At 70.0% G+C, this 43,178-nt stretch carries 35 protein-coding genes and 1 riboswitch; of the genes, 16 read left to right on the top strand and 19 right to left on the bottom strand.

What is annotated here, in order from left to right; translation table 11 throughout:
- Positions 1-133 precede the first annotated feature (133 nt).
- Positions 134-697, bottom strand: coding sequence for a DinB family protein (locus tag AB0N89_RS33800; RefSeq protein ID WP_364213303.1), 564 nt, complete (start codon positions 695-697; stop codon positions 134-136).
- Between the two features lie 92 nt (positions 698-789).
- On the opposite strand from AB0N89_RS33800, the gene AB0N89_RS33795 reads away from it, so the two are divergent.
- Complete coding sequence (locus tag AB0N89_RS33795) at positions 790-1,752, top strand: YafY family protein (RefSeq protein WP_364213300.1); 963 nt, start codon at positions 790-792, stop codon at positions 1,750-1,752.
- A gap of 44 nt (positions 1,753-1,796) precedes the next feature.
- The gene (locus AB0N89_RS33790) at positions 1,797-2,591 is read left to right on the top strand and encodes an SDR family oxidoreductase (RefSeq protein ID WP_364213297.1); all 795 of its coding nucleotides are present in this window, start codon (positions 1,797-1,799) and stop codon (positions 2,589-2,591) included.
- A 4-nt stretch (positions 2,592-2,595) separates the two neighbouring features.
- On the opposite strand, the gene AB0N89_RS33785 is transcribed toward AB0N89_RS33790, so the two are convergent.
- Positions 2,596-4,413, bottom strand: coding sequence for an NAD(P)/FAD-dependent oxidoreductase (locus AB0N89_RS33785; protein WP_364213294.1), 1,818 nt, complete (start codon positions 4,411-4,413; stop codon positions 2,596-2,598).
- Between the two features lie 158 nt (positions 4,414-4,571).
- On the opposite strand from AB0N89_RS33785, the gene AB0N89_RS33780 reads away from it, so the two are divergent.
- Entirely contained in the window at positions 4,572-5,774 is a 1,203-nt protein-coding gene (locus AB0N89_RS33780; RefSeq protein ID WP_364213291.1) for a transcriptional regulator, read from the top strand.
- Positions 5,775-5,818: 44 nt separating this feature from the next.
- Entirely contained in the window at positions 5,819-7,096 is a 1,278-nt protein-coding gene (locus tag AB0N89_RS33775; protein WP_364213288.1) for a cation:proton antiporter, read from the top strand.
- Here the strand turns inward: AB0N89_RS33775 and AB0N89_RS33770 are convergent.
- Both AB0N89_RS33770 and AB0N89_RS33765 read right to left on the bottom strand, forming a co-directional pair.
- Positions 7,093-7,614 carry an SRPBCC family protein gene (locus AB0N89_RS33770; protein WP_364213285.1) on the bottom strand — a complete coding sequence of 174 codons (522 nt, stop codon included), beginning with the start codon at positions 7,612-7,614 and terminating at the stop codon, positions 7,093-7,095. The genes AB0N89_RS33775 and AB0N89_RS33770 overlap by 4 nt on opposite strands.
- A gap of 245 nt (positions 7,615-7,859) precedes the next feature.
- Positions 7,860-8,495: a DUF4230 domain-containing protein gene (locus AB0N89_RS33765; RefSeq protein WP_364213309.1), complete on the bottom strand. Its 636-nt coding sequence runs from the start codon at positions 8,493-8,495 to the stop codon at positions 7,860-7,862.
- 111 nt (positions 8,496-8,606) lie between these two features.
- On the opposite strand from AB0N89_RS33765, the gene mptB reads away from it, so the two are divergent.
- Complete coding sequence (mptB, locus tag AB0N89_RS33760; protein WP_364213282.1) at positions 8,607-10,046, top strand: polyprenol phosphomannose-dependent alpha 1,6 mannosyltransferase MptB; 1,440 nt, start codon at positions 8,607-8,609, stop codon at positions 10,044-10,046.
- Here the strand turns inward: mptB and AB0N89_RS33755 are convergent.
- Complete coding sequence (locus tag AB0N89_RS33755; RefSeq protein WP_364213279.1) at positions 9,950-10,495, bottom strand: SRPBCC family protein; 546 nt, start codon at positions 10,493-10,495, stop codon at positions 9,950-9,952. The genes mptB and AB0N89_RS33755 overlap by 97 nt on opposite strands.
- Before the next feature lie 60 nt (positions 10,496-10,555).
- Between AB0N89_RS33755 and AB0N89_RS33750 the strand changes: the two genes are divergently transcribed.
- Positions 10,556-11,137 (top strand): TetR/AcrR family transcriptional regulator, encoded by a 582-nt coding sequence (locus AB0N89_RS33750; protein ID WP_364213276.1) that lies wholly within the window; start codon positions 10,556-10,558, stop codon positions 11,135-11,137.
- A 2-nt stretch (positions 11,138-11,139) separates the two neighbouring features.
- Here AB0N89_RS33750 and AB0N89_RS33745 read toward each other — a convergent pair whose 3' ends face one another.
- Positions 11,140-12,039: a LysR family transcriptional regulator gene (locus tag AB0N89_RS33745; protein ID WP_364213273.1), complete on the bottom strand. Its 900-nt coding sequence runs from the start codon at positions 12,037-12,039 to the stop codon at positions 11,140-11,142.
- A gap of 83 nt (positions 12,040-12,122) precedes the next feature.
- Here AB0N89_RS33745 and AB0N89_RS33740 point away from each other — a divergent pair, with 83 nt between their 5' ends.
- Positions 12,123-13,337: an MFS transporter gene (locus tag AB0N89_RS33740; RefSeq protein WP_364213270.1), complete on the top strand. Its 1,215-nt coding sequence runs from the start codon at positions 12,123-12,125 to the stop codon at positions 13,335-13,337.
- 79 nt (positions 13,338-13,416) lie between these two features.
- A riboswitch (guanidine-III (ykkC-III) riboswitch) is annotated at positions 13,417-13,484 on the top strand.
- 11 nt (positions 13,485-13,495) lie between these two features.
- Positions 13,496-13,810 carry a multidrug efflux SMR transporter gene (locus AB0N89_RS33735; RefSeq protein WP_364213267.1) on the top strand — a complete coding sequence of 105 codons (315 nt, stop codon included), beginning with the start codon at positions 13,496-13,498 and terminating at the stop codon, positions 13,808-13,810.
- 372 nt (positions 13,811-14,182) lie between these two features.
- Here AB0N89_RS33735 and AB0N89_RS33730 read toward each other — a convergent pair whose 3' ends face one another.
- Positions 14,183-15,511, bottom strand: coding sequence for an alpha-lytic protease prodomain-containing protein (locus tag AB0N89_RS33730; RefSeq protein WP_364213264.1), 1,329 nt, complete (start codon positions 15,509-15,511; stop codon positions 14,183-14,185).
- 133 nt (positions 15,512-15,644) lie between these two features.
- Positions 15,645-16,628 (bottom strand): LysR family transcriptional regulator, encoded by a 984-nt coding sequence (locus AB0N89_RS33725; protein WP_364213261.1) that lies wholly within the window; start codon positions 16,626-16,628, stop codon positions 15,645-15,647.
- Positions 16,629-16,790: 162 nt separating this feature from the next.
- On the opposite strand from AB0N89_RS33725, the gene AB0N89_RS33720 reads away from it, so the two are divergent.
- Both AB0N89_RS33720 and AB0N89_RS33715 read left to right on the top strand, forming a co-directional pair.
- Positions 16,791-17,588, top strand: coding sequence for a hypothetical protein (locus AB0N89_RS33720; protein WP_364213258.1), 798 nt, complete (start codon positions 16,791-16,793; stop codon positions 17,586-17,588).
- Between the two features lie 222 nt (positions 17,589-17,810).
- Positions 17,811-18,125 (top strand): hypothetical protein, encoded by a 315-nt coding sequence (locus tag AB0N89_RS33715; protein ID WP_364213255.1) that lies wholly within the window; start codon positions 17,811-17,813, stop codon positions 18,123-18,125.
- Between the two features lie 187 nt (positions 18,126-18,312).
- Here the strand turns inward: AB0N89_RS33715 and AB0N89_RS33710 are convergent, their stop codons facing one another.
- The 4 genes from AB0N89_RS33710 to AB0N89_RS33695 form a co-directional block, all read right to left on the bottom strand.
- A complete protein-coding gene (locus AB0N89_RS33710; RefSeq protein ID WP_364213252.1) occupies positions 18,313-19,500 on the bottom strand; it encodes a cation:proton antiporter in 1,188 nt (395 codons plus the stop codon).
- 92 nt (positions 19,501-19,592) lie between these two features.
- The gene (gene secD / locus AB0N89_RS33705) at positions 19,593-21,881 is read right to left on the bottom strand and encodes a protein translocase subunit SecD (RefSeq protein WP_364213249.1); all 2,289 of its coding nucleotides are present in this window, start codon (positions 21,879-21,881) and stop codon (positions 19,593-19,595) included.
- Between the two features lie 90 nt (positions 21,882-21,971).
- Positions 21,972-22,364 (bottom strand): hypothetical protein, encoded by a 393-nt coding sequence (locus AB0N89_RS33700; RefSeq protein WP_364213246.1) that lies wholly within the window; start codon positions 22,362-22,364, stop codon positions 21,972-21,974.
- Between the two features lie 27 nt (positions 22,365-22,391).
- On the bottom strand, positions 22,392-22,967 hold the full coding sequence (locus AB0N89_RS33695; protein ID WP_364213306.1) for a helix-turn-helix domain-containing protein: 576 nt from the start codon (positions 22,965-22,967) through the stop codon (positions 22,392-22,394).
- 82 nt (positions 22,968-23,049) lie between these two features.
- On the opposite strand from AB0N89_RS33695, the gene AB0N89_RS33690 reads away from it, so the two are divergent.
- Positions 23,050-23,376, top strand: a complete 327-nt coding sequence (locus tag AB0N89_RS33690; RefSeq protein WP_364213243.1) for a rhodanese-like domain-containing protein — start codon at positions 23,050-23,052, stop codon at positions 23,374-23,376.
- A gap of 3 nt (positions 23,377-23,379) precedes the next feature.
- Here AB0N89_RS33690 and AB0N89_RS33685 read toward each other — a convergent pair whose 3' ends face one another.
- Positions 23,380-24,048: a maleylpyruvate isomerase family mycothiol-dependent enzyme gene (locus AB0N89_RS33685; protein WP_364213240.1), complete on the bottom strand. Its 669-nt coding sequence runs from the start codon at positions 24,046-24,048 to the stop codon at positions 23,380-23,382.
- Positions 24,049-24,162: 114 nt separating this feature from the next.
- On the opposite strand from AB0N89_RS33685, the gene AB0N89_RS33680 reads away from it, so the two are divergent.
- Together AB0N89_RS33680 and AB0N89_RS33675 are read left to right on the top strand one after the other, a co-directional pair.
- Complete coding sequence (locus tag AB0N89_RS33680) at positions 24,163-24,579, top strand: RidA family protein (RefSeq protein WP_364213238.1); 417 nt, start codon at positions 24,163-24,165, stop codon at positions 24,577-24,579.
- Entirely contained in the window at positions 24,576-24,755 is a 180-nt protein-coding gene (locus AB0N89_RS33675; RefSeq protein WP_364213235.1) for a hypothetical protein, read from the top strand. The genes AB0N89_RS33680 and AB0N89_RS33675 overlap by 4 nt, the downstream gene beginning before the upstream one ends.
- Positions 24,756-24,761: 6 nt before the next feature.
- Here the strand turns inward: AB0N89_RS33675 and AB0N89_RS33670 are convergent, their stop codons facing one another.
- On the bottom strand, positions 24,762-31,142 hold the full coding sequence (locus tag AB0N89_RS33670; RefSeq protein WP_364213232.1) for an Ig-like domain-containing protein: 6,381 nt from the start codon (positions 31,140-31,142) through the stop codon (positions 24,762-24,764).
- 237 nt (positions 31,143-31,379) lie between these two features.
- Between AB0N89_RS33670 and AB0N89_RS33665 the strand changes: the two genes are divergently transcribed.
- Positions 31,380-32,306 (top strand): hypothetical protein, encoded by a 927-nt coding sequence (locus tag AB0N89_RS33665; protein ID WP_364213229.1) that lies wholly within the window; start codon positions 31,380-31,382, stop codon positions 32,304-32,306.
- Here AB0N89_RS33665 and AB0N89_RS33660 read toward each other — a convergent pair.
- The 5 genes from AB0N89_RS33660 to AB0N89_RS33640 form a co-directional block, all read right to left on the bottom strand.
- The gene (locus tag AB0N89_RS33660) at positions 32,293-33,147 is read right to left on the bottom strand and encodes an alpha/beta hydrolase (protein WP_364213226.1); all 855 of its coding nucleotides are present in this window, start codon (positions 33,145-33,147) and stop codon (positions 32,293-32,295) included. The genes AB0N89_RS33665 and AB0N89_RS33660 overlap by 14 nt on opposite strands.
- Positions 33,144-34,868, bottom strand: coding sequence for an ABC transporter ATP-binding protein (locus tag AB0N89_RS33655; protein WP_364213223.1), 1,725 nt, complete (start codon positions 34,866-34,868; stop codon positions 33,144-33,146). The genes AB0N89_RS33660 and AB0N89_RS33655 overlap by 4 nt, the downstream gene beginning before the upstream one ends.
- Positions 34,865-37,360 carry an ABC transporter ATP-binding protein/permease gene (locus AB0N89_RS33650; RefSeq protein WP_364213220.1) on the bottom strand — a complete coding sequence of 832 codons (2,496 nt, stop codon included), beginning with the start codon at positions 37,358-37,360 and terminating at the stop codon, positions 34,865-34,867. Before AB0N89_RS33650 ends, AB0N89_RS33655 begins: the two co-directional genes overlap by 4 nt.
- Before the next feature lie 26 nt (positions 37,361-37,386).
- A complete protein-coding gene (locus tag AB0N89_RS33645) occupies positions 37,387-38,085 on the bottom strand; it encodes a TetR/AcrR family transcriptional regulator (RefSeq protein ID WP_364213217.1) in 699 nt (232 codons plus the stop codon).
- Between the two features lie 479 nt (positions 38,086-38,564).
- Positions 38,565-41,405 (bottom strand): LuxR C-terminal-related transcriptional regulator, encoded by a 2,841-nt coding sequence (locus tag AB0N89_RS33640; protein ID WP_364213214.1) that lies wholly within the window; start codon positions 41,403-41,405, stop codon positions 38,565-38,567.
- 373 nt (positions 41,406-41,778) lie between these two features.
- On the opposite strand from AB0N89_RS33640, the gene AB0N89_RS33635 reads away from it, so the two are divergent.
- Together AB0N89_RS33635 and AB0N89_RS33630 are read left to right on the top strand one after the other, a co-directional pair.
- The gene (locus tag AB0N89_RS33635) at positions 41,779-42,369 is read left to right on the top strand and encodes a papain-like cysteine protease family protein (RefSeq protein WP_364213211.1); all 591 of its coding nucleotides are present in this window, start codon (positions 41,779-41,781) and stop codon (positions 42,367-42,369) included.
- Positions 42,370-42,373: 4 nt separating this feature from the next.
- Positions 42,374-43,126: a hypothetical protein gene (locus tag AB0N89_RS33630; protein ID WP_364213208.1), complete on the top strand. Its 753-nt coding sequence runs from the start codon at positions 42,374-42,376 to the stop codon at positions 43,124-43,126.
- The last annotated feature ends 52 nt before the right edge of the window (positions 43,127-43,178 follow it).

Below are 43,178 nucleotides of genomic sequence, written 5' to 3'. Positions count from 1 at the left end.
TGGGGGGTTGGGGGGGGGGCTGGGGGCGGTTGTCACGTGGGTCCGTGAAGGCCTCCTTGAGGGACTCTGGGTCCCTCAAGGAGGCCTTCACGGACCCGACGATCGACACACCTGTCTCAAAGGGACCCTTCAGTCAGGTCGACTTCTGGCCGTCGATGCTCTCGCGCAGGATGTCGGCGTGCCCCGCGTGCTGCGCGGTCTCGGCGATGACGTGCGTCAGCACCCGCCGCACGCTGCGCACCGCGCCCGGCGGGTTCCACGGCGCCTCGGGTAGCGGATGCGTCGTGGACAGGTCGGGGATCGACGTGACGATCTCCTTCGTCCGCGCGGCCACCTGCTCGTAGCGCTCGAGGATCGACGCGAGCGTGTCGCCGGGCAGCATCGTGAAGTTGTTCCGGTGGTCGATCGCCCACTGCGGGTACTCCCGCGCGGTCCCGGCGCCGAGGTCGGCCCAGGTGACGCCTTCCGGCAGGTCGTAGGTCATCGCGGACGGACCGTCGACCGCGAACCGCAGCCACATCTCTTCGATCGAGGCGACGTGCTTGATCAGGCCGCCGAGGCTCAGCTCACTGACGGTCGGGTGCTCGCCGAGCTGGCCGTCCGTGAGTCCCTGGACGGTGGTGGTCAGCGTGGCGCGGACGGTGTCGAGGGCTTCGAGCAGGTCGGCGCGTTCGGCGTCGAGGTTCGTGGCGGTCATCGGGCCCTCCGTGTTGTCGTTTTCTGGCACGAGACGACTCTCGCGGAGGTAGAGGACAGGGTGTGGCCGCTACTGCGGGCATCATGGGAAACATGCCGAAGACCTCCGCGCGTCTGCTGTCGATGCTCTCGCTGTTGCAGGCCCGCCGCGACTGGCCGGGAGCGCTGCTGGCCGAGCGGCTCGACATCAGCCCGCGCACCGTGCGGCGCGACGTCGACAGGCTGCGCGAGCTCGGCTACCCCATCGCGACCGTCAAGGGTCCCGACGGCGGATACCGCCTGGACGCCGGATCCGAACTGCCGCCGCTGCTGTTCGACGACGACCAGGCGGTCGCGCTGGCCGTCGCGCTCCAGATCGCCACCACCAGCGGCGCGGGAATCGAAGAGGCGGCGATGCGGGCGCTGCACACCGTCCGGCAGGTGATGCCCTCGCGGCTGCGGCGCCGGATCGACACCCTGCGGGTGACCGCCGTCGAGTCTCCCGCGAGCCGGGCGGATCCCCGCGTGGACGGCGACGTCCTGCTGGCGCTCGGCGCGGCCGTGCACGCCCGCGAGGTCCTGCGGTTCGACTACGCGGGCGCCGATCTCCCGCGCCGGGTGGAACCGCATCACCTGGTCACCTGGCACGGCCGCTGGTACCTCGTCGCCTGGGACCTCGACCGCGCGGACTGGCGCACCTTCCGGGCCGACCGGATCAGCCCGCGCACGCCGGCCGGTCCGAGGTTCGCCCCGCGTGAACTGCCCGTCCCCGACGTCGCCACCTTCGTCGCGAGCCGGTTCCGTGGCTCGTCCGACACCGGCGACTGGCCGTGCCGGGGCGAAGTGATCCTCGACCTGCCCGCCGCGACGGTCGCCCACTACGTCCGCGACGGCGTCGTCGAGGAGGTGGGGCCGGACCGCTGCCGTCTGACGCTGGGTTCGTGGTCGTGGACCGGACTCGCGGCGAGCATCGGGCGGTTCGAGGCGGACATCGAAGTCGTCGGTCCGGCCGAGTTGAAGGAAGCCTTCGCCGTTCTGGCGCACCGATACGCGAAAGCCGCGCGTTCAGCCGACTGAATGCGTGAGCTGCGCCCGGTGATCTTCTGCGCGAGACTGTGGCCATGCGACTGGATCTGAGTGGGAAAACGGCCCTGGTCACCGGATCGACGCAGGGCATCGGTTTCGCCATCGCCGCGGGGCTGGCCCGGGCAGGCGCCCGGGTCGCGGTCAACGGCAGGGGCGAATCCGGCGTCGCGTCCGCGATCGACCGCCTGCGCGGCGAAGTGCCGGACGCCGACGTCGTCCCCGCGGCCGGTGACGTCTCCACCGACGAGGGCACCGCCCGGGTTCTGGAGGCGGTGCCCGACGCCGACGTCCTGGTCAACAACCTCGGCATCTTCGGCACTCAGTCCCCTTTGGACATCACCGACGACGAATGGCGGCGGTACTTCGAGGTCAACGTCCTCGCCGCGGTGCGGCTGACCCGCGCGTACCTGCCGGGGATGACCGGCCGCGGCTGGGGCCGGATCCAGTACATCGCCAGCGATTCCGCGATCGTCATCCCCGCCGAGATGATCCACTATGGAGTGTCGAAGACCGCGCTGCTCGGCGTCTCCCGCGGGTTCGCCAAGACCGCGGCGGGGTCGGGCGTCACGGTCAACTCGGTGATCGCGGGCCCGACCCACACCGGCGGTGTCGAGGACTTCGTGTACCAGCTGGTCGACAAGGATCTGCCGTGGGACGAGGCACAGCGCGAATTCATGCGCCTGCACCGGCCGCAATCGTTGCTGCAGCGGCTCATCGAACCCGAGGAGATCGCCAACCTGGTGGTGTACCTCGCTTCCCCGCTCGCCTCGGCCACCACCGGGGCCGCGGTCCGCGTCGACGGAGGCTACGTCGACTCCATCGTGCCGTGATCCCTCACGACTTGTGGTGCACCTCCTGGAGGCCGAACACCGGCGTCGGGATGCCCTCGTAGCGCGCTTTCAGCTGCAGCGCGAGGTAAAGGGAATAGTGCCGCGACTGGTGCAGGTTCCCGCCGTGGAACCACAGCCCCTCCTGCCGGGTGGGCTTCCACATGTTGCGCTGCTCCCCTTCCCACGGACCGGGGTCCTTCGTCGTGTCCGAGCCGAGGCCCCAGCACTTGCCGACGCGGTCCGCGGTCTCCTGCCCGACCAGGTCCGCGACCCAGCCGTTCATCGAGCCGTAGCCGGTGGCGTAGACGACGACGTCCGCTTCGAGTTCCGTGCCGTCGGACAGCACCACCGCGTCCCGGGTCAGGTGGTCGACCTGGCCGTGCGCCAGCTTGATCTTCCCGTCGGCCACCAGTTCCGACGCGCCGACGTCGATGTAGTAGCCGGACCCGCGGCGCAGGTACTTCAGGAACAGGCCTGATCCGTCGTCGCCCCAGTCGTGCCGGAACCCGGCCGCCTCCAGTCGCGCGTAGAAATCCTTGTCCCGCTCGCGGATCGCGTCGTACACCGGGATCTGGAACTGCGGCATGATCCGGTACGGGATCGACGCGAAGATCATGTCCGCCTTGTCGGTGGTGATCCCCGCCTGTACCGCGCGTTCCGAGTACAGGTCGCCGAGGCCGAGGTCCATCAGGGAATCCGACTTGACGATATGCGTCGAGGATCGCTGGACCATGGTCACGTCGGCGCCGTGTTCCCACAGCGCCGCGCAGATGTCGTGCGCCGAGTTGTTGGAACCGACCACGACGGCCTTCTTGCCGGCGTAGGCGTCCGGGCCGGGGTGCTGTGACGAATGGTGCTGGTCGCCTTCGAAGTCGTCCATCCCGGGGAACGACGGGAGGTTCGGTTTGCCGGACATCCCGGTCGCGAACACGACGTGCCGCGGCGTGAGCACCAGCTCCTCGCCCTCGCGGACGACGGTCACCAGCCACCGCTGCTTCTCCTCGTCCCAGGACGCGGAGGTCACCTCGGTGCTGGTCCAGTACGGCACCTCCATGAGCCGCGTGTACATCTCCAGCCAGTCGGCGATCTTGTCCTTGGGCGCGAACACCGGCCAGTTGTCCGGGAACGGCAGATAGGGCAGGTGGTCGTACCAGACCGGGTCGTGCAGGCAGAGGTTCTTGTACCGCTTGCGCCAGGAGTCGCCCGGCCGCGCGTTGCGTTCCAGGACGAGCGTCGGCACGTCGAGCTGCCGCAGCCGGGCACCGAGCGCGATACCGCCCTGGCCACCGCCGATGACGACGACGTACGGCTGCTCGTCGTAGCCGAGCCGCGTCTGCTCTTCCTCGCGCTTCTCGGCCCACGACTTCCGGCCGCGGACGACACCGTGTTCGACACCTTTGGACCGCTGTTCGTTGCGTCGCTCCTCGAAACCCTTGAGCTCGCGAAGGCTCGTCAGCAGCGTCCAGGCGCCTTCGTCCTTCAGTCGCAAGTGCCCCTTCGCGCGGCCGGTCGCGGTCTCGAACTCCAGCCACGCTTCGGTCACGCCGTCGGCTTCGGTCGGCGTCTCGGTGGTGCGGAACCCGGACGGCTCGATCCGGTCGAGACAGGCGCCGAGCAGGTCCGTGACGCCGTCGCGGCCTTCGACCGTCTTGATCGTCCAGGTGAAGGCGACCAGGTCACGCCAGTAACTGTCGACGGCGAAGAGCGCGGCGGCGGCTTCGGCGTCACGGGCGGCGAGGGCCGCTTCGAACCGGCTCAGCCACGCGTCGACCCGAGCCTGCGGCGAGCCCGTCGCCTCGATCCGGTCCACCGTCTGTGTCATGACCACTCCCCACCATCGGCGTTTCGGCTGTTACCCCGATCACACGCCGGGGGCGGGCGGAGCGGCAAGGGTTGCAGCGTGTTGCACCGCGACTCCTTGGCGCGTCCGCTCCGGCCGACCTATGCTGGTCGGTCGACGCGATGGTGCGGAGGTGGCCTGTGAGCGTGTTCAGCTCGGTCCCGCCCGGCGCCGACCTGCCGATGCACGCCCGTGACCTGGTCCGGATGCACGAAGCCGTGATCGGCGGCGGCCGTCCGCGCGTCCGGCCGCGGCCGCTGGTGTCGCGGTCCTGGTCGCGCGCGCTGAGCCTCGGGCTCGCCGCCGACGGCGTGAACACCCGTGATTCCGTGCCGCTCGACGAGGTCACCCGCCGTCGCCGCGTCTCACCGTTGCGGCATGTCGTGGACGACCTCGGACAGGTGCTCGGGACGACGTCCGACACCGCGAACATGCTGCTGGTGGTGACCGACGCCGAGGGCGTCATCCTCTGGCGGGCGGGCTCGACCGCGGTCAAGCGCCGCGCCGACACCCTGGGCTTCACCGAGGGCGCCGACTGGACCGAGACCCGGGTCGGCACCAACGCGATCGGCACCGCGCTCGCCGAGGCCGCGCCGGTGGAACTGCTCGCCGGGGAGCATTTCGAGCAGGGCCAGCACCCCTGGTACTGCACCGCGTCGCCGGTGCACGATCCGCGCACCGGCGAGCTGCTCGGCGTGATCGACGTCAGCGGCCCCGCGCTGACCCTGCACCCGGCGATCGCCGCGCTGGTGGAGACCGGGCGGCGGCTGGTCGAGTCCGAACTCTGGCGCCACCACCAGCAGGGCCTGGACAGGCTGCGCCGGACCGCCGAACCGGTGGTGGCGGGCACGGGCGGCCCCGCGCTGCTGGTCGACGACGACGGCTGGGTGGCCCACTCCGCCGGCATCGCGCCCGGGGCGCGGATCGCCGCCCCCGTCGAGGGCCGGATCGTCGCCGTTCCCGGGCTGGGCGCCTGCCTGCCCGAACGGCTGGCCGAAGGCTGGCTCGTGCGCCCGGCCGACACCGCGCGCCGGGTCCGGCTCGATCTCGAACTCGGGCACGCGCCGATCCTGCGGATGCGGTCGGGCGACGTCGGCTGGGTCCGCACCGTGACACCGCGGCACGCCGGGATCCTGGTGCACCTGCGCACGGCGGGTCCGGCCGGGCTTTCGGCCGAGGCGCTCAGCCGGGCCCTCTACGGTGACGCCGAACACCTCGTCACCGTCCGCGCCGAGGTCTCCCGGCTGCGACGGCTGCTGGGCGCCATTGTGGACACGCGGCCGTACCGGCTGGCCGCGGGCATCGAACTCTCGGTCCACAAAGGACTCGAAGTCGGCGGCTGAACCGCGCCTGGTTGCCGAAGGCCCGGGCAGGGTATCCGGCGAGGATGGAGATCTTGCTCGCGGGGGCAGGCGTTCTGGCGCTGTGCGCCGCGGTGCTGCCGAACCTGTTGCACGAACGCGCGTTGTCGATGCCGCTGATCCTGCTGCTGGGAGGGCTGCTCTTCGGGCTGCTCCCCTTCGGGCACCCTTACGGCGAAGGCGTCCTCGACCCGAGGTCGCACGTGGGTGCCGTCGAGGTGATCACCGAACTCGGCGTACTGGTGTCCTTGGTCGGCGCTGGGCTGAAGTCCGACCGCCTGATCGGCTGGCGGTCGTGGAGTTCGACCTGGCGGTTGCTGGCGATCACGTTGCCGTTGTCGGTCTGCGCCGTGGCCCTGCTCGGCTGGTGGGCACTCGCCCTGTCCCCCGCCGCCGCGCTGCTGCTGGGAGCCGTGCTGTCACCGACCGATCCGGTGCTGGCGAGCGACGTCCAGGTGCCCGCGCCGCACACCGACGACGGACGCGGCGCGGACAACGAGATCCGGTTCACGCTGACCTCGGAAGCGGGCCTCAACGACGGGCTCGCCATGCCGTTCGTCCTGCTGGCCCTGGTCCTGGCCGGAACGGCGACGACGTCGCCCGTGCCTTGGCTGCTGACCGAGGTCCTCGCACCCCTCGCGATCGCCGTCCTGGTCGGCCTCGCCTGCGGCCGCTTGCTGTCCTGGCTCATGTTCCGAGTGCGGCACGAACGACTGCGCCTCGGCGAGTACTCCGACGGACTGGTGGTGCTGGCCATCGCGTTCCTTCCCTTCGCGGTGTGCGAATGGCTGGGCGGCATCGGCTTCGTCGCGGTCTTCACCGCCGCCGCGACCATCCGCGCCAGCGAGCGGTCGCACGAATACCACGGTGTGCTGCACGAATTCGGCGACCAGCTGGAACGGCTCTTCGTGGCGCTGGCCCTGCTCGGTCTCGGTGTCGCGCTGGGCGACGGGCTCCTCGACGGCCTGACCCTCGCCGAGGTCCTGGTGGCGGTCGCGGCGGTGGTGATCGTGCGCCCGCTGTTCGGTGGGCTGGCGCTGATCCGCGGCGGCACGACCCGGCCGGCGGCGAGGGCGATCTCGTTCTTCGGCATCCGCGGGATCGGCAGTCTCTACTACCTGTCGTACGCGCTGGGGCACGGCGATTTCCCGATGGCCGATTCGCTCTGGCGCGTCACGGCGCTCACCATCGCGGTGTCGGTCCTCGTGCACGGTCTCCTGTCCGGTCCGGTGATGCGCAGACTCGAGAACCGGGGGATGCAGAACGTCGGGACCGATGAGGCCGGAACGCGTTCAGAGGACTAAACGCAGGGATCGCGGCGCCACTCCCGGCCTTCGATCCGGGCCTTCACCCGGGTCAAGGTGGTGGCGATGTTGGCGCGGTTGGTCTCGACGCGGTCGGGCTCACCGGTGATGAAGATGGCGAGCGGGACGAACCAGCCCGGTACCCGCAGCCAGTTCGTCACGGTGACCCGGCTGCCGTCGCCGTCGGGGCTGATGTCGTACTCCCAGCGGGAAATCGGCACGAAGAACGGGGTGCGCACCCGGTAGGCGAACCGGCGCCCCGGGTCGGCCTCGGTGATCTCGGCGTGGGTCACCCAGCGGCGCACGCCGTTGCGGTTGCTGCCCGCGAACCAGTTCCCGACGCGCGCCTCGGTCGCGCCGCGGATCCAGCGGGCCTTGCACAGCTCTTCGGCGCACTCCGCCATCGCGACGGGATCGCTGATGAGCCGGTACACCTCGTCGGGCGCGGCCGAGATCGTGATCTCGCCGGTCGCGATCGGTTCGCTGTAGGTCAGTTTGTCTCGCGGCCTCGTCACCATCGTGCCCTCCCGGTCGGCCTCGCCAGCGCACCAGCACGAGGCCGACCGGTCAAGACCGGCCGGGGAAAGCGCGCACATTCGCATAAATCCGGTGGGTCAGGTGCGCCCGCTCGCCGGCGTGTCGGCTTCGGAGGTTGTGAAAGCCACTTTCGCGACACCGGAAACCGGCACAGGCAAGCGAACCCACACGCTCGGCTCGAACCTGCGGACGCCGACGCGCAGAGGACGAAGCGGCCCTCGGTGGGTCAGCTGGTCGGTTCCGCGGCAAAGGTGACCTGGAAGCCCAGCGCCTGCAACAGTCCGGTGAGCATCGCCTTCGTGTTGGCCTTGGCCCGTTCGAGCAGGCCGGAGCGCTGCGCGGCTTCCCCGATCCGTTTCTCCGCGGCGAGGTGGAACTGCTGCTGGTCCGGCACCGACACCAGCGCCGACAGCCGGTCGACCAGACCGCGCTCCTGGCCGAAGATGTAGCTGTGCTCGTTGTCCAAGGCGGGTTTCGCCAACTGAGGCTCGGGCAACCGCACCTCGACCGAGCGCCGGTCTTCCGAGACGGTGAGGGAATTCTCCACCAGCGGTCCGAAATCGACGTACGCGTCGACGGAGCCCGCGGCCACGAACAGGGTCCGCTCCCCGGCGATGGCCGACGGCACCCATTTGACGTCCTTCTCGATGTCGACGACGACCTGGTAGTCGCCGACCGCCGCGTGGTACTGGCTCAGATCGCGGACCGCCTTGAGCACCGCCGGCTGCGATCGGTCCACAGTGGACGTTCCGAACGGGTCGAGCTTCGGCAGCAGCCCGGCTATCTGCAGAGCCGCGCCGACGATCAGGATTCCGGCCAGGACGAACGCCCCGAGGCGCACCCAGCGTTTCTTCACGCCCACCACCCGCCTTCCAGCGCGTGGAGTACCCGGCGGACGTCGTCTCGAAGCGTCGGAACCGGTTTCTCGGACGATCGGCGGAACCGGATTCCGCACTTGGAGTAGTTTGGCCGCATGCAGAACGTCTTGCCCGCGCCGGAGAAGACCGGGCTGAACATCTCGGTGCCGCACTGGGCGGGTTTCCTCGGAATCGCCGTACTCGTGCTGGTCACCTCCGGGATCGGCCTGCCGTCGGTGCTGGTGGTGGCGCTGGGCGTCACCGGGATGGCCACCCTGGTGCTGGCATGGCTGGGCGTCGGACGGCTCGCGGCCGGGCTGCCCGAACGGCGGCTGTACTGGATGGCGGTGTCGTGGTGCGCGCCGTTGCTGTTCGCGCGCCCGCTGTTCAGCGGTGACATCAACAGCTATCTGGCGCAAGGCCTGATCGCGGCCAAGGGGTTCGACACCTATCTCGTGGGACCGGCGGAGGCGCTCGGCGCCGATTCGCCGGTGACGCTCGCGGTCAGTCACTACTGGCGGGACACGCCCGCGCCGTACGGTCCCGCGTTCGTCGCGCTGGCCCGCGCCATCGCCCACATCGCCGGGGACGCCTTCGTCCCGACCGCGCTGTTGCACCGGCTGCTGGGGCTGGCGGGCATCGCGCTCCTGGCGTGGGCGCTCCCCCGGCTCGCCCGCCGCGTCGGGGTCTCACCGACGATCGCGTTGTGGCTGGCGCTGCTCAACCCGCTGGTGCTCTGGCACATCGTGGCAGGTGTGCACAACGACGGGCTCATGGTCGGGCTGATGGTGGCCGGGCTGGAACTCGTCCTCATGGGCGCCGCGAAGACCGGCGCGGCCCGGCCCGCGCTGATCGCGGCGGGGGTGATCGCGGTCAGCACGGGCGCGAACATCAAGATCGTGGCCGTCGCGGGCCTGCTGTTCGTCGGTGTCGATCTCTTCCGGCGGGCGACGCCCGCCGGAAGGGTCGCGGTGGCGCTCGGCCTGCCCGCCGGATTCGCGGCGGTCACCGTGGCGATCTCGCTCGGCAGCGGTCTCGGGTTCGGCTGGGTCCGGGTGCTCTCCGGGGTTTCCGGCCAGGTGCACAGCTGGATGGCGCCCACCAACGAACTCGGCTTCCTCGTCGGCGGGGTGGGCAAGATCTTCGGAGCCGACCTGACCGACGGCGCGATCAAGGTGTTCTCGCTCGGCGGCGCGATCCTCGGTCTCGCCGTCGGCGCCAGGCTGCTGTGGCTCACCTACCGGGAGAAGATGCACCCGCTTTACGGCGCGGGGCTGACCTTCGCCGCGATGCTGGTGCTCGGACCGGTCGTGCAGCCGTGGTATCTCCTGTGGACGGTCGCGCTGCTCGCGGTCAGCCTGACGACCGACCGCGGCCGGTGGATCCTCGCCGGGATCAGCGCGCTGTTCGGCGTGCTGCTGCCGCCCGCGAACGGCGGCGCCGTGTCCCTGGCGCTGGGCTACCTGATCGCCGTCGTGCTCATCGGCGGCACCCTGTACTTCCTGAAGCGACGGAACCTGTTGCCGGAGATCAGGTTCCGCAAGAGCCGGACGTAAGGACCCCACCGCGCGGGTTCCCGGACCGTGCCGGTGAGGTCACGCTCGGCGCGGTCCAGGCAGTCCTCCAGCAAGGCGTCGTGCAGCGGCCGCCACAGCAGCGGGTAGGTGAGCCAGGCGGGATGCCGGAGCCTCAGCACCATGAGGTGCACGAGCTCGGTCCCACCGCTTTCCGCCGCACGCGTCGTGAACTCGTGGAATCCGTCGAAGCCGCGGGGCGCGGTGAACCGGAACCTCACGGATCTCCCGGGTTCCCAGGACTCGACGCGGTACCGCACCGGGCCGTGCCCGCCGACGGCTCCCACGCCGAGCGGCCGGTCGAACCGCATCGGCGGCCACGCGTCGACCGGCCAGAGCCGATCGTCGTCGGCGGACAGCGTGTCGATCAACGCGCCGACGCGCTCTTGCGCCACGTCGACGATCCTGGAATGCCGGTTCCATACCCGCATAGCGTCCTCCTAGTTCTAGAGACCTTCCCCTAAAACGATAGTAGAGGATAGTCTCTGAAAATGGGACGGCCACCGCGGCACACCGCCGACGACTTCCTCGACGCCGCCGTGCGGATCTTCGCCGCTGAAGGCGTCGCAGGGGTGACCATGTCGGCCGTCGCTCGCGAAGTCGGCGCGCCGAGCGGGTCGATCTACCATCGCTTCCCCGGACGTCCGGCCCTGCTCGCCGCCGTCTGGCTCCGCACCTTGACCCGCTTCCAGGAGGGCTATCTCGAAGCCCTCGGACAGGAGCCCGTCACGGAAGCCGCCGTCGAAGCCGCCGCCCAGGTCGTCCGCTGGTGCCGAGCGCATCCCGCCGAGGGGAAACTGCTCTACGGCGGCGACCGCGCGCTCGGCGTCGACGACTGGAGTGCCGAAGACCGCGTCCGCGCCGAAGACGCCAACCACCGGCTCGACGCGGCGATCACCAAGGTCGTCCGGCGGCTGCGTCCGCTGACCGGCCGGAGCACCGACGAACTGACGCTCGCTCTCGTGGATCTCCCCTACGCGGCGGTGAGGAGACATCTCGATCGCAGCGAGGCACCGCCGCCGCGCACCGTCGAGCTGGTGGCCAGGACGACCCGCACGCTGCTGACGGGCTGAGCTCAGGGCCGGACCGGGATCGCGATGGAGAACTCCCCGCCGTCGATCAGGTCGAGCAGCAGGCGAGCGGTCCGGGGCGGCCGCTCGCCGCGGGTGGCGATGGCCAGCGGCCAGACGAGACCGGGTTCGTCGAGCGGGATCGTCCGGACCCCCGCGAGCAGCCGGAGATCGGGCACGACGGCGATGCCGAGTCCCGCGGCCACGTAAGCGGGCACGGCGCGCAGATCGGCGACCTCGACGACGACCCGCCGCGGTGCCCCGAACGCCTCGAAGGCCCGGTCGAGGGCGACCCGGTTGCCGAAGCCGCGCGGATTGTCCACGAACGACTCGCCCGCGAGGTCCGCCAAGGTGAGCGATGGCCGGTCACCCAGCCGATGGCCGTCGGGCAGCACGACGACGAACGGCGCCGAGCCGACCAGCTTGGAGTCGAGCCCGGCGAGATCGGATTCGGGCAGGCCGAGCAGGGCGACGTCGAGCCTGCCCTGGCGCAGGTCTTCGGCCAGTCCGGTCGACCCGGTGATCGACACCGTGACGTGCAGCTCGACCAGCGGGTATCGCCGATGGAACGCGCCGAGCAGATCAGGCAGGTCGAGGTCCCCGACGCTGGTCAAGGTGCCGACGCGGAGAGTGCCGCGCAGGCCGGCGGAGGCGTCGGCGACCGCCTCTCGCGCCCTGTCGACGGCCTCCAGCGCGGCCTTGGCCTCGGGCAGGAACACCGAGCCCGCCGGGGAAAGCGCGACGCGCCTCGTCGACCGGTCGAACAGCTTGACGCCCAGCTCGCCTTCGAGTGCCTGGATCGTCGCCGAGACGGTGGACTGCACCGCGAACAGCCGTCGAGCGGCACGGGTGAAACTGAGCTCCTCGGCGACGGCGACGAAGCATTCGAGCTGGCGGGTCTCCACGAGCAGCGATTATCGCAAAATCCGATAACTGTGACCAGTATTGTTCGTTGGACATGGTTGATCCGGGGATCCACAGTGGAGACATGCTCACCAGTGCCACCCTCCCCCGTCCCGCGCTCCGGCGGATCAGCCATGGCCGCGGCTTCTGGGTCATCGCGGCCGCGTACGCCGCCTCCCTGGCCTTCTCCACCGTCCCCACTCCCCTCTACGTGCTCTACCAGCAGCGTGACGGCTTCCCGACCTACGTCGTGACGATCGTGTTCGCGGCGTACGCGGTCGGGGTGATGGGCAGCCTGTACCTCGCCGGCCATGTCAGCGACTGGCTGGGACGACGGCGGGTGATCCTCGCCGCGACTCTCACCCAGGCGCTGTCGGCCACTCTTTTCCTGGCGTGGCCGGACGTTCCCGGGCTGATCCTGGCCAGGTTCGTCGGCGGCGCGGGGATCGGCGCGCTGACCGCGACCGCCACCGCGCACCTGTCCGAACTGCGCGCCGTCGCCCGGCCGAGCGAGGACCACGGCCGCGCGGGACTGATCGCGACCGTGGTCAACATGGGCGGGCTGGCACTCGGACCGCTGTTCGGCGGTCTCTTCGCGAGCTATTCGGCCGAACCGCTCACCACGCCGTTCGTGTTCTTCCTGGTCCTGCTGCTCGCCGCGGCCATCGCGGTCGCGCTCGTGCCGGAAACGGTGGAACGCGCCGAGGAACGGCCCGCGTACCGGCCACAGCGCGTCTCGCTGCCGTCGGGCGCGCGGCCCGCTTTCTTCGGCGCGGCGATCGGCGCCTTCGCGGCCTTCGCGATCACGGGACTGTTCATGGCGCTGACGCCGACGTTGCTGGCGCAGGGGATGCACCAGAGTTCGCGGATGCTGGCCGGGCTCGCGTCGTTCTCCGTGTTCGTCGCGGCGGCCTCGGCGCAGGTGGTCTTCGCCGGACTGGCCAGGCGGACCCAGCTGCGGCTCGGCCTCGTGCTGATGGTGGCCGGGCTGGTGGCGTTGCCGGTCGCGGTGACGACGTCCCTGCTCTGGCTGTTCCTCGCGGGCGGGATCACGGCGGGCGCCGGCGTCGGGCTGGGCTTCCGCGCGTCGGTGGCCACCGTCGCCGCCCTCGCGGAGCCACCGGTGCGCGGCGAGGTCCTCGCGGCCCTGTTCCTGGCCGCCTACGCCGGGCTGGTCCTGCCCATCCTCCTCGTCGGCATCTCGCTTATCTGGCTGCCGAGCGCGTGGGCGCTGATCGGATTCTCCGTGCTGGAACTAGGTTTGCTCGCCTGGTCCGCGCCCAAGGTGCTGACCCGCTGACCGTCCACAGTGGCCGGTCAGGTGGTGATCCTCGTCAAACCCGTGGGCACCTCTCGCGGAAAGTGTGCGATCCTGGAATCGGAACCTCGTGATCGAGGTCCCCGGACGAGTGGGTGCCGTACCCGGCCAGCGACAAGACGGCGCTCTGGGAGCGCGTCATGTCGTGGCTTGTCCTTGTCGTCTCGGGTGTTCTGGAAGCCGTGTGGGCCACCGCCCTCGGCAAATCCGAAGGTTTGTCCCGGCCCATGCCGTCGGTGGTCTTCGGCGTGACCCTGGTGGCGAGCATGGTGGGTCTCGCCTACGCGATGCGGGATCTCCCGGTCGGCACCGCGTACGCGGTCTGGGTCGGGATCGGGGCTTCGCTCACCGTCGCCTACGGCATGTGGTCGGGCGCGGAAACCGTTTCCCTGGCCAGGATCCTGCTGATCGTGGGGATCGTGGCCTGCGTGGTGGGACTGAAAATCCTGCATTGAGCCGCAAAGTGAGGCGTCGGTCCAGGTGGTCGTGAGTGGTAAGTGTCGTTAGAACGACCAGTATCTACCTGCCCGCGCCTGACCTGCACAGGACTGGCGATCCTGCGGTTGCCGGGCTCGACGGTGCGGGAGGATTCCGGCCGTCGAACGTCCGGAATCCTCCCCCGTCGACCTCACCGGCATCTCACCGGAGCCGTGCGTGGAAGATCCGGGACACTCAACGTCCCGAATCCTCCACAAACGAGTCCGCCAGAACGACACATACCACTCACGACCACTCGCACCGAAAAGGGGACCGCCCCCGACGCACGGACGACGTCGGGGGCGGTCGGTCCGGGCGCACCCCTGCGTGTGGCCCGGACGGCTAGGCGGTCAGGCGCGGGCCCAAAGCGCTGGGACGTTGGGCGGCTCCCAACCTGCCTGAGCGGTGTGGCCCTGGAGGGCCCGGTAGGAAACACCGTCGTAGGTGACCGTCGCACCCGCGGTGTAGGTGGTGCCGGCGGCCCAGGTGCCGGTGGGCGGGTTCGACGTCGGGTTGGTCGGCGTCGTGGTGGTGCTGGACGGCGGGTTCGAACCCGAGGTCACCAGCTTCAGGCCGTAGACGCTCAGGATCACCGAGACCGGCTGGAAGTAGAAGGTGCCGCCCGAGGTGCAGTTGCCGGAACCACCGGAGGTGACGCCCTGGGCCTGGTCACCCGCGAGCCACGAGCCGCCGGAGTCGCCCGGTTCGGCGCAGGCGTTGGTCCGGGTGAGGCCGGTAACGGTGCCCTGCGGGTAGCTCACCGAGGCGTTCTTCTGCTGGATGGTGCCGCAGTGCCAGCCCGTCGTGGAACCGGAACGGCAGACCGAGGCGCCGATCGCGGCCTCCTGCGAACCCGCCACCGGCACGGTGCCCGGGTAACGGTTGACCAGTCCACGCGGGGTGTTGCCCGCGTCGACGCGGACCCACGCGTAGTCGTTGCCGGGGAAGGTGGAACCCGCGACGGAGCCGCTCGGGTTCGAGGTCCGCGTGCCGGTGGTGCCGCAGTGCCCGGCGGTCACGAAGCCGCCCTCGACCGAGAAACCGATCGAGCACCGGCCCGAACCGAAGGTGTAGGCGTTGCCGCCGATGACGTCGATCAGCGGGACCGGGCTTTCGGTGCTGGTCTCGACCCGCACGGCGTCGGCGCGCACACCGGACGCGGTCGCCCACGACTTCGCGGCGGCCTCGCCACCGGCGTGGGCCAGGACGACGATCGAGTTGGTGACGGTGTCGACGTACCAGCCCGGAACGTTCTTCGGCGCGCTGATTCCCTTGGCGTCCAACGACTGCTTCGCCGCGTCGAGCTGGGCGGCGCTCCGAGCGACGGTCTTCGGGGTCGCACCCGCGGCGCGGACGGTGCCCTCCAGGGCCGCGTCGGTGACCGCGACCGTCAGCTTGGATCCGGCCGCGTCCAGCCAGGATCCGGCGTAGGACGGGCCGAGCCGGGTCTTGAGCGCGCTGTCGGCATTGGCGGCCTTCTGCTCGTCGGCGAGCCGGGTCCTGGCCTGATCCGGGCTGATCTTCAGATCGCGCGCCATGGCCGCGACGATCTCGGACTGCACCTGGCCGGACGCCGTGACGGTCTCGCCGGCGCTGGCGCTCGGCGTCAGCGCGACGGCCGTGACCAGACCGGCTCCGGTAAGGGCCGCCGCGGCGGCCGCTACGATCTTTCGGTTCATTTCAGGCGTTTCCTCACCGACGTTCCGGAAGAAGATCTCGTCCAGACCGTACGAGGCACCTGCTGCAAATGGTACATACCATTTAGGTCATATCCACCCAGTGGACTGGACCTTTCAACGGCTTCCGTGCAGGTCAGCCCACTCCGGCGTCCGTGTAGTCCACGCCGTAACCCGGGTTCAACTCGAGATACTTCGAGTAGGTCGGCCGCCGGTCGATCAGTTCGCCGTACACCGCGCGGGACAGTGCGATCATCTCCGCGGCGAAGGGACCCATCTCCCCTCGTTCCGACCAGCCGACGAGATTCCGCCAGCTCAACGGATTCCCGGCGATCGGGACCGCCACGATACCCGGGATCTCGTGGAACAGCGGCTGACACAACACCACCGCGTGTCCCGACTCGACCATCTCGATGCAGGTCAGCACGTCGGTCTCGTAGAGCGAACGCGGGGTGAACCCCGCCCGCGCGCACGCGGAAGCGAAACAGTCGCCGAAACAGCCGTCGCCCGGCGTCGCGCACCACCGTTCGTCCGCCAGGTCACCGAGTTCGACCTCGTTCTGCTGCGCGCGTTCGTCCCGCGCCGACATCAGCACGAACACCGGATGATGCGCGAGCGTCCGCCAGCGGAGACCGGGCTCCGGCGGCGGAGCGGCGTCACCGCAGACGCCGACGAAGGCGAAGTCCAGCGCGCCCTCGGCGGTCATGTCCGCGAGTTTGTTGGCCGACCACGACGTATGCGTGGCGACATGGATGTCGGGATGGGTAGTGCCGAGGCGTTGCAGCAGAGCCCCGAGCATCGGCCCGGTCGCCGAGCCGAGCCGCAAGGTCATCGGCTCACCGGTTCCGGCGTGCTGGGCGAGACGCGCGGCCTCGTCGTGCAACGACGACACTGCGGGAAGGACCATCTTGGCCCTGTCGAGCACCAAGAGGCCGAGCGCGGTCGGCCGGGTGCCCGTGTGGTCGCGCAGGAAGAGCTTCCCGCCGAGTGTCCGTTCGATGCGCTTCAGTTGCGCTGTCAGTGCAGGCTGGGCCATTCCGAGCGTATTCGCCGCTTTGGTGATACTCCCGAGTTCGGCGATCGCGCACATGATGCGCAGGTGGCGCAGTTCCAGCTCCATCCCTCTACGTTAGTAGACATAACTGGACTGGACCAGACAAACGGTTGAGCCAAATGGCTTCGTATCGCTTGGTTCGTGGTATGCCATCGATGTCAGCAATCCCGGACATGCCAAGGCGTCCGGCCGTTACTGTCACCACGGAACGGACTACGAGGGGGTTCAGTGGCGGACGAACGTGGACGGATCCGGCGATCGCTGGCGCGTGTGATCACCGACGACAACCTGGATCTGTATGTACTGGGCGCCGTCGCCCTGGTGTTCACCGTGCTCGGCGCGACCGGGATCTCCGACGTCAAAACGCTTTCGTCCGTGGTGACGGCGCTGCTGGCACTGCTCGCCTTCTCGCAGATCCGCTCGCGGCGACTGACTGAACAGGTCCGGGACTCGAACCGGAGCGGCCCCGCGGCGCTCTTCGAACCGGAGTTCCCAGCGGACCTCATAACCCGGCGCGCCGAGGCCTTCGACATCCTCCTCATCGGCCATTCGATGACGAGGACCGTGCAGGGCATGCGCAGCGATATCCGGTCGATACTCGAATCGGGCGGACGAATCCGGGTACTGGTCCTGGATCCGACCGACGAAGCGATCGTGGAAGTCGCGGATCGCCGGATATCGCCAAGCCACGGACAAGGACGGACGCGGCAGCGAATCCTGGCCACCTTGGACGAATTGACCTCGCTGCGCAGCAGGACAAGCGGACGGTTGGAGGTCCGGGTGTCGTCGCGGATCCCGTCCGCGGGTTTCAACTGCCTGGACGTCACGAGCAAACGGGGCCTGATCTGCGTCCAGCACTACGAACACCGGCCCGTCGGGGAAGCGGCGCCGGTGTTCACAGTGGAACCGAAAGACACCCCCTGGTACCGGTACTTCGCGGACGAGGCGGAACGGTTGTGGGAGGACGGCACCCCGTGGCCATTGTCCTCCGCGGACGAGGTGGTGACCGGATCCGCTTCGATCTGATCGCCGTCACGGGCCGGTGATCAGGTCCGCGCGCAGATCCGTCCGCCGCCCGGTCCCGCGGTCCGGCCGGCAGCGTCGGCCAGCCCTGCGGGCCGTGGATCGCCTCCGCGTCGTCCACTCGGCCGTAGCTCACCGTCACCACCGATAACGTTTCGGGAACGGCGCTCGTCCGGTCGATTCCTCAGCCCATAAGGTGCCGCTTTCGCACCCAGGGGAGGGTTCGTGCACATTCACGCCAGACGCCGATCCATCAGCTTCAGCGGCCGGACGATCACCATCAAGGCGGCCGTCAAGGGACTCGGCAACCGGAAGCACACGTTCAGTGTCGAGAAGATCAGCGGTATCAAGAACATCCCGCCGACGGCGTTCAAACCTGGCAGGCTCGTCTTCGAAGTTCCCGGCGCGTCCAAGACGGTCGTCGAGGACGTTCCCATGTACGCCGACAAGGTGGACATGAACACGTTCACCTACGGCGGCATGAATTCGAAGCAGGTGAAAGAGCTCGAAGCGGCGATCAAGAAGGCGATGAGCGCCTGACCGCTCGCGAGTGGTGAGTGCCGTTAAGGCGGACCGGTCTTTGCCTGCCTGCCGCTGACCTGCACGGGGCTGGGCGTCCGGTCACGTCCAACGGCCGGACTCCTCCCCGCTCGACCGCACCGGCATCCAGCGCAAGCGTGACCCGGAGCCGTGTGTGGGATCTGGGACAGTGAACGTCACTCACCACTCACGAGGTCTTCGCTTTCCGGTTCAGGAACGCCGAAGCCCCGATACCGTGCGCCGCGACGCTCGCGAGCACGGTCACCGCCATCACGCTCAACGCGACGTCGGCCGCGTCCCCGTCGAGAGAGTTGTAGGCCAGCAGACCGAACACGATCGACGCCGCGCCGCGCGGCGCCAGCAGGCCGATGGTCATCCGGTCCCGCCACCGGAAATCCGTGCGCAGCAAGGTGATCAGCACCGGGATCAGCCGGGCGACGGTCAGCGCGACGACGCTGACGATCACCACGCCCCAGGTGAGGCCGAAGGACAGCACCAGGACCGCCGTGCTGCCGAAGACGAACCACATCAGCAGCCCGCACAGCGAGCTGACGTCCTCGGCGAGCCCGAGTTCGTCTTCGCCGGGGTGCCGGGCGGTCTTGTAGGCGATGCCGCAGATGAACGCGGCGACGAAACCGTTGCCGCCGATCGCGACGGCGGCGGTGTAGGTCAGCAGCGGCAACGCGACGGCGGCGACTCGCGCGGAGTGCCGCGTCGACCAGCCGTGCCTGCCGGTCAGGTTCATCGCCACGGCGGCCACCGCGCCGATGACGGAACCCGCCAGCACGGCCAGCAACGCCGCCGGGATCGCGGCCTGGAGCGCCTCGCCCGGCGTGCTCGCCTGGTGGTTGCTCCCCGCGAGGGTGAGCGCGAAGATGAACACCGGGGCGACGACGCCGTCGTTGTAGCCGCTTTCGACGTTCAGCAGATGCCGCACGCGTTCGGGCACCCGGACGTCGTGCACCACCGACGTCGCCGGCGCGAAGTCCGTCGGCGCGATGATGCAGGCGATCAGCAGCACCACCGCCCAGCCGAGACCCGGCAGCACCAGCAGGCCGACGCCCATGACGATCAGGATCGTCAACGGCAGCGCGACCAGCAGCAACCGCACCGCGGTCTTGGCGTCGTGACCGAGATAGCCGCCCTTGACCGCGGTCGCGTCCACGAACAACAGCAGCGCGAGGATCAGTTCCGCCGCGTTGAGCGCGATCTCCGTGTTGAGCCCGTTGCCGAGATCGTTGCGCGTGCTGAACCCGATCGCCAGCCCCGCCGCGACCATCGCCATCGGCGCGGTGATCTGCCACCGTTCCAGCCGTGCCGCCGTCATCGTCCAAGCCAGCACGACGACAGCGCCGACGAGCACGCTCTGGATCATCTACCCCGCCCCTCGTTCCCGGTGGAATCCCCTGCCACCGGGAACGAGCATAGAGGCCGGGCGGAGCGCGGCGGTCCACAAAGGAACGCCGATCACACCACCGCGCCGTTGTCGTCGCGCTCCCGGGTCCGCGACGCCTTGCGGACGGGGCGTCCGGCCCCCGGCCACCGCTTGTCGAGCAGGATCGCGACCGGACCCGCGGTGGCCACAGTGGACACTGTGCCCGCGACGAGGCCGAGCAGGAGCGCGAGGGCGAAGTCGGCCAGCGAACCGTCCCCGAGGAACAGCAGCGCCCCGAGCACGAACAGCACGCCGATCCCGGTGTTGATCGTCCGGGGCAGCGTCTGCAACACGGCCGTGCCGACGACGCGGGGGAACGGCTCCTTGCGCCGCTGTCCCCGCACTTCCCGCACCCGGTCGAAGACCACCACCGAGTCGTTGACCGAGTAGCCGATCACCGTCAGCAGCGCGGCGAGGAAGACGCCGTCCATCGACTTGCCCAGCCAGGCGAAGATCCCGAGGATGATCAGGACGTCCTGGGCGAGCGCGACCACCGTGGCCAGCCCGAGCCGCCAGTCGAACCGCACCGCGAGGTAGATCAGCTGCGCCAGCACCGCGAGGCACAGCGCGATCACCGCCTTGGTGCGCAGTTCGGCGCCGAGGCTCGGGCCGATCTGCTCGTCGCGGATCTCGGTGGCGTCGCCGGTGACCCCGGCGACCGCGGTCCGGATCCGCTCGGTGGCGTCGTCGTCGATCGGCTCGGTGCGGACAGCGATGTCCTTCTCACCGGACATCTGCACGACGGCGCGGGGGAATCCGGCGTCGGACACCGCGTCCCGGATCTGCTCGACGTCGGCGGGCGACGAAGTGCTGTACTCGACCACCCTGCCGCCGGTGAACTCGACGCCGAGGTTCGGTCCCGCCACGAACAGTCCCGCGATCGCGGCGATGACGACCGCGCCCGCGACCATCAGCCAGCGCTTGGGCTTGCCGAGGAACTCCGGATCACGCCGGTTCACCCATTGGCGGACCCTGCCCTCGTGGGTGAGCCCGGAAAGCCGCGATCTGCGCGCGACGAACCCGCGCATCGTGAGATGCAGCAGCAGGCGCGTGAGCACGAGCGAGATGAACAGGGCGACGACGACACCGATGGACAGCGTCACCCCGAATCCGCGCACCGGGCCGGACGCCAGCCAGAACAGCAGTCCCGCGGCGAGCAGCGTGGTCACGTTCGAATCGACGATCGCCGACAACGCGCCGCTGAACCCGCGACTGACCGATCGCGGCAGCGAGCCGCCGCGTTTGACCGAGTGTTCCTCTCTCGCCCTTTCGAAGACGAGCACCGTCGCGTCGACGGCCATGCCGATGGCCAGGACGAACCCCGCGAGCCCCGGCAAGGTCAAGGTGGCGCCGACGGCGAGCAAGGCGGCGTAGGACACGGCGGCGTACGCCACCAGTGTGCCCACGGCGATCAGCCCGGCCAGGCGATACACCGCGAGCAGGAACAGCGCGGTCAGCGCCAGGCCGATCACGGCGGCGCGGGCGCTGGCGTCGATCGCGGCGGCGCCGAGCGTGGGGCCGACGGTCCGCTGCTCGATGATCTCGACCGGCGTCGGCAGCGCGCCGGCGTTGATCAGCAACGCCAGATCCTTCGCCTCGGCCGGGGAGAACTGCCCGGTGATCTGCGTGCTCCCGCCGACGATCCCGACCCCGCAGCCGACCTGCGGGCTCACCTGGGGCGACGAGATCACCTTGTCGTCGAGCGCGATCGCCACCCGGCGGGTCGGGTCACCCGGCGGCGAGCAGGCCGCCTGTCCGGTCAGCCGCTCCCAGGCACGACCGGAATCCCCTTTGAAGTCAACGGAAACGAGCCAGCCGCCGCCTCCTTGCGAATCGATCGACGAGCGCGCCTCGTCGACGCCTTCGCCGGTCAGCGCGGCGGGTCCCAGTGTGATCGGCTGGCCGCCCTCGTCGGGCAGGACGCGGGTGTCGGGCTTCTCGCCGGGGACGGACCCGACACCGACCACCGGGTGGAAGGACAGTTGCGCGGTGCGGCCGATCACCTCGACGGCCTCGCGCGGATCCCGCACGCCGGGCAGTTCGACGATGATCCGGTTGTCCCCGGAGCGGGCGAGCATGGGCTCGGCGACGCCCAGCGCGTCGACCCGGCGGCGCAGCACTTCGAGCGTCCGGTCGGTGGTCTCGGCGTCGGCGGTGACGGTGGGCGAGTTCTTGGTCTCCAGCACGATCTGCGTGCCACCACGCAGATCGAGCCCCAGGCGTGGGGCGGTGGTCAGCAACAGGTACACGGTCGCGGCGAGGACGACCAGCGAGACGACGGCTCGCCCGGTCATGCCTCGCCGCGCGGTTTCGCGCGGCACGACGGTTTCTCCTCGATGAATTCATCCGCGCGCGGCAGCGGGCGCGCACGGGTTCCCGGTCCGGGCACGCGGAAGGCGCGCCCGGGAGCTTCAGACGGCTGCCGGGGAAGGAGGAGCGCGATCGCCCAGCGCGAGGCGGTTCGCCGTGCGCTGGGGCGGGGTGACGTCGTCGTGGAGTCCGCTGAGGCGGAGCAGGGTCGTGGACGCGGGCCCGTGCGGGACGGTCCCGAAGAGAGGCAGGTCACCGTGACCGTGCACACCCAGCAGCGAGGGTTCGGCGGCGAGCCTGCCCATCGCCCGCACCGGCGCGACGGCCTTGGAGACCGAGGAGTCGACCGTCGCGTTCGCCCCGCGCGACTCGTCCGCCGAGGCGGAACCGCCCGAGTGCAGGGCCAGGAACAGGCCAAGCGCGGTCAGCACGGCGGAGAGCAGGACGAGGACGGCCTGCCTCGCAGGCCGGTACGTCCGGCGCCCCACCGTCATCGACACTCCCGGGTTCTCGCCGACACCCTACTTGGATCCGGCGTCCCGCCACAGGCGCGTGATCCCCGCGCGGACGCGGTCCTCCCCCAGTTCCGGCAGCAACGCGGTCAGATGCTCGGCCGCGAGCGGGGCCAGCAGGGCGTGCGCGGCGTGCTCGGGGTCGGGGACGCCGTCGAGCAGGATCGCGACGTGCCGGTGCCAGAACCGGTAAGCCCCGATGCGGTACCGCGCGCCCGGCGCCGCGGTCTCCGACATCCGCACCAGCGGCAGATGCTTGAGCACGTAGTCGAGGTAGGCGCCGGCGAAGGCCACGCGACGGTCCACCGGCGGCACGCCCGGTCCCAGCGGCGGCGGTCCCGTCAAGATCCCTTCCTGGAGCACGCGTTCCCGGGCGTCCAGCAGTGCCGCGGCCAGTCCCGCCTTGTCGCCGAAGCGGCGGAACAGCGTTCCCTTGCCCACTCCCGCGGCCGCCGCCACCTGGTCCATCGACACCCCTTCGACACCGTGCTCGGCGAAGAGCGAAGCGGCCGCGTCCAGGATGGCGACCCGGTTGCGGGCGGCGTCGGCGCGCTCCTTGGGCGGCGGGGTACGCAGAAGTTCCAGCGGCGTTGCGGAAGCGGACTGCGGTCCGTTATGGTCGTGAGGCACATACGGACTATAGTCCGATTAACTGGGAGGTAGCGACATGACCGCACTCATCACCCGTGAGGAACTGAAGGCCGCGATCGACGCCACGGCCGTGACGGTGGTCGACGCGCTGGGTGGCGAGTACTTCGCCAAGCAGCATCTGCCCGGCGCCGTTCCCCTGGTCCTCGCCGACGTGGGCGCGCGGGCCGCGACCGTGCTGCCCGATCGCGGCGCCGCGATCGTCACCTACTGCTCGAACCCCGCGTGCCCCAACAGCGGGCAGGTAGCCGACCGGCTCACCGCCCTCGGCTACACCGATGTCCGCAAATACCGGGAGGGCATCGAGGACTGGGCCGGCGCGGGCCTGCCCCTCGAACAGGGCTGAACCTCAGTCCTGCGACGGCACCCGTCGCCGCAGGAGCGGGACCCCGTCGCCACCGAGGTCGGCCAGGTAGGCCGCTCGTCCGGTCATGGCCATGATCAATGCCAGGGTCGTGCCCGAGACGAGCGGTCCGGATCCGACCGCGAAGGGACCGTCGGTCGCTTCCAGCCGCAGGCCGCCGATGCGCCCTTTCGCCATCACCACCATGTCGGCGCCCTGGTAGTACCCGGCCAGCGCGGTGAGGACGGCGATCGGGTGGTCCCGGCGGATGCCGAGCGGGCGGCGGATGTCCTCGGCGTGGACGATCGCCTCGCCGAGCATCGCCATCTTGGGCAGGGGCGGTTTCGTCGTGCTGCCGGCGACGCGACGGAACCGCTCCAGCGTCTCGGCGCCGTCCTCGCCCAGCTGTTCCGCCAGCCGCATGGCGACCTGCTTGTCGAAATCGAACCGGCAGCGGATCACCCCGGCGAACCAGCGCGCCGGGGTGAGGCTCGCTCCGGCGGTGATGTGCGCCAGCACCTCGCGCGCCGACAGCCCCGCGCACAGCGACGGCGTTTCCCACTGCTCCTCGGTGAGTCCCGCGAGGTCGTTCGCCAGCGCCGCCCGTTCGGCGCGGATCAGCGGCCAGACCCCGGTCGTGGCGCGATCACGCGCCTTCGGTCCTGATTCCGTCATCCGGAGTCCCTCCAGTCATCGTCCTTCGAAGGAGAGACTCCCGCCGCGGTACGGAATCATCGGTCCTCGACAATCCGAGTCGACGCATGCCGCGAACCGAGGAAAAGAGGACCGATGATCCAGCGCTGGAATCCGGAGACCGTGGCGGCCCCGATCGGGCCGTACAGCCACCTGGTCCGCGTACCCGCCGATCACGAGCTCGTCGTCGTGTCCGGTCAGGTCGGCGTGCTGCCCGACGGTGAACTCGCGGGGCCCGACGCCGAGGCCCAGACCCGCGCCTTGCTCGCCAACCTCGAACGCCTGCTCGAAGCGTCGGGCGCCGGGCCGGAACACCTGGTCAAGATCTTCAGCATGCTGTCCGGCACCGAGCACCTCGATGGTTTCCGCACGGCGATGCGCGAGACCTTCACCCGCTGGTACCCCGAAGCGGACTGGCCCGCCCAGTCGCTGATCGTCGTAGCGGCGCTGGCGCGACCGGAGCTCGTCGTCGAGGTCGAAGCGCTGGTCGCGGTGCCCAAGCTCGTCCCATGACGCCGGGAACGGCGCTGCTCCTCATCGGCGGCGGAGTGCTCCTGTTCATCCTGATCCTGCTCACCGTAGGGATGGTGCTGGGCCGCCGGGTCCGGCGCGGCAGGAAGCAGGGTCGCTATCCCTACCGCTCCGGACCCGGCACCTACGACAACTCGTCGTCGGGCGGCCCGCACTGAACCCGGTCAGGACTCGCGGCGCCTCCGTCCGGTGAGGAGCAGCAGGGCCCCGATGGCCAGCATGCCCAGCGCCAGGATCGACATCGTCATCAGCGGTGACCCGGTGGTGGCCAGGCCGGGCGGCCGCGGCTTGTCCGGCGGCTGCGGGGTCGGCTTGTCCGGCGGCTGCGGCGTGGGCGGCTCCGGCGGAACCCGGGTGTCGGTCCCGCAATCGGGGTTCTCCGACCCCGGCGGGCAGTTGCCGCCCGGCGTGTCGGAGGTGACCACGTTGCGAAGACGGTGGTCGCCGCTCGCCGGCTTCCGCACGGTGACCGCGTAGGTGACGGTCGCCTTCTCCCCCGGCTTCAGCTCGCCCTTCCAGGTGAGCTTCGGCGCGGAGTAGGTGACCGTTCCCGTACTGGCCTTCGCGGTGCCGTCGAAGGTGGCGTCGTCCAGCACCTGGCTCAGGTCGTCGGTGAACGTCGCGTCGTCCACTGTGGCCTGTCCGGTGTTCTCCACCGTGACGGTGTACGTGACGACCTCGCCCGGTTTGGCCTCGGTCTTGTCGACCGTCTTCTTGATCTTCAGGCTGGACAACGGCGTCGTCGTGCCGCACTTCGGATCCTTGCTGCCCGGCGGGCAGTTGCCACCGGGGGTGTCGGTGGTGATCACGTTGGTGAGCTTGCCGTCGCCACCGGTCTTGGTCACCTTGACGCTGTAGGTGACCGTCGCCGTCTGCCCGATCTCCAGATCGCCGGTCCAGGTCAGCTTCGGTTCCTCGTAGGTCACCGAACCGATCGTCGCCGCGCCGTCCTTCTGGAACACGGCGTCGTCGAGGACCTCGGTGAGGTCGTCGGTGAACGTCGCGCCGGTCAGCTTCGTCTTGCCGGTGTTGCGGACCGTCACCGTGTACTTCACGACGTCGCCCGGGTTCGCGGTGGCCTTGTCCGCCTTCTTCTCCAGCGAGATTCCGGGCACCGGGGTGACGGTCGAGCACGCCGGATCGTCCGACTGCGGCGGGCAGGTGCCCGGCGTGTTGGTGCTGACGGTGTTCCGCAGTTCGTGATCGCCCGTGACCGGGTTCTTCACCTTCACCGAGTACTTCAGCGTGGTCGACGCCCCCACCGGGAGATCGCCGGTCCACACCAGGTTCGGCGCGGTGAAGGCGAACGTCCCGGCGACCGGGGCCGACACGGCGTCATCCTGGTAGTCGGCGTCGTCCAGCACCTCGGACAGATCGTCCGTGACCCGCGCGGCGTCCTCGCCGACCAGGTCGACCTTGCCGGTGTTGGTCACCGTCACGGTGTAGGTGACGACGTCGCCCGGGTTCGCGGTCTGCTTGTCCGACGTCTTCTTGACCGTCAGCTCGCGGGACGGCACGTCCGCGACGCAGTTCGGATCGGTCGAACCCGGCGGGCAGTTGTTGCCGGGCGTCTCCGAGGTGACCACATTGGACAGTTTCTTGTCACCGGTGTCCGGGTTCTTGATCTTGACCGTGTACGTGATGGTCGAGGTCTGCCCGATGTCGAGATCGCCGGTCCAGGTCAGCTTCGGCGCCGCGTACGACACCGTGCCGATGCTCGCCGCGCCGTCGTTCTGGTAATCGGCGTCGTCGAGGACCTCGGTCATGTCGTCCGTGAACGTCGCGCCCGTCTGCCTGGTCTGCCCGGTGTTGGCGACGGTGATCGTGTACTTCACCGTGTCGCCGGGATCGACCGACTTCTTGTCCGCGGTCTTCTTGATCAGCAGTCCGGAGACCGGCGTCGTCGTGCCGCACTCCGGATCCGTCGACCCCGGCGGGCAGTTACCTCCCGGCGTCTCCGACGTCACCACGTTGACGAGCTTGTCGTCGCCGGAGTTCGGGCTCTTCACCTTCACCGTGTAGGTCACGGTGGCCGTCGCGCCGACGTCGAGGTCGCCGGTCCAGGTCAGCTCGGGTTCCGCGTAGGCGACCGTTCCGAGGCTCGCCGCACCGTCGTTCTGGTAATCGGCGTCGTCGAGGACCTGGGTCAGGTCGTCGGTGAACGTCGCACCGGGGATCTTGGTCTGGCCGGTGTTCGTGACCGTGACGGTGTACTTGACGACGTCGCCCGGGTTCGCCGACTTCTTGTCGACGGCCTTCTCGATCTTCAGGCCCGACACCGGGGTTTCCGTGCCGCAGGCAGGATCCGTGGATCCCGGCGGGCAGTTGCCGCCCGGGGTCTCCGACGTCACCACGTTCTTGAGCCGGTTGTCACCGGTGTTCGGGTTCTTGACCTTGACCGTGTAGGTCACCGTCGAGGTGGCGCCGACACCGAGATCGCCGGTCCAGGTCAACTTCGGCGAAGCGAACGACACCGCACCGATCGTCGCCGCACCGTCATTCTGGTAATCCGCGTCGTCCAGAACCTGCGTCAGATCGTCCGTGAAGGTCGCGCCGGCCAGTTTGGTCTGGCCGGTGTTGGTCACCGTGACCGTGTACTTGACGACGTCGCCCGGGTTCGCCGACTTCTTGTCGACGGCCTTCTCGATCTTCAGGCCCGACACCGGGGTTTCGGTGCCGCACTTCGGGTCGGTCGATCCCGGCGGGCAGTTGGTGCCAGGAGTCTCCGACGTGACCGTGTTGACGAGCTTGTTGTCGCCCGCGGTGGGGTTCTTGACCTTCACCGTGTACGTGACCGTGGCGGCGGCACCGATTTCGAGGTCACCGGTCCAGGTCAGCTTCGGCGCCGCATAGGACACCGTGCCGACCGTCGCCGCACCGTCATTCTGGTAATCCGCGTCGTCCAGAACCTGACTCAGGTCGTCGGTGAACGTCGCCCCTTCCAGCTTCGTCTGACCGGTGTTGGTCACCGTGACGGTGTACTTCACGACGTCGCCGGGGTTGGCGGACTGCTTGTCGACAGCCTTCTCGATCTTCACTCCCGAGACCGGCGTCGTGGTCCCACACTTCGGATCCGTCGAGCCGGGCGGGCAGTTCCCTCCTGGCGTCTCCGACGTCACCGCGTTCTTGAGCTGATTGTCGCCGGAGTTCGGGTTCTTCACCTTCACCGTGTACGTCACCGTCGAGGTGGCGCCGACTTCGAGGTCGCCGGTCCAGGTCAACTTCGGTGAAGCGAAGGACACCGCACCGATCGTCGCCGCACCATCGTTCTGGTAATCCGCGTCGTCCAGAACCTGACTCAGATCATCCGTGAACGTCGCACCGGCCAGCTTCGTCTGACCGGTGTTCGTGACCGTGACGGTGTACTTCACGACGTCGCCGGGGTTCGCCGACTGCTTGTCGACAGCCTTCTCGATCTTCACTCCCGAGACCGGCGTCGTGGTCCCACACTTCGGATCCGTCGAACCCGGCGGACAGTTCCCACCAGGAGTGTCCGAAGTGACCACATTGGACAGTTTGTTGTCCCCGGGGTTGGGGTTCTTCACCTTCACCGTGTACGTGACCGTCGAGGTGGCGCCGATCTCCAGGTCACCGGTCCACGTCAACTTCGGCGAAGCGAACGACACCGCACCGATCGTCGCCGCACCATCGTTCTGATAATCCGCGTCATCGAGAACCCGCGTCAGGTCATCCGTGAACGTCGCACCGGAGATCTTCGTCTGACCGGTGTTCCGCACGGTCACCGTGTACTTCACGACATCACCGGGGTTCGCCGACTGCTTGTCGACGACCTTCTCCATCGCGAAACCCGACACGGGCGTCGTCGTCCCGCACTTCGGGTCGGTGGATCCCGGCGGGCAGTTACCGCCCGGAGTCTCCGAGGACACCGTGTTCTTGAGCCGGTTGTCGCCGGTGTCGGGGTTCTTGACCTTCACCGTGTACGTCACCGTGGACGTCTCGCCGACACCGAGATCACCGGTCCAGGTCAGCTTCGGTGAAGCGAAGGACACCGCACCGATCGTCGCCGCACCGTCGTTCTGATAATCCGCGTCATCGAGAACCTGGGTCAAGTCATCGGTGAACGTCGCGCCGGTCAGCTTCGTCTGGCCGGTGTTCTTGACCGTGACGGTGTACTTCACGACATCGCCCGGATTCGCCGTGGCTTTGTCGACGGTCTTTTCGATCAGCAGACCGGAAACCGGTGTCGTCGTCCCGCACTTCGGATCCGTCGAACCCGGCGGGCAGTTACCTCCCGGCGTCTCCGACGTCACCACGTTCTTCAGCCGGTTGTCCCCGGAGTTCGGTTTCTTCACCTTGACCGAATACGTGAACTCCGCGCTCTTCCCCGCCGCGAGCGTGCCGGTCCAGGTCAGCTTCGGCTCCGCGTAGGACACCGAACCGGGCGACGCGGTGGCGTCGTTCTGGTAGACCGCGTCGTCGAGCACGCCGGTCAGATCGTCGACGACCTTGAGATCCGCCGCGGTCACCTTCCCGGTGTTGGCGACCTTGACCGAATACCGCACGGTGTCACCCGGGTTGGCGGATTGCTTGTCCGCGGTCTTCGTCACCGTGTACGACGGCGCGGGCACCTTGGTCTTCGCGCACGCGGCCGCGGGGTCGTCCGGGCAGCGGTTGTCGGGCGGGACGACCGGCGGCGGCCCGGTCGGCACGTTCGCGCGGTTCACCAGTTCCTTGCCGATGGCGACCTCGTCGACCTTCACGCGCACGGTCAGCGTGGCCGTCTCCCCGACGGCGAGGCCGCTGACGGCCCAGTCGATCGGCCCCGAACCGGACGCCGTGCCCTTCGAGGGCGTGGACGACACGTACGTCGTGCCAGGCGGCAGCGTGTCCCGCACGGTGAGCGCGGGCACGGGGATCACGCCGGTGTTCCGCAGGGTCACCTGGTAGGTCAGGGTGTCCCCCGGGATCGCCTCGGCGAGGTCGACCGACTTCGTCAGCTGGTACCCGGGCGAGGCGACCGTGTTCCGCACGGTGTTCGAGGTGCGTTCCTGGGGGCGTCCGGTGTCCTCGCCGCGGAAGGTCAGCTTGCCGGTGTTGTCGAGTTTGGTGCCGTCCGGCACCGAAGCGCCGACCTTGACCTTGAAGGCGACCTTCTGCGACTGCCCCGGCGCCAGGTTCCGCAGTCCGCAGGTGACCACCTGCCCGGCGGCCGAACAGTCCGGATTGGACCCGGCCACGAAGGTGACGCCGTCCGGCAGCGTGTCGGTGAGCACCACGTTCGTCGCGGTGTCGAGGTCGGTGGTGCTGCCGTCGGCGTGCCGGTTCGCGACGTCGAAGGTGTAGGTGACGTCGCCGCCCTTGGTGACGTAACCCGGCGGGGCGTCGTTCGTGTTGCCGACCGGGTCGTTGGCCTTGGTGATCTGCAGGTCCGGTTCGAGCGCGTCGGTGACCAGCCAGACCACCTGCGGGTACAGCGCGTCGCCGGTGGTGCCGATCTTCACCTGGAGCGCACTGGTGCCCGCGGGGACCTTGCCGGTGATGTCGATGCTGCGGGCGTCGTATCCGACGTTGTTCACCGGATTGGGGTTGCGGGTGGTGACGTTCGAGCCCGAGCCGTTGGCCGCGACCTTGTCGATCCGGCTGGTGAACGCGTTGTTCGTCACCGTGCCCGCGGGGCCGGGCAGGGAGATGTCCTGGAGGCTGCTCGCGTTCGGCCCCACCTGGAGGTAGTCACCCGAGATGGGCGCGTCGCCGTCGCCGGCCACGATGCCCAGTTCGACGTTCGGCTGGCGTGACGTCGGTGCCTTGATGCCGCTCAGCGCGATGGTCGACGAGGTCGGCGCCCCACCGCCCGCGACCCGTTGCAGGCCGTCCCACACCTGCAGGTAGCGCAGCGGTTCGCTGGGGAGCTCGTAGGCCACCACCAGCGACCAGCCGCCCCAGCAGCCCAGGTTGGTCCCGCTGATCGACTGGCCCTGGCAGGCCTGGATGTCGGCGACCGTGTACTGCCCGGTCCCGGCGTTCGTGACGAGGTTCGTGACGTCGGCCGCGCCGCCGTAGGTGTACGGGACCGGGAAGCCGGACGTCGCCAGCGCGGGGAACCAGTCGTAGGTGTCGGCGGTGATCCGCTGGTAGGCGCCGGAGCCCGGGGTCCTCAGGGAGACCTGGTTGCCGCGGCTCCCGTCGCCGGAGGTCCCGGCGGAAGCGACCGGGTTGAACTGCCAGTACAGCCGGGCGTTGAGCACCTTCGCGCCGGCCGGGACGCTCAGATTCGCCGCGGAGGCGGTGTTCCCGGGCGCGGCCGGGTCGATCTTGATCCACGACACCGGGCTCGCGTTGCTCGCGGACTCGTTGCAGACCACGCCGACGCCGCACTGCACGACGGAGTTCGCGGCCATCGTGATGCCGCCGTGCGCCAGCCCGGAGTACACCGGCTCCGGCCCGATCGGCCGTTCGGTGCCCGCTCCGCGCGGCTGCGTCTGGGCGTTCGCGGGCAGCGGCGCGCCCATCAGCAATGCCACGACGACCACCGTGAGCAACGCCAGTCCCCGGCGCCACCGATTCCGCCCACGACGTTCCGCCATGCCGCCTCCGCCTCACCTCTCGCTCCCGTCGGCCCAGGTCAGGACAGCGGGGACAGCGAGTCCACTAGACGGTCATCCTGTGTCGGCAAGATCGCCAACGGCAACCGGGACCGGCGGTGTCCCCTGGATAAAACCCGTTGAGTGGCCCCAAAACCCCCGGACGGGTGATGCACCGTCCACAACGGACGGAAAAGGAGAGGGTGGCGTTCCGGCGCGAAAACCGCCATCGTCGAACGCGTGATCGAAATCCCTTACCACGGCTCCGGTCCCTATTGTTACGCCCATTCCGTCGCGATGATGCTGGGCGCCGACGCGCCGGAGATCGGCGTGCTCGAAACCGTCACCGGCAGCCCTTTCGGTATGCAACTGGTCGGCGGGTCATTGCCGTTCTTCGACGCCTTCGGCTGGGATCCCGATCTCGGCATCGGGGAGGCGCTCGACGCCCTCGGCTGGACCGCGGAAACCGTGAGCGAACCGGAGCCGGACGCCGCGTACGCCCGGCTCGTGGAGCGCCTGGCCGACGGCCCGGCCCTGATCGGCCCGGTCGAGATGGGGCATCTGCGGCACCAGCCGGGGATGACCGGCCCGATCGGTGCCGACCATTTCCTGGTCGCGCTCGCCGCGGACGCCGAGTCCGTCCTGGCCCACGACCCGCAAGGCTATCCGTACGCGCGGATCCCGCGGACGGATTTCGCCGCCGCCTGGCGTGCCGAGACCGTCGCCTACGGCAAGACGCACACCCTGCGCACGAACTTCGTCCGGCACACCGTCGTCACCGAGGAAACCGCGATCAGCGCGTCACTCCCCCGGGCGATCAGGCGGCTGAGCGGCGACGTCGGCGCGGAACTCCCGCCCGGCACCCTCGGCAACGGTGACGCCGCACGGGCGCTGGCCACCCGGATCGAGGGCGGCTGTGACCCGGACCTGCGCGGCATGCTGATCCACTTCGTGATCCGCGTCGGCGCCCGGAGGCTGGGCGACGCGGCCGTGTGCCTCCGCCGCGTCGGTCACGGCTCGGCGGCCGAGGTCGCCACCAGGCAGGCACGGCTGGTCGGTTCGCTGCAGTACGACCTCGTCGTCGAGGACGACGCGCGCGCCGCAGGGACGCTCCGGACGCTGGCTCCGACCTACGAGGAGCTCCGGCGGGCCCTCACGTCATCCTGACGATCTCGCGCACGATCACCTCGGGCTCGGTCTTCGGGACGTAGTGCCCGGACCGCTCCGCGATCACGTGCCTGCCGCCGGGCGAGAGCGCGACCCGGTGGGCGTGGGACGCGTTCGCCCGGGCCCGCATCCCGGCGGACATCCCGCCCCCACCGCGTCCGCCGGACACCACGGTGACCGGGATGTCCCCGAGCACCGGCGGATCGTGCCGCCAGACGGCCAGTTCGTCGAGGAAGGTGCGGGCCTGCTCCCGATGGGTCCGCATCGTCCCGACGGTGAACGCCTCCCGTTCGAGGTCGCGGCGGACGTCGTCCGGGACGCCCTTGAGCAGACCGCGGAAGAGGACCTTGAGCAGACCGGTACGCGCGAGCACGGCGCCGGCCCCGAGCAGGACGCGTTCACCGGTGCGGAAGGCGCGGCCGAAGAGCACGTCCGCCGCCTCGTCGGTCGGGTCGACCAGGACCAGCCCGGCGATCCGTTCGGGGCGGCTGGCGGCGGCCTGGCGCACGATCGGCCCGCCGGCGCTGTGCCCGGCGAGGACGTACGGACCCGGGCCGAAGTGGTCGAGGACGTCGTTGAGGTCGTCAGCCATCCGGCGCAGCGTCCGGCCGCCGGGATCCGGGGCGCTGCGGCCGAGCCCGGAACGGTCGTAGGCGATCGCGCGGGCGTGCCTGCCGACCTCCGGGTGCACCGCCGCCCACGACGACCGGGTGGCGGCGGCCCCGGCTTCGAACACGACCGTCGGCCCGGTGAAATCCCCGGGCCCCGGGAGCACCATCGCGTAGAGCCTCCTGCCGTCGCGGGTGGTGACCCACTCCGGCTCCCCTTGCGTATGCGTCATCGTGCGGCGATTCTCCAGCCGGTGGCGTCGATCTGCCGCCGCCAGAATTCGGCGAACCGTCCTCGCCGCGCAAGGAGTTCTTCGACTCCGCCGTCTTCGACGATCTGCCCGTCCTCCAGGAACAGGACGCGGTCGGCGTGCCGGATGCCGGCGATCCGGTGGGTGACGATCACCCGCGTCCGCGACACGGGGTCGCCGCTGAGGGACCGGACGACGGCGTCCTCGTTCTCGGTGTCCAGCGCGCTGGTGGCCTCGTCGACCAGCAGCACCGGCGCCGGTTTGAGCAGTGCGCGGGCGATCGACACGCGTTGCCGCTCACCGCCGGAAAGCGCGCCGCCCGCCTCGCCGACGGCGGTGCGCCCGCCGTCGAGCAGCTCGCCCGCGCGGGCGAGGGCGACGACTTCGGCGACCCTTTCCGCACTCGCCGAGGGATCCCCGGCGAGGACGTTGTCCCGCACCGAGCCTTCGAACAGGTACGGCTGCTGGAACACGACGGTCACGAGCTCCCGCCGAGCTTCGGCGGACAGCTCGGCGAGATCCGTCCCGTCGGCGAGCACTCGGCCGCTGGTGGGCTGGTGCAGACCGGCGAGCAACGCGAGGACCGTGCTTTTGCCCGATCCGGACGGCCCCACGATCGCGGTCGTCGTCCCCGGTTCCAGGGTGAGGGAGAAGTCCTCCAGCACGGTTTCGGTGCCGGGCGCGTACCGGAAACCGACGTCCTCGAACCGGATCCGCGGCGCCTGCTTGCCCAGTGAGCCGGCGTCGCCCGCCGGGGCCACGGGTGCGGTGAGCACGGTACGGATGCGGCCGAGCGTGGTCGTGGCGGTCTCGATGCCGGGCGCGAGATCGCCGAGCGCGCTGAACGGTTCCAGGTACCGGGCGATCACGACGATCAGCGCGATCGCTTCGGGGACGCTCAGACTTCCTTGCGTGGCAAGGAGCACGGTCGTCCCGGCGAGCAGGACCAGCGCGAGCTGACCGGCGACGCCGAACAGCACCTGACCCGGGATCTGGAGGCGCAGCAGCCGGACGGTGGCGCCGTGGTGCGCCGCGAGCGCGGCACCGGCGTGACTGCGGGCGGGTTCCACGCGGCGGGCGGCGCGCAACGTCTGCTGGGTGCGGGCGAACTCGACGATCCGTTCGGTCAGCGTGGTGTTCGCTTCGCCCGCCGCCCGGTCGGCGCTCCGGGTGATCCGCCCGGTCGCCCACAGGGCGCCCAGCAGCACCGGGACCCCGGCCAGCGCGGCGACCCCGAGCGGCCAGGCGATCGGCAGCAGCGCCAGCGCGATCGCGATCGGCAGCAGGACCGCGCCGATCAGCGGGGTGAGCAGGTAGCCGACCAGCCCGACGAGATCGGGACCGGTCGCGGCGATGGCCTGCCGCGCGGTCTGCGTGTTGTCACTGTCCAACCAGGACAGCCGGACATGCGTCAGCTGCTCGGCGACGTCGTGCTGGGCGTGGTCCAGCACCCCGAAGCCGAGTTCGAACCCGAGCCGCCCCACGACCGCGTCGAGGGCCCAGCCGGCCGCGGTGACCACGGCGAGGGCACCCAGCCAGGGCAACGCTTCCGCGGGTTCGGTGCCGAACAGGGCGCCGACCAGCGGCACGAGCAGCACGACACCGGTGGCGCGCAGCAGCACCGAAAGCACGGCGAGGACGACGTAGCGGCGGAGCGCCCGGCGTTTCGTCGCGGGGATCAGGCTCAGCAGCGTGCGGATCACGCGGTCACCTCCGCACCGGCTCCGGCCAGCCACAGCCGGGCGTAGCGGCCGTCGGAGGCCAGCAGTTCGTCGTGGGTCCCGCTTTGGGCGATCTTCCCGCGGTCGAGGACCACGATCCGGTCGGCGCCGGTGACGGTGTGCAGGCGATGGGCGATGACCAGGACGGTCCGGCCGGCGGTGAGCCGGTCGAGTGCTTGTTGCACGAGGTACTCCGACTCGGGATCGGCGAAAGCGGTCGCCTCGTCGAGGACGAGGACCGGGGCGTCGGCGAGGAGCGCGCGGGCGATGGCCACCCGCTGGCGTTCCCCACCGGACAGCTGGGAACCGGCGCCGAGGACGGTGTCGTAGCCCTGCGGCAGCCGCAGGATCCGGTCGTGGATCTGCGCGTCCCGGGCCGCGTCGACGACCTGGTCTTCGGTGGCGCCGGGAATGGCGAGCGCGATGTTCTCCCGCACGGTTCCCTGGACGAGTTGTGGATCCTGAAGCACGAAGCCCACGCGGCCGTAGAGTTCGTCGGCCGGGAAGGAACGGATGTCCCTCCCGCCGACCCGGATCGCGCCCTCGGTCACGTCGTGGAACCGCGCGACCAAGGCGGCGAGGGTCGACTTCCCGGCTCCCGATGGGCCGACCAGCGCGGTCACCGTTCCGGGCCGCAGGGTCAGGGAAACGCCCTCCAGCACGGGAACCCCGCTGCGGTAGGCGAAGCCCACCCCGTCCAGTTCCACTGTGCCCGCGCCGACGCCGCCCCTGGCTTCGAGCTCCACTGTGGACAGTTCGGGTTCGTCGAGGACGACCTGGATCCGGCGCGCGGCGAGCATCCCTTCACGGACACCGCCGAGGCCGTACCCGATGCCCAGCAGCCGCGCGCCGAACGTGGTGCCCAGCAGAAGGAACGGGATCAGCGTCACCGGTTCCGTGCCGCCGCCGACCACCATCAGCGTGCCGGCGCCGGCGATCAGGAGCAGGAACGTCGCGGGCCGCGTGGCGAAGTCGAGCATGGTCTTCTTGCCGGTGAACGGGCGCTGCCAGTCACCGAGGAAACCGATGTACTCGTCGAGCCGCCGCCGGAACGACGACGCCGCCGCGCCGCCGAACACCCGGATCACCGGCTGCCCCTCCAGATACGCGCCCGCCTCCCCTGCCATGCGTTCCGCCCAGCGCATCGCCTGGCCGGTCTTGGGGCCCGATTGAACGACCATGATCGACGTCGTGACGAGGTAGACGAGGATCGGGACGAGCAGGACGAGGGCGAGCCGCCAGTCCACCGCGAACAGGTACGCCAGCACCGCGACCGGCGCGACGACGGCCGCCACCGCGTCGGGAACGGCGTGCGTGACCAGGTAGTGCAGCGAAAGCGTGTCTCCCTGCACGAGTTTCGCGACCGTGCCCGAGCCGCGGGCGGTGAACCAGCCCAGCGGGAGCCTCGCGAGTTTACCCAGCAACCGCTGTCGCAGGTCGCGGGCGAATCGCGCGTCGGCGGCGTGCACCCCGAGCACGACCGCGGATTCGAGGAGGGTGCCCACGCCGAGCAGCACCAGCGCCGACACACCGAGCGCCCACAGCGATCCGCCGCCCTCGATCAGCCGCCGGACCAGCTCCACCAGCAGCACGAACGGCGCGAGACCGATGAGCGTCACGACGGCTTGCAGGATCCCGGCGAGGATCAGCGTCCGCCGCACCGGCGCGAGCAGCCGTCCGGCGGCCTGCGCCCGCCAGGCACCCTTGGGCGCTTCCTCGACCGGCTTCGGCGCTTCGGCGGCGGGTTCTTCCTTCTCGCCGCGGAAGGAGCCCATGGCCCGGCCGTAGTACCAGTACGCGCGGCCGTGGACCTCGGTTTTGGGGAAGCCGAACGTCTCCCGCAAACGGGTCTTGAGATGTTTGAGCGAACCCGCTTCGGGCGCGAGCCAGGCCTGCCAGTCCGACCAGTCGCGCGTCTCGATCGCGGCGGCCAGCGAGGTCGCGTCCTGGCGAGGCACCCAGTGCACGGTCAGCCGCGCGTGTTCCCGCAGCGGGATCAGCCGGTCGGTCCCGTCGTGCTCTTCGAGGTAGAGCTCGACGGGCAGGTCGGCCGGGACCGCTTCGAGGATCGCGTTGATCGCGGGGATCGAGGCGGAGTCGCCGATCAGCAGGTAGCCGGCGGGTGGTTCGGCGGGGACCGAGAAGGATGAGGAACCCAGCGACATCACCGGAACCGTCGAGCCGGGCTTCGCATCCCGCAGCCACCGCGACGCGGGGCCGGCGGGCTCGTGCAGGACGACGTCGATCGCGAACGTGCCGGCTTCCGGATCGGCTTCGGTGAGCGTGTACGCGCGCTGGAACTCCGTCGCGCCGCCCTCCGGATCCGGGAACCAGAACCGGAGCCAGGCCGTCGGCTCCACGACGACGTCCTCGAACAACGTCGGCGAGACGAACCGGACCCGCACGAACTTCGGCGTCGTCTCTTCGGTTTCGACGACGGTCGCCTGATGGTCTCGCGCCCCGAACCCACGCATGACCGCGCCTTGGAACCCGCGCGCCATCACAGCCCCTCCCCGGTGGCCGCCAGGTCGGCCACCATCTCGGCGACCGGCCTGCCCGGCGGGCAGGACCCGATCAGCCCGCGGATCGACGCGGTCAGCAGCAGCCGCACGTACTCGGGCCGCGGCACCTGCGGCAACGCGGCGGACGGCCCGGCGAGCCGATCGTCACCGGCCAGCCGGTCGCGCACCGCCTGCCGCTCCCGGTCCAGCCCGGCGCCGTCGGACTCCTCGGCCGCCATGCTGTTCTCCTCGGACGCGGTCATCGCGATGGTCAGCGACGCGACGGCGCCGCTGAGCACGATCGCCGCACCGGGCTCGTACCCCCGGCGGACGAGCGCCTCGACCTCGGCGGTCAGCAGGCGCTGGCCGCCGTCGCCCCGCGGGAACAGCAGTTGCAGGTAGGTGACCAGGCCCGGGTGCTCCAGCACGAAGGCCCGCATCTGCAGGGCGAAGGACAGTAGATGCTGTTCGAGGTCGTGCCCGGGATCGTCCCGGAGTTCGAGTTCGGCCAGGATGCTCTCGCCGACCAGCCGCTCGAGCCCCCACCGGGACTCGACGTGCCGGTAAAGGGCGGTCGCGGTCACCCCCAGCCGGACCGCGACCGCCTTCACGCTGAGCCGGCGCATCCCGAGCTCACGACCGGCCCGGAGGATGTCGTCCCTCGCGATCATGGCCGGACGGCCCCCGATGTTCGGCATCTCACCCCTTCGTCCCTGGAAAGTTACAGGGGGAAACTAAGGGTGGGCTTACCTCGCTGTCAAGTGTCCCCGTTCAGTCCTCCGGATACGGTCTCCCGGACGCGCGAAGACACCGGCGGCGAGTCTCAGTGGGTTCAGAACGTGACGGTGAACCCCGTCGATGCCGGGAGTCTCCAGTCCGCGTAGCCGCCTGGCGGGACGGGGATGTCGCCATCGACGGTGATCACCGCCGCGCGCTTGAGGTCGTTGAGTCCATAAAGGACACTCTTTCGCCTGTCAGCTCCTTGCAGTGGGCCGCGACCATGAACTTCCGCGGCGCGATGACGTACGGGTAGTCCTTGACCGACGTCGGTCGGCGGCGGAAACGGAACAATAGTGGAGCGCGGCGTCATTCCACTATTCAAAGAAACCGCCTCCTGACCGCGGTTTTTCCCGTCATACCCAGCGAATCACCGAATAAGGACCCTCAGGGAATGGGTTCAGGCGGTTTTGGACCCTTCGCCGGTCGCGTCACGGAGCAGGTCTTCGGTGAGGACGGTTCGGGAAGGCAGGCCCAATTTGCGCAACGCCCGTCCGACGTGGATCTCGACCGTCCTCGGCGAAAGGAACAGCCGCTCGCCGATCTCCCGGTTGGTGAGGTTCTGGGCGGCGAGCCGGGCGACTTCGAGTTCCCTCGGCGACAACGCTTCGCCGTACCCCTTGCGGCCGCGCCGGGGCATCTCCGGATCGCACCGCCGCAGGGACCGGCGGCAGCGGAGCGCGTCGACCGCGGCACCGAGACTCGCGTACACCGTCTCGGCCGTGGTGAAGGACGAGAGGGCACGCGCCTGCTCACCGGCTTCGGAGAAGCATCCGGCCGCGAGTTCGTCGGCGTAGGCGGCGAAGTACGGGAACGGCAGCGCGCTGTAGGCTTGGGCCGCGCCGAGCAGCAGATCGCCGGCGGGGAGCGTCTCGCCGCGCGCTTGAGTGAGCATCCCCCGGCACAGCAGGGCCGACGCGTTGGCGACCGGCGCGTCCTTGCCGTCGATGCCCTGCCGGTACTCCGCGAGCAGCTCTCGCGCCTCGACGTGCTGTCCCAGCCCGAGCATGGTCCGCACGGCGAACGGCATCAGCTCGGCCGCCCAGACCCAGTTGTTCTTGCGGCGCACGGTCTCCAGGCCGTACTCGGCCAGCCGCCGGGCGGCTTGCAGGTCCTTGCCCGCCTGATGGACCGCGACGCGGCCCGCGTACGCCGAGGCCTGCACCGGGACGCTGCCCGCGGAAAGCGCGAAGGCCGCGTCGAAACTGCGCAGCGCCGCCGTCGGCCGGTGCTGTCCGTACTCGTACCAGCCGAGCACGAGCAGCGGCTCGGCGGCGAGCGAGCCGTCCTTGTCGACGCGAGTGAGCATCGCCCGCGCCTTCTCGGCGACACTCGCCCACTCCCCCATGGCGAGGTCCAGCCGCAGTTCCGTGCCGTCGGCCAGCGCGTCGAGATAGGGCTGGTGGTCGTCGCGGATCAGTCGCCGCGCGGTCGCGAGGTAGGCCCGCGCCACCGGGTAGTGCCCGTTCCACGCCACCGCGTCGGCCAGGTTGATGTAGGTGCGGGCCACCTGGCGGCAGACCTCGGCCGATTCCGGCGCCCTCGGGAGGTCCGCGATCCCTTCCCAGGCTTCCGGGTCGGCGATCTGCATCCGCGCCGAGAGCCGGTTGGCGGCGATCGCGGCGAGCAGACCGGCGTCGTGCTCCCCCTTGCTCACCTGTTCGGCCTCGTCGAGCCAGCGGAGGTTCTCCTCGACCGGGACCGTGCCGATATGCGGCAGCGCCAAGGTGACCAGCCCCCTGGCGAGCAGGGCCTGGCGCCTGCCGAGGTCGGCCGCGCCCAGTTCGATTTCGAGCCTGCCCGCTTCGACCTTGCCCACCTGGTTGATCAGCACCTGGCCGAGATGGACCCGGATCTCGCCGCGCGCGGCCTTGCTCAGCGGCCACTCGCGCAGGATCTCCCGCAGCAGCCGGACCGTTCCGGCGTGGGCGATGCTGCGCGGCAGTTCCCTGCCGAGCCGGACGGCGAACGACTCGCGCGCGGTCCGCGGCAGATCCGCGTCCCGCAAGGCCGCTTCGAGCAGACGACTTGCTTCCTCGGTCCGGCCGTCTTCGATGGCGTTGTCGACCGCGACGCCGGTCCACTGTGTCCACGCGGCGATGTCGCCCGCGAGCCGCGCGTGACGGGCGATCAGCGAGGCGAAGGGGTCGGTGCCCGCGGCGAGCCGGGCGGCGGCGCGGCCGTGCATCGAGCATCGCTGAGGTCCGGGCAGCAACGCGTAGACCGCTTCGGCGATCAGCGGGCTTCCCGAGACGTACCGGCCCCGGCCGAGATCCCGCAGCAGTCCCGCTTCGACGGCTTCGGTGACCGCGCCGGCGGTTTCGCCGGACGGCGACGCCGCCACCGCGCCCAGATCCGGTTCCCCGGCGGGTGATCCCAGTACCGCGGCCGCGCGGACGACGTCCCGCGCGACCGGGCCGATCGCCGTCATCAGTCCGGCGATCCGGCTCCGCACGATCGGCGGCACGGTCGCCGACGTCAGCTTGTCCGCTGAAAGCGTCTCGGCCGTGTCACCGACGCTCTGGACCAAAGCGGTCAGGTCGGCGGCGATCCCGGAGGTGCGCCGGTGCGCCGCTTCGGCGAAATCCGGGGCGCAGCGGCCGAAGGACGCGTCGAGCAGCGTCCGCACCTGGTCGGCGGCGAACGCCGGAAGCGAGAGATGCGCCGCGGTTTCGCGCAGCGGCGGGAATCGCCGGGATCCGGACGCCACCGCGCTCACCACCACGCTCAGCGTCGCCGCCGGGGAGGCCGCGAGGCCGCGCAGGAACTCCCAGGTGTCGTCGTCGGCGGAGTGGACGTCGTCGAGCACCAGCACCGCCGATCCGCAGCCGGTCAGGACTTCGCGCACGGCACGGAACTCCTGCTGCCGGACGGTGTCGGCGTCCGCGTTCTCCGGGAACGGCGGCAGCCACGACGACCATTCGGGGATCAGCCGCCGCAGGACGCCGGTCACCGGGGAGAAGCCGTCCGCGTGGACGGCGGCCACTTCGCTCTTCCCGAGCAGCGCGTCGACCAACGGCGCGAGCCGGCACGGCCGCGCGAAGGAACCACAGCGGGCGGACCACACCACGCGCGACGCGATCCCGGGATGGGCGGCCAGTTCGTCGAGCAGACGGCTCCGGCCCACACCCGGTTCGCCCTCGACGACGGCGACCGACGGCGGGCAGGAGGCGACGCGCACCAGTTCGGCCAATTCGGCGTCGCGGGCCACGAACGCCGGTGCCGCACCGATCGTCGGCATGCCCGGGACCATACCGATAGGACACCCGCCGAAAGGCGGGAACACGAACAGTGACCACCGTCCGCACGCTTTCCGCTGGTCCACACCACCGGAGTCACCGCGTTAACTCGATCGGGCGACGACGACCTGCGTGGCGCGGATCCCCGCATCGGCAATACGGACCCTTAGGTATTGACGCGAACCTTGCCACGAGGCCACCGGAGGGTGAATCTCAGACTGTTCGCAGTGCCCCTGCGTCACCTCGTCACCACGCAAGTCCCCTGCTCGCGTCGGTCGGCCATCCATTCGGGTAGCCGAAGTCCTCACAAGTCCCCTTTGGGTAGCGACCCGCGCGTGCTTCGCGTTCGACCATCCAGTTAGGAGTGTTCCGACGGTGAAGACCTCATTCAGGCGTGGGCTGGCCACGGCCTGCGCCGGTGTCGCCGCGCTGGTCGCCCTGCAGGCGCCCGCCGCCGCGGCGCCCGCGATCACGGCCGCCACCACGATCCCGATCAAGATGCAGGCGCAGGAGAAGAGCAACTGGTGCTGGGACGCCAGTGGCAACACCATCGCCGCCTGGTGGGGGCACAGCATCTCCCAGACGAAGTTCTGCCAGGTCGCGCACAACGAGTCCGGTTCGGACTGTGCGAACAACCAGGGCTACCTGAGCGATCAGCAGCGGGTGTTCCGGTGGCTCGGGTTCAGCAACGTGGGCAGCTACAGCTCCTCGGGCCAGACGCTGAGCTTCGCGTCCATCAAGAGCCAGATCGACGCGCGCCAGCCGATCGGCACCCGGATCGGCTGGAGCAACGGCGGCGGGCACATGCACGTGCTCTACGGGTACGACAACACCAACGGCGCGACGACGGTGTACTACGGCGACCCGTGGGGATCGAGCCCCCGCTACAACCAGATGAGCTACAACGCCTACCGGTCCAACAACTCGTTCACCTGGACCCACACCGTCTACGGGATCAAGGACTGAAACCATGAAGCGAACCTTCCTCGGCGCCACGATCCTCGCCCTCGGACTGTCACTGGCACTCGGTGGCCACGCCTCCGCCGCCGACGCCCCCAGCGGCGCGCCCACCGCCGCCGACCTCGCCGCGGTGTCCACAGTGGTCACCAGTGACGCGACCACCCAGCGGCTCGCCAAAGCGGTGTTCCCCGGTGCGGCCAAGGCGGACACGGCCCTCGCGGCCAGAACCGCCAAAGCCGATCCGCGGACACCGGTGGCGGTCTACCAGCCGACCGCGGGCTTCATCGCCGGCACGTCGGCCGTCCCCGCCCAGCTCGCCTACGTCGCCACTCCCGCCACCCTGGGCAACGGCGACGCGGCGACCGTGTGGTCGCAGCGCGAGGGCTCGGGCTGGTCGGTCTACAACGTCGCCTCGGGTGACGTCGAGAAGCGCCTCGCGGCGCAGGTCGGCAAGGGCTACCTCCTGAGCGAACCTCAGGCAGGCGCCTGGTACGCCGTCGACGGCGACACCGTGACGGTTCTCGACGGCTCGTCGGTGGCGAAGACCGGCGAGAAGATGACGCTCGCCGCGTACCGCGAGGGTCTGCAGAGCCGGTACGGCGACAAGCTGCCCGGTTCGACCTACGACCGCACCGGCGCCGCCGGCGGTTACGGTTCCGCCCCGGTGGGCGACACCGAGGTGCCGTGGTGGCCGTACGCCCTCGGCGCGGTCTTCCTCGCCGCGGCGGGCGCGGCCGTCACGCTCCGGCTCCGCAAGCAGTGATCTCGTAGGCGGACTCGTGAGTGGGGGGTTGGGGTGGAAACCCAAAAGCCCC

Source organism: Amycolatopsis sp. NPDC089917, assembly GCF_040684635.1.
GTDB lineage: Bacteria > Actinomycetota > Actinomycetes > Mycobacteriales > Pseudonocardiaceae > Amycolatopsis.
This window is presented reverse-complemented; position numbering and strand designations above follow the sequence as displayed.

Bases quoted from the DNA above. Each gene is read 5' to 3' on its own strand.
- AB0N89_RS33725 (WP_364213261.1), bottom strand. From the start codon at position 16,628: ATGGAGCTGGAACTGCGCCACCTGCGCATCATGTGCGCGATCGCCGAA.
- AB0N89_RS33630 (WP_364213208.1), top strand. From the start codon at position 42,374: ATGAAGCGAACCTTCCTCGGCGCCACGATCCTCGCCCTCGGACTGTCA.
- AB0N89_RS33795 (WP_364213300.1), top strand. From the start codon at position 790: ATGCCGAAGACCTCCGCGCGTCTGCTGTCGATGCTCTCGCTGTTGCAG.
- AB0N89_RS33685 (WP_364213240.1), bottom strand. From the start codon at position 24,048: ATGACGGAATCAGGACCGAAGGCGCGTGATCGCGCCACGACCGGGGTC.
- AB0N89_RS33800 (WP_364213303.1), bottom strand. From the start codon at position 697: ATGACCGCCACGAACCTCGACGCCGAACGCGCCGACCTGCTCGAAGCC.
- AB0N89_RS33750 (WP_364213276.1), top strand. From the start codon at position 10,556: ATGGGACGGCCACCGCGGCACACCGCCGACGACTTCCTCGACGCCGCC.
- AB0N89_RS33650 (WP_364213220.1), bottom strand. From the start codon at position 37,360: ATGCGTGGGTTCGGGGCGCGAGACCATCAGGCGACCGTCGTCGAAACC.
- AB0N89_RS33680 (WP_364213238.1), top strand. From the start codon at position 24,163: ATGATCCAGCGCTGGAATCCGGAGACCGTGGCGGCCCCGATCGGGCCG.
- mptB (WP_364213282.1), top strand. From the start codon at position 8,607: ATGCAGAACGTCTTGCCCGCGCCGGAGAAGACCGGGCTGAACATCTCG.
- AB0N89_RS33740 (WP_364213270.1), top strand. From the start codon at position 12,123: ATGCTCACCAGTGCCACCCTCCCCCGTCCCGCGCTCCGGCGGATCAGC.
- AB0N89_RS33775 (WP_364213288.1), top strand. From the start codon at position 5,819: ATGGAGATCTTGCTCGCGGGGGCAGGCGTTCTGGCGCTGTGCGCCGCG.
- AB0N89_RS33735 (WP_364213267.1), top strand. From the start codon at position 13,496: ATGTCGTGGCTTGTCCTTGTCGTCTCGGGTGTTCTGGAAGCCGTGTGG.
- AB0N89_RS33770 (WP_364213285.1), bottom strand. From the start codon at position 7,614: ATGGTGACGAGGCCGCGAGACAAACTGACCTACAGCGAACCGATCGCG.
- AB0N89_RS33660 (WP_364213226.1), bottom strand. From the start codon at position 33,147: ATGACGCATACGCAAGGGGAGCCGGAGTGGGTCACCACCCGCGACGGC.
- AB0N89_RS33690 (WP_364213243.1), top strand. From the start codon at position 23,050: ATGACCGCACTCATCACCCGTGAGGAACTGAAGGCCGCGATCGACGCC.
- AB0N89_RS33730 (WP_364213264.1), bottom strand. From the start codon at position 15,511: ATGAACCGAAAGATCGTAGCGGCCGCCGCGGCGGCCCTTACCGGAGCC.
- AB0N89_RS33675 (WP_364213235.1), top strand. From the start codon at position 24,576: ATGACGCCGGGAACGGCGCTGCTCCTCATCGGCGGCGGAGTGCTCCTG.
- AB0N89_RS33785 (WP_364213294.1), bottom strand. From the start codon at position 4,413: ATGACACAGACGGTGGACCGGATCGAGGCGACGGGCTCGCCGCAGGCT.
- AB0N89_RS33640 (WP_364213214.1), bottom strand. From the start codon at position 41,405: ATGCCGACGATCGGTGCGGCACCGGCGTTCGTGGCCCGCGACGCCGAA.
- AB0N89_RS33755 (WP_364213279.1), bottom strand. From the start codon at position 10,495: ATGCGGGTATGGAACCGGCATTCCAGGATCGTCGACGTGGCGCAAGAG.
- AB0N89_RS33710 (WP_364213252.1), bottom strand. From the start codon at position 19,500: ATGATCCAGAGCGTGCTCGTCGGCGCTGTCGTCGTGCTGGCTTGGACG.
- AB0N89_RS33670 (WP_364213232.1), bottom strand. From the start codon at position 31,142: ATGGCGGAACGTCGTGGGCGGAATCGGTGGCGCCGGGGACTGGCGTTG.
- AB0N89_RS33790 (WP_364213297.1), top strand. From the start codon at position 1,797: ATGCGACTGGATCTGAGTGGGAAAACGGCCCTGGTCACCGGATCGACG.
- AB0N89_RS33645 (WP_364213217.1), bottom strand. From the start codon at position 38,085: ATGCCGAACATCGGGGGCCGTCCGGCCATGATCGCGAGGGACGACATC.
- AB0N89_RS33700 (WP_364213246.1), bottom strand. From the start codon at position 22,364: ATGACGGTGGGGCGCCGGACGTACCGGCCTGCGAGGCAGGCCGTCCTC.